The sequence below is a fragment of the Devosia sp. genome (assembly GCF_048261455.1).
Taxonomy (GTDB): domain Bacteria; phylum Pseudomonadota; class Alphaproteobacteria; order Rhizobiales; family Devosiaceae; genus Devosia_A.
Window position 1 is genome coordinate 325,331 of sequence record NZ_JBLXGA010000001.1, and the last position, 55,369, is coordinate 380,699.

The 55,369-nt window shown below is 64.6% G+C and carries 55 protein-coding genes (1 of these 55 only partly in view); 32 read left to right on the forward strand and 23 right to left on the reverse strand.

Annotated features, from left to right (window positions below):
- The 4 genes from ACN0TK_RS01645 to ACN0TK_RS01660 form a co-directional block, all read left to right on the forward strand.
- On the forward strand, positions 1-699 hold a 699-nt coding region (locus tag ACN0TK_RS01645; RefSeq protein ID WP_417307685.1), incomplete at its 5' end, for a DUF4386 domain-containing protein.
- Positions 700-788: 89 nt separating this feature from the next.
- On the forward strand, positions 789-1,286 hold the full coding sequence (locus ACN0TK_RS01650) for a DUF427 domain-containing protein (RefSeq protein ID WP_417307686.1): 498 nt from the start codon (positions 789-791) through the stop codon (positions 1,284-1,286).
- A 43-nt stretch (positions 1,287-1,329) separates the two neighbouring features.
- Positions 1,330-1,764, forward strand: coding sequence for a DUF3429 domain-containing protein (locus ACN0TK_RS01655; RefSeq protein ID WP_417307687.1), 435 nt, complete (start codon positions 1,330-1,332; stop codon positions 1,762-1,764).
- Positions 1,761-2,741, forward strand: a complete 981-nt coding sequence (locus ACN0TK_RS01660; RefSeq protein ID WP_417307688.1) for an NAD(P)/FAD-dependent oxidoreductase — start codon at positions 1,761-1,763, stop codon at positions 2,739-2,741. The genes ACN0TK_RS01655 and ACN0TK_RS01660 overlap by 4 nt, the downstream gene beginning before the upstream one ends.
- 24 nt (positions 2,742-2,765) lie before the next feature.
- On the opposite strand, the gene ACN0TK_RS01665 is transcribed toward ACN0TK_RS01660, so the two are convergent.
- The 7 genes from ACN0TK_RS01665 to ACN0TK_RS01695 form a co-directional block, all read right to left on the reverse strand.
- Complete coding sequence (locus ACN0TK_RS01665; protein WP_417307689.1) at positions 2,766-3,353, reverse strand: chloramphenicol phosphotransferase CPT family protein; 588 nt, start codon at positions 3,351-3,353, stop codon at positions 2,766-2,768.
- Between the two features lie 128 nt (positions 3,354-3,481).
- A complete protein-coding gene (locus ACN0TK_RS01670; protein ID WP_417307690.1) occupies positions 3,482-4,039 on the reverse strand; it encodes a CarD family transcriptional regulator in 558 nt (185 codons plus the stop codon).
- Between the two features lie 346 nt (positions 4,040-4,385).
- Entirely contained in the window at positions 4,386-4,724 is a 339-nt protein-coding gene (fdxA, locus tag ACN0TK_RS01675) for a ferredoxin FdxA (protein WP_417307691.1), read from the reverse strand.
- 270 nt (positions 4,725-4,994) lie between these two features.
- On the reverse strand, positions 4,995-5,387 hold the full coding sequence (locus ACN0TK_RS01680; RefSeq protein ID WP_417307692.1) for an RNA-binding S4 domain-containing protein: 393 nt from the start codon (positions 5,385-5,387) through the stop codon (positions 4,995-4,997).
- Positions 5,388-5,394: 7 nt separating this feature from the next.
- Complete coding sequence (locus ACN0TK_RS01685) at positions 5,395-8,481, reverse strand: helicase-related protein (RefSeq protein ID WP_417307693.1); 3,087 nt, start codon at positions 8,479-8,481, stop codon at positions 5,395-5,397.
- 579 nt (positions 8,482-9,060) lie between these two features.
- Positions 9,061-9,462: a hypothetical protein gene (locus ACN0TK_RS01690; protein ID WP_417307694.1), complete on the reverse strand. Its 402-nt coding sequence runs from the start codon at positions 9,460-9,462 to the stop codon at positions 9,061-9,063.
- A 131-nt stretch (positions 9,463-9,593) separates the two neighbouring features.
- Positions 9,594-10,385, reverse strand: a complete 792-nt coding sequence (locus ACN0TK_RS01695) for a DUF3108 domain-containing protein (protein ID WP_417307695.1) — start codon at positions 10,383-10,385, stop codon at positions 9,594-9,596.
- Positions 10,386-10,594: 209 nt separating this feature from the next.
- Between ACN0TK_RS01695 and rpmB the strand changes: the two genes are divergently transcribed.
- Entirely contained in the window at positions 10,595-10,879 is a 285-nt protein-coding gene (rpmB, locus tag ACN0TK_RS01700; protein ID WP_417307696.1) for a 50S ribosomal protein L28, read from the forward strand.
- A 110-nt stretch (positions 10,880-10,989) separates the two neighbouring features.
- Positions 10,990-11,622, forward strand: a complete 633-nt coding sequence (locus tag ACN0TK_RS01705; protein ID WP_417307697.1) for a queuosine precursor transporter — start codon at positions 10,990-10,992, stop codon at positions 11,620-11,622.
- Positions 11,623-11,647: 25 nt separating this feature from the next.
- On the opposite strand, the gene ACN0TK_RS01710 is transcribed toward ACN0TK_RS01705, so the two are convergent.
- The 6 genes from ACN0TK_RS01710 to ACN0TK_RS01735 form a co-directional block, all read right to left on the reverse strand.
- Positions 11,648-11,830 (reverse strand): hypothetical protein, encoded by a 183-nt coding sequence (locus ACN0TK_RS01710; protein WP_417307698.1) that lies wholly within the window; start codon positions 11,828-11,830, stop codon positions 11,648-11,650.
- A gap of 162 nt (positions 11,831-11,992) precedes the next feature.
- Entirely contained in the window at positions 11,993-13,048 is a 1,056-nt protein-coding gene (locus tag ACN0TK_RS01715) for a M42 family metallopeptidase (RefSeq protein ID WP_417307699.1), read from the reverse strand.
- A 42-nt stretch (positions 13,049-13,090) separates the two neighbouring features.
- Positions 13,091-14,110 (reverse strand): esterase-like activity of phytase family protein, encoded by a 1,020-nt coding sequence (locus tag ACN0TK_RS01720; protein WP_417307700.1) that lies wholly within the window; start codon positions 14,108-14,110, stop codon positions 13,091-13,093.
- Positions 14,107-15,996, reverse strand: a complete 1,890-nt coding sequence (gene cobT, locus ACN0TK_RS01725; protein ID WP_417307701.1) for a cobaltochelatase subunit CobT — start codon at positions 15,994-15,996, stop codon at positions 14,107-14,109. The genes ACN0TK_RS01720 and cobT overlap by 4 nt, the downstream gene beginning before the upstream one ends.
- A 125-nt stretch (positions 15,997-16,121) precedes the next feature.
- On the reverse strand, positions 16,122-17,099 hold the full coding sequence (cobS, locus tag ACN0TK_RS01730; RefSeq protein ID WP_417307702.1) for a cobaltochelatase subunit CobS: 978 nt from the start codon (positions 17,097-17,099) through the stop codon (positions 16,122-16,124).
- A gap of 100 nt (positions 17,100-17,199) precedes the next feature.
- On the reverse strand, positions 17,200-17,838 hold the full coding sequence (locus tag ACN0TK_RS01735; protein WP_417307703.1) for a J domain-containing protein: 639 nt from the start codon (positions 17,836-17,838) through the stop codon (positions 17,200-17,202).
- Between the two features lie 39 nt (positions 17,839-17,877).
- Between ACN0TK_RS01735 and ACN0TK_RS01740 the strand changes: the two genes are divergently transcribed.
- A complete protein-coding gene (locus tag ACN0TK_RS01740; protein WP_417307704.1) occupies positions 17,878-18,147 on the forward strand; it encodes a BolA family protein in 270 nt (89 codons plus the stop codon).
- A 271-nt stretch (positions 18,148-18,418) separates the two neighbouring features.
- On the forward strand, positions 18,419-19,456 hold the full coding sequence (locus tag ACN0TK_RS01745) for an OmpA family protein (RefSeq protein WP_417307705.1): 1,038 nt from the start codon (positions 18,419-18,421) through the stop codon (positions 19,454-19,456).
- Here ACN0TK_RS01745 and aroB read toward each other — a convergent pair.
- Both aroB and ACN0TK_RS01755 read right to left on the reverse strand, forming a co-directional pair.
- Positions 19,446-20,567 (reverse strand): 3-dehydroquinate synthase, encoded by a 1,122-nt coding sequence (gene aroB, locus ACN0TK_RS01750; RefSeq protein WP_417307706.1) that lies wholly within the window; start codon positions 20,565-20,567, stop codon positions 19,446-19,448. The genes ACN0TK_RS01745 and aroB overlap by 11 nt on opposite strands.
- Positions 20,557-21,150: a shikimate kinase gene (locus tag ACN0TK_RS01755; RefSeq protein ID WP_417307707.1), complete on the reverse strand. Its 594-nt coding sequence runs from the start codon at positions 21,148-21,150 to the stop codon at positions 20,557-20,559. Before ACN0TK_RS01755 ends, aroB begins: the two co-directional genes overlap by 11 nt.
- A 175-nt stretch (positions 21,151-21,325) precedes the next feature.
- Between ACN0TK_RS01755 and ACN0TK_RS01760 the strand changes: the two genes are divergently transcribed.
- Together ACN0TK_RS01760 and ACN0TK_RS01765 are read left to right on the forward strand one after the other, a co-directional pair.
- A complete protein-coding gene (locus tag ACN0TK_RS01760; protein ID WP_417307708.1) occupies positions 21,326-21,622 on the forward strand; it encodes a hypothetical protein in 297 nt (98 codons plus the stop codon).
- On the forward strand, positions 21,619-22,524 hold the full coding sequence (locus tag ACN0TK_RS01765) for a site-specific tyrosine recombinase XerD (protein WP_417307709.1): 906 nt from the start codon (positions 21,619-21,621) through the stop codon (positions 22,522-22,524). The genes ACN0TK_RS01760 and ACN0TK_RS01765 overlap by 4 nt, the downstream gene beginning before the upstream one ends.
- 97 nt (positions 22,525-22,621) lie before the next feature.
- Here ACN0TK_RS01765 and ACN0TK_RS01770 read toward each other — a convergent pair whose 3' ends face one another.
- Positions 22,622-22,960 carry a hypothetical protein gene (locus tag ACN0TK_RS01770; protein WP_417307710.1) on the reverse strand — a complete coding sequence of 113 codons (339 nt, stop codon included), beginning with the start codon at positions 22,958-22,960 and terminating at the stop codon, positions 22,622-22,624.
- A gap of 179 nt (positions 22,961-23,139) precedes the next feature.
- On the opposite strand from ACN0TK_RS01770, the gene ACN0TK_RS01775 reads away from it, so the two are divergent.
- From ACN0TK_RS01775 to ACN0TK_RS01790, 4 genes are all read left to right on the forward strand, one after another.
- Positions 23,140-24,099 carry an acetyl-CoA carboxylase carboxyltransferase subunit alpha gene (locus ACN0TK_RS01775; RefSeq protein ID WP_417307711.1) on the forward strand — a complete coding sequence of 320 codons (960 nt, stop codon included), beginning with the start codon at positions 23,140-23,142 and terminating at the stop codon, positions 24,097-24,099.
- 124 nt (positions 24,100-24,223) lie between these two features.
- Entirely contained in the window at positions 24,224-25,261 is a 1,038-nt protein-coding gene (locus tag ACN0TK_RS01780; RefSeq protein WP_417307712.1) for a L,D-transpeptidase family protein, read from the forward strand.
- Between the two features lie 3 nt (positions 25,262-25,264).
- On the forward strand, positions 25,265-26,038 hold the full coding sequence (locus ACN0TK_RS01785) for a 2-dehydro-3-deoxyphosphooctonate aldolase (protein WP_417307713.1): 774 nt from the start codon (positions 25,265-25,267) through the stop codon (positions 26,036-26,038).
- Positions 26,011-26,610 (forward strand): hypothetical protein, encoded by a 600-nt coding sequence (locus ACN0TK_RS01790; protein ID WP_417307714.1) that lies wholly within the window; start codon positions 26,011-26,013, stop codon positions 26,608-26,610. Before ACN0TK_RS01785 ends, ACN0TK_RS01790 begins: the two co-directional genes overlap by 28 nt.
- Before the next feature lie 99 nt (positions 26,611-26,709).
- Here ACN0TK_RS01790 and secA read toward each other — a convergent pair whose 3' ends face one another.
- A complete protein-coding gene (secA, locus tag ACN0TK_RS01795; RefSeq protein WP_417307715.1) occupies positions 26,710-29,478 on the reverse strand; it encodes a preprotein translocase subunit SecA in 2,769 nt (922 codons plus the stop codon).
- 207 nt (positions 29,479-29,685) lie between these two features.
- Here secA and ACN0TK_RS01800 point away from each other — a divergent pair, with 207 nt between their 5' ends.
- A complete protein-coding gene (locus ACN0TK_RS01800; RefSeq protein WP_417307716.1) occupies positions 29,686-30,705 on the forward strand; it encodes a peptidylprolyl isomerase in 1,020 nt (339 codons plus the stop codon).
- Positions 30,706-30,707: 2 nt separating this feature from the next.
- On the opposite strand, the gene ACN0TK_RS01805 is transcribed toward ACN0TK_RS01800, so the two are convergent.
- Complete coding sequence (locus ACN0TK_RS01805; protein WP_417307717.1) at positions 30,708-31,253, reverse strand: hypothetical protein; 546 nt, start codon at positions 31,251-31,253, stop codon at positions 30,708-30,710.
- Positions 31,254-31,358: 105 nt separating this feature from the next.
- Between ACN0TK_RS01805 and ppa the strand changes: the two genes are divergently transcribed.
- The gene (gene ppa / locus ACN0TK_RS01810) at positions 31,359-31,889 is read left to right on the forward strand and encodes an inorganic diphosphatase (protein WP_417307718.1); all 531 of its coding nucleotides are present in this window, start codon (positions 31,359-31,361) and stop codon (positions 31,887-31,889) included.
- Positions 31,890-31,895: 6 nt separating this feature from the next.
- Complete coding sequence (locus ACN0TK_RS01815) at positions 31,896-32,507, forward strand: chloramphenicol phosphotransferase CPT family protein (protein ID WP_417307719.1); 612 nt, start codon at positions 31,896-31,898, stop codon at positions 32,505-32,507.
- A gap of 181 nt (positions 32,508-32,688) precedes the next feature.
- Here ACN0TK_RS01815 and ACN0TK_RS01820 read toward each other — a convergent pair whose 3' ends face one another.
- Positions 32,689-34,167: an MDR family MFS transporter gene (locus tag ACN0TK_RS01820; protein WP_417307720.1), complete on the reverse strand. Its 1,479-nt coding sequence runs from the start codon at positions 34,165-34,167 to the stop codon at positions 32,689-32,691.
- A gap of 485 nt (positions 34,168-34,652) precedes the next feature.
- On the opposite strand from ACN0TK_RS01820, the gene ACN0TK_RS01825 reads away from it, so the two are divergent.
- The 5 genes from ACN0TK_RS01825 (at position 34,653) to ACN0TK_RS01845 (ending at position 40,428) form a co-directional block, all read left to right on the forward strand.
- Positions 34,653-35,396 (forward strand): TetR/AcrR family transcriptional regulator, encoded by a 744-nt coding sequence (locus ACN0TK_RS01825; RefSeq protein ID WP_417307721.1) that lies wholly within the window; start codon positions 34,653-34,655, stop codon positions 35,394-35,396.
- A 10-nt stretch (positions 35,397-35,406) separates the two neighbouring features.
- Complete coding sequence (locus tag ACN0TK_RS01830) at positions 35,407-36,357, forward strand: HlyD family secretion protein (RefSeq protein ID WP_417307722.1); 951 nt, start codon at positions 35,407-35,409, stop codon at positions 36,355-36,357.
- Complete coding sequence (locus tag ACN0TK_RS01835) at positions 36,354-37,322, forward strand: ABC transporter ATP-binding protein (RefSeq protein WP_417307723.1); 969 nt, start codon at positions 36,354-36,356, stop codon at positions 37,320-37,322. The genes ACN0TK_RS01830 and ACN0TK_RS01835 overlap by 4 nt, the downstream gene beginning before the upstream one ends.
- Positions 37,319-38,449, forward strand: coding sequence for an ABC transporter permease (locus ACN0TK_RS01840; RefSeq protein WP_417307724.1), 1,131 nt, complete (start codon positions 37,319-37,321; stop codon positions 38,447-38,449). The genes ACN0TK_RS01835 and ACN0TK_RS01840 overlap by 4 nt, the downstream gene beginning before the upstream one ends.
- Before the next feature lie 161 nt (positions 38,450-38,610).
- Entirely contained in the window at positions 38,611-40,428 is a 1,818-nt protein-coding gene (locus tag ACN0TK_RS01845) for a chloride channel protein (protein ID WP_417307725.1), read from the forward strand.
- Between the two features lie 46 nt (positions 40,429-40,474).
- Here the strand turns inward: ACN0TK_RS01845 and ACN0TK_RS01850 are convergent, their stop codons facing one another.
- A complete protein-coding gene (locus ACN0TK_RS01850; RefSeq protein WP_417307726.1) occupies positions 40,475-41,812 on the reverse strand; it encodes an NAD(P)H-dependent oxidoreductase in 1,338 nt (445 codons plus the stop codon).
- A 47-nt stretch (positions 41,813-41,859) separates the two neighbouring features.
- Between ACN0TK_RS01850 and ACN0TK_RS01855 the strand changes: the two genes are divergently transcribed.
- From ACN0TK_RS01855 to ACN0TK_RS01875, 5 genes are all read left to right on the forward strand, one after another.
- Positions 41,860-42,897: an enoyl-CoA hydratase/isomerase family protein gene (locus tag ACN0TK_RS01855; protein ID WP_417307727.1), complete on the forward strand. Its 1,038-nt coding sequence runs from the start codon at positions 41,860-41,862 to the stop codon at positions 42,895-42,897.
- Positions 42,898-42,976: 79 nt separating this feature from the next.
- Positions 42,977-43,270: an STAS domain-containing protein gene (locus tag ACN0TK_RS01860; protein ID WP_417307728.1), complete on the forward strand. Its 294-nt coding sequence runs from the start codon at positions 42,977-42,979 to the stop codon at positions 43,268-43,270.
- A 3-nt stretch (positions 43,271-43,273) separates the two neighbouring features.
- The gene (locus ACN0TK_RS01865) at positions 43,274-43,633 is read left to right on the forward strand and encodes a response regulator (RefSeq protein ID WP_417307729.1); all 360 of its coding nucleotides are present in this window, start codon (positions 43,274-43,276) and stop codon (positions 43,631-43,633) included.
- Between the two features lie 33 nt (positions 43,634-43,666).
- On the forward strand, positions 43,667-46,027 hold the full coding sequence (locus ACN0TK_RS01870; protein ID WP_417307730.1) for a chemotaxis protein CheW: 2,361 nt from the start codon (positions 43,667-43,669) through the stop codon (positions 46,025-46,027).
- A 45-nt stretch (positions 46,028-46,072) separates the two neighbouring features.
- The gene (locus ACN0TK_RS01875; RefSeq protein ID WP_417307731.1) at positions 46,073-46,555 is read left to right on the forward strand and encodes a chemotaxis protein CheW; all 483 of its coding nucleotides are present in this window, start codon (positions 46,073-46,075) and stop codon (positions 46,553-46,555) included.
- 43 nt (positions 46,556-46,598) lie between these two features.
- On the opposite strand, the gene ACN0TK_RS01880 is transcribed toward ACN0TK_RS01875, so the two are convergent.
- From ACN0TK_RS01880 to ACN0TK_RS01890, 3 genes are read right to left on the reverse strand one after another with little or no spacing between them, the layout of a single operon-like run.
- Positions 46,599-49,967: an error-prone DNA polymerase gene (locus tag ACN0TK_RS01880; RefSeq protein WP_417307732.1), complete on the reverse strand. Its 3,369-nt coding sequence runs from the start codon at positions 49,965-49,967 to the stop codon at positions 46,599-46,601.
- Entirely contained in the window at positions 49,964-51,628 is a 1,665-nt protein-coding gene (locus tag ACN0TK_RS01885) for a Y-family DNA polymerase (protein WP_417307733.1), read from the reverse strand. Before ACN0TK_RS01885 ends, ACN0TK_RS01880 begins: the two co-directional genes overlap by 4 nt.
- A complete protein-coding gene (locus ACN0TK_RS01890; protein WP_417307734.1) occupies positions 51,525-52,370 on the reverse strand; it encodes an ImuA family protein in 846 nt (281 codons plus the stop codon). The genes ACN0TK_RS01885 and ACN0TK_RS01890 overlap by 104 nt, the downstream gene beginning before the upstream one ends.
- An 81-nt stretch (positions 52,371-52,451) precedes the next feature.
- Here ACN0TK_RS01890 and ACN0TK_RS01895 point away from each other — a divergent pair, with 81 nt between their 5' ends.
- The 5 genes from ACN0TK_RS01895 to ACN0TK_RS01915 form a co-directional block, all read left to right on the forward strand.
- A complete protein-coding gene (locus ACN0TK_RS01895; RefSeq protein ID WP_417307735.1) occupies positions 52,452-52,679 on the forward strand; it encodes a hypothetical protein in 228 nt (75 codons plus the stop codon).
- A gap of 116 nt (positions 52,680-52,795) precedes the next feature.
- Positions 52,796-53,233 (forward strand): TerB family tellurite resistance protein, encoded by a 438-nt coding sequence (locus ACN0TK_RS01900; protein ID WP_417307736.1) that lies wholly within the window; start codon positions 52,796-52,798, stop codon positions 53,231-53,233.
- On the forward strand, positions 53,230-53,547 hold the full coding sequence (locus ACN0TK_RS01905; protein ID WP_417307737.1) for a heavy metal-binding domain-containing protein: 318 nt from the start codon (positions 53,230-53,232) through the stop codon (positions 53,545-53,547). Before ACN0TK_RS01900 ends, ACN0TK_RS01905 begins: the two co-directional genes overlap by 4 nt.
- A 107-nt stretch (positions 53,548-53,654) precedes the next feature.
- The gene (argJ, locus tag ACN0TK_RS01910; protein WP_417307738.1) at positions 53,655-54,887 is read left to right on the forward strand and encodes a bifunctional glutamate N-acetyltransferase/amino-acid acetyltransferase ArgJ; all 1,233 of its coding nucleotides are present in this window, start codon (positions 53,655-53,657) and stop codon (positions 54,885-54,887) included.
- A gap of 65 nt (positions 54,888-54,952) precedes the next feature.
- Positions 54,953-55,369 carry the 5' portion of a GNAT family N-acetyltransferase gene (locus ACN0TK_RS01915; RefSeq protein ID WP_417307769.1) on the forward strand. Its footprint extends 282 nt past the window's final position, so 417 of the gene's 699 nt are visible here — the first part of the coding sequence; the start codon lies at positions 54,953-54,955; its stop codon lies beyond the right edge, outside the window.

A 55,369-nucleotide genomic window follows, 5' to 3' on the forward strand; every position in this document is an offset into this window, starting at 1 on the left:
TCGTCACTCAAAACCACAGCCCGCCTGACGGGCCTGTTCTATCTCGGCCTCGCCATCACCGGCATGCTCGGCTTCATAATGATCCGGCCGGCACTCTACGATCCGGCCGATGCCGCGCAGACGGCCGCCAATCTGCTGGCGCAGCCCGGGCTGGCGCGTATCGGTATCGCGCTCGAACTGGGGATCGTCCTCACCCAGGCGCTCGCCGCAGTGTGGTTCTATCGGCTGTTCCGCGCCGTCGACAGTTTTGCGGCCGGCGCCATTGCGGCCTTCGGCATGGTCAATGCAGTGGCTATCCTGTTCAGCGCCGCAGCCCTCACCGTGGCGCTGCAGGTAGCGCTCGACCCGGCCCTCGCCCCGGGGGGCGACGCGGCAGCCACCGCGCAGCTGATGTATGCGCTGAGCTCCGGCGCATGGGGCGGCGGCGCGCTGTTCTTCGGTCTGTGGCTCATCCCGATGGGATACGCCGTTCTCGCCTCGGGCTGGATGCCGCGTCTTCTGGGGCAGATCCTCGTGGTCGGCGGTGTCGGCTACCTGCTCAGCGCCTTTGCCAAGGTGCTGCTGGTCGGCGCGCCGACATGGCTCGCCGCGGCCCTCACCGTGCCCGCCTCTGTCGGCGAATTCTGGATGGTCGGCTATCTGCTGTTCATGGGGGTGCGGGCCAGCGCGCGTGAAACTGCCGTGACCGCCGCCACGTAACTTTCATATGGGGCAAAGCCCTTCACTTAACCGCAGCGCGGCGCGCCCCCCGGCGGCCGCGCTGCCTCTTGCTTTTTGGAGGTCCTGCCGTGAACCGTCCCACCCCGATACCGCCCGGGCCCGGCGAAGAAAGCGTCTGGGACTATCCACGCCCGCCGCGTCTCGAAGCTGTCGCCAAGCCGATCCAGATCACCTTCGCGGGCAAGCTGATTGTCGATGCGCCCGATGGTTTCCGGGTGCTCGAAACCAGCCATCCGCCGGTCTATTACGTCTCGCCCGAACATATCGCAGAGGGCGTGCTGCGGCCGGTGCAGGGCAGCAGCATGTGCGAGTGGAAGGGGCGCGCGCGCTATTTCGATGTCGTTGCCAATGGCCAGACGGCGCCCCGCGTTGCCTGGGCCTATCCAGCGCCCACTGACGCCTTCGCGCCGATCCGCGATTTCGTTGCCTTTTACGCCGGGCCGATGGACCGCTGTACGGTCGGCGGCGACGTGGTCACGCCGCAACCCGGCGGCTTTTACGGCGGTTGGGTCACCCCCGGCATCGTCGGGCCGTTCAAGGGCGAGCCTGGCACGATGGGCTGGTAGCGTTGCGAACTGTCGAACTCGATGAACGGACAGAGCCGAGCGAATGACTGAAAGCCAGACCCGCGTCGCGCTTGCGTTCACCTATGCCGGCATCCTGCCGCCGTGGCTGGCGCTCGCGCTGCATCTGACGCTTCAGTTGCCGTTGGCAGCGCTTGCGGCACTGCTCTATGGCGCCATCATCGCCAGTTTCGTTTGCGGCATGCACTGGGGTTTGTTCATGCAGGCGCGTCAGCCCGTGCCGATCAACCTGCTGATTACCAGCAATGTCGGGGCGCTCGCGGCCTGGGTCATGGCGCTCGTCTCGATATGGTCGTTGCCGCTGGCGTTCATCGGGCTGGCGGTCCTGCTCGGTGCGCTGCTGGCTATCGATCGCCGGCTGCTCTCCGCCAAACTCATTGACCCCTGGTTCTGGGCCCTGCGGCGCAATGCCAGCCTCGGTCTGGGCGGCGGGCTGGCCCTATGGAGCCTGTGTTCATGACACGAATTGCCATCATCGGTGCCGGCATCGGCGGGATCAGCCTCGCCCACCAACTGGCCCGCAGCCACGAGGTCGTGGTGTTCGAGAAGGGCCGCGGTGTCGGCGGGCGCATGGCGACGCGTTATGCTCCCCCGTTCAGTTTCGATCATGGAGCGCAGTATTTTACGCTGCGCGACCCCCGGTTTGCCCACCTTCTCGAGCCCTTGCTCGCCACTGGTGCCGTTGCCCCCTGGGCGGGGCCGATCGCCCGGATCGAGGATGGCGCGGTGACGCGCCTGGCCCAGCCGCGCGACCTGCACCATGTCGGTGTCCCCAACATGAACAGCATGGCCAAGGCGCTGGCCGACGGGCTCGACCTGCGCACCGGGGTCGATATTGCGCCGCTCGGTGCGCGCATGCCCGAGGGCTGGGTGCTCACCGATACATCCGGTGCCGATCAGGGACGTTTCGACTGGGTGGTGTCGACGACCACCGCGCACCAGACCATGGCGCTGTTCGCCGACAATGGGCCCGCCGACGGCCCGTTGACGACAGCGAAGATGGCGCCCTGCTATGCGCTTATGCTCGGTTTCACCACGCCGCTAGATCTGCCCTGGGTGGCCGCGCGGGTGTCCGCATCGCCCATCGAGTGGATCGGGGTCAATTCAAGCAAGCCGGGCCGGGATGTGGCGGGCACGACAATTGTCGTTCATTCCACCAGCGACTGGGCAGCAGCGCATCTTGGCGAGGATCTGGGCGAACTCGGTCACCAGCTCGGCGCGGCACTACATGCCGCAACAGGCATCGACCCGGATCTTGCGGCGCACAGGGCGACGCATCGCTGGGCCTCGGCCCGGCGCCTGCCGCAGGACGACAGCCAGCCCTATGTCGACACCGGGCGCCAACTCGCCGCGACCGGTGACTGGACCACCGGCAGTCGTATCGAGGACACTGTGCTGAGCGCTCTGGACCTCGCCAAGATCATCGACGCGGCCTGATGCTCTCGGCGATTGCCACGCACGTCAAAGTCCGAAGTTCGTGATGATTTCACCCGCGATTTCTGCGGGTGTCCGACTATCGCTGTGGACGACGAGGTCATAGTCCATCCCGGCATGCACCCGGTCGTACTGCCAGCGGGCGAGGCCGATCATTCGGTCGCCGCGGGCTTTCTCGCGTTGTTCCAGCGTTTCGAGATGCGCGAAAACGCCCACCGTGTGCAGGTCAAACCCGGCCAGCAGGCGGCGATACTCGGCCATGCCCGGATCGGCGCTGCCCATCAGCACATCATCGACGATGAGGTTCAGTCCCTCTGACGCCAGCGCCTGAACCGCGGCGCGCATGCCGCGCATCAGCTGCGTGCCCAACGTCCCGCCGGAAATCGCTACCTCGGGCGGGCCATCGGTTGCGACCGGGGTGAAGCTGAAGGTTTCGGGATGGTTGGCAAAGCGGGCGGGCAGCATTTCGAGAAAGCTGTCCATCTGCACATGCAGGAGCGGTGTTGCCACGGCGTCCTGCAGCGCCCTGGCAATGGAGGACTTTCCTGCACTCCCCACGCCGTTGAGCAGCACGATCTGCGCCCGCTGTCCTGCCTCACCGGCCTTGCCGCTCATCGGTCCTGTCCTCGCCCTCTCATGCTCCGGCGCTCCCGTACATGCTGGGCCATCTCTTCGACACCAGACAAAAAAGCCGGCCCCCGCAGGGACCGGCCTTAACGTACTCAGGAAATCCTGTCCGCTGCTTACGCGGCGGCTTCTTCCGAAGCCTCATCGGGCTTGGCGTTGCGGCGCGGGGATTTCTGCAGGTTCTTTTCGATCAGCTGGATCGCCTCGGTCAGCGTCAGCTTGTTCACAGCGGACACTTCGCGGCTCATGCGGTCCATGGCCTGCTCGAACAGCTGGCGCTCCGAATAGCTCTGCTCCGGCTGGTCGTCGGAGCGATACAGATCGCGCACGACTTCCGAAATGGCATTCAGGTCGCCCGAGTTGATCTTGGCTTCGTATTCCTGGGCGCGACGGCTCCACATGGTGCGCTTGACGCGGGCGCGACCGGTGACGGTTTCAAGCGCCTTGGTGATCTCGTCTTCTTCGGCCAGCTTGCGCATGCCGACGGATTTGACCTTGGCGACGGGAACACGGAGCGTCAGCTTGTCCTGCTCAAACGAAATGACGAACAGCTCCAGCGTCAGGCCAGCAACTTCCTGCTCTTCGATCGAGGTGATCATGCCGACGCCGTGGGCCGGGTAGACAACGCTTTCGCCCGTCTTGAACCCCATCCGCTGTGCAGATTTCTTGTTCATGAAATACTCCTGTTTAACGCCGCCGACGGACGGTATTCGCGCGCGACCGTCCTTGTTGTTACCTTGATGCCCAGGTGGAGGGGCAGAAGGGCTTGCGTCCCAGTCGGTCGCCTGCGCGACAGGGCCGACTGTGGTCCCCAGATCAATTGTTTCCTGTCAAAAAAAAGGGTGCCTCTCGGCACTCTGGGTGGACGATGGGCACAAGCTCCATTCATTTGCGGAGCATAGCACAAAAAATCAGCAAAATCAAAAGGAACGAATCAACTGCCGCGGACCCTGCCGGAGCCGCGTCAGCAAGCATTCATCAGTGTGGCGATGCCGCGGCGAGCCCGCGGCAGTTCTATGTTCAGTCGCCTTCGCCGGGGGCTTCCGAGAAGAACTTCTCGAACTTGCCTTCGACGCCGTCCATGGCGTCGGCATCGGCTGGCGCATCGCGCTTTTCGGTGATGTTGGGCCAGGTCGCCGCATATTTGGCGTTCACTTCCAGCCACTTGTCGAGACCACTCTCGGTGTCGGGCTTGATCGCCTCGGCGGGGCACTCGGGCTCGCACACGCCACAGTCGATGCACTCGTCGGGATGGATGACGAGCATGTTCTCCCCTTCATAGAAGCAGTCCACCGGACACACTTCCACGCAATCCATGTATTTGCACCTGATGCAATTGTCGGTGACGATATAGGTCATCTGCGAGCGATCCTGCTCAGTTGTCGGCGCTGGGTCTTTTCAGGCTCCACCCGGCTGGGGAGGTGGACGGAACCGCTCGGTTGCTAGCGGTTTTCGCGGCGCCCTGCAAGCCTTGGGCCGGGAACGGAATTGCCGGATCGGCCCGATCCGCGCCAACTTGTCCCCATCGTGCGCCACCCGCCTATCCTGCCGCGCAACAAACAGCGGCGGGGGGACGCACAGAGACAGAAAAACCACGATTACAAATTGAACGAACGGCGTTCAAACCGTTCAATCAAGCGCCGGGCCGTCATCCTCGAGGCTGCGCAGCCGGTCGATATTGCGGCGGTCGCGCTTGGTGGGGCGACCGGCGCCGGGTTCGCGCTGCGCCACAGCAGGCGGCTGGGTCTTGCGCGGCACCGGGGGCGGGCTCAGGTCTTCATAAAGGCCTGCTGCCTCGCTGGCGGGACCGCGGCGCGTGCCCGGGTCGAGAATGCGCCAGACCAGGAGGCGCGTGTGCACCGTCATGGTCAGCACGTCGCCGGGGCCGACGCGATGGTCGGTCCGCTGGGTGCGCTCCGAATTGACGCGCACAACACCGGTCTCGATCAGCTTTTGCGCCAGAGAGCGCGATTTGACCGCCCGGGCGAAGAACAGCCACTTGTCGAGCCGCTGGCGCTCCAAGCGGGGATCAGTCCTTCTTCTCGCGCAATGCGGCCAGGGCCGCGAAGGGCGAGTTGGGATCGAACTGCGGCTTGCGGTCCTCACGCGGCCGGTTCTGCTTCCAGTCGTCGCGGCGCTTGTCGCCACCCGGCTTGCCCTTGCCCTGGTAGGACTTGCCACCACCATTGTCCTGGTGCGGGCGCGGCTTGCGCGGCGGCTTGTTCTCGCCGTCGTTGCGGCGGAACTTGCGCTGCGGTGCTTCGCCTTCGGCGCCGTCGCGCCGCGGTCCACGACCGCGGTTGCGGGCATTGTCCTGGCGGCGCCCGGCGGGGAACCAGATCTCGTCGAACTCGGGTTCGGCGGGCGCTGTTGGGTCGGCAGCTGCTTCGGCGGGAGCGGCCTCGGCTGCCGGTGCCGTCTCGGCGGGGGCAGCTTCAGGTGCGGGTTCGGCCTCAGGTGCGGGTGCGGCTTCGGGCGTCGCCGCTTCGGCCGAAGTCGCCTCAGCTTCCGCGGCGGGAGCTGCTTCCGTGCTCTCCGGCGTGCTGGCGGCGGCGGGTTCGGCTGCCGGCGCGTCCGCAGCAGGCACTTCGGCCTCCGCAGTCAGTGCCTCGGTGGCAGCTGCTTCGGGTGCGGCTTCGGCCTCAGGTGCCTTGGCGTCCTCGGTCGCGGCGGGTGCCGCCACCTTGGGGGTGCGCTGCACGCGGTAGCCCAGCGAGGTCAGGATCGAAGCGAAGTCTTCGCCGGCGGTGCCGAGCAGCGAGGTCATCTCCACCGTGACGCGGAAGCCATTGGCATCGGCGGCACCGGCGGGCAGCTCCCCCTGGTGGTTGCGGGCATCGAGCGAGATCAGCGGACGGATGATGTCGGCCAGCCGCTCGAGGATGTCGACGCGCACGGCACGGCGGCCGGCGACCTTGAAGCCGGCAACCTCATAGAGCCGCGGATTGACCTCGGGGTCGATAAGGAACGACGTCCGGCCGGACAAGACGATCTGCGGCAGGTCCGAGACGCCCGGCTGGCGCACGCCGCCATTCTTCAGCGCGAACAGGATCAGCGCCAGCTCGCGCGGGGCGGGCTTCAGGCTTTGCGGCACATAGATGTGGTAGGCGCCGAACTTGACGCCGAGCTTGCGCATCTTGCCGCGCACGTCCTGGTCGAGGCTCTTCACGTCGTCGGCGACGGGGCCGCGCGGCATGACACCGAGATGCTCGAACAGCTGATAGGCGACGCCGCGGGCGGTACCCTCGAGGTCGTTGGGCGATTCCAGCGCCAGCACGCTTTCGAGCTGGGTGTTCACCAGATGGCGCAGCCACAGGTTCAGCCGGTCCTGCACACGCTCGAGGTCCGAGCCGGTCAGGCTCTCGTCGGCCAGCAGGATCAGCCGTGGCGCCAGCAGCGTGTCGCCTTCGGCCAGATTGGCGACCACCTGGCCGCGCCAGCGGACATAGCCGTCGGTGGACAGCACGAATTCTTCATTGGGGGCACCGGCGACGCGCTCGGCGCGGCGGGCGATTTCGGGCGCCACCACTTCACGCGCGGCAGCGGCCGTGCCCTTGGCGTCACCGCCTTCGGACCGGGCCAAAGTGAAACGGAAGCCCTCGATAGAACCTATCAGGTGGCCTTCCAGGCTGACCTCGCCATGGTCGTTGATTTCGGGCGATACCATATGCTTGTCTCTCAGATGGCGCATGAGCACCGAAGTGCGACGGTCCACGAAACGCTGTGTCAGCCGTTCGTGCAGAGCATCGCTCAGTCGGTCCTCGATTTCACGGGTCTTTTCGCGCCAATGGGTTGGGTCTGCAAGCCAGTCGTTACGGTTGGCGACGAATGTCCAGGTGCGGATCTGTCGGATCCGGTTGCTCAAGGTGTCTATATCACCAGAGCTATTGTCGCAGAACCTCACCTGCTCGGCAATCCAGTCCGCGTTTACGCGTCCTGTGTGCATCAGGTCGAGGTAGATGCGGGTGACGATCTCGCCATGCTGGGCCGGCGAAATGTCGCGATAGTCGGGGATCGAACAGCAGTCCCACAGCAGTTTGACAGCCGCTTCCGAGGTCGCAGCGGCGCCGGCCTCGTTGCGGGCCAGAAACTCCAGCGCCTGCTGGTCGGTGGCAATCGGCGCGCGCGTCAGGGTCTTGATCGACGGGGGCCGGTCGAGGCTGTCGCGCAGCGTCGTTAGCGAACGGAAATCCAGCGTGTGGTTGCGCCACTGGATGACGCGGATCGGCGCGAAATCATGGGTTTCGAGCTGCACCACCAGATCTTCGTCGAATTCGGAGGCGCGGCCGGTGACGCCGAAGGTGCCGTTGTTCATGTGCCGGCCGGCGCGTCCAGCGATCTGGCCGAACTCCGCCGGGGTCAGCGGGCGGGTCTGGCGACCGTCGAACTTGGTGTCATCGGCAAAGGCGACGTGCTGCACGTCGAGATTGAGCCCCATGCCGATGGCGTCGGTGGCGACGAGAAAATCGACATCGCCGTTCTGGTAGAGCTCGACCTGGGCATTGCGGGTGCGGGGCGACAGGGCGCCCATCACCACGGCGGCACCGCCGCGTTCGCGCCGCACCAGTTCGGCGATCGCGTACACCTCGCGGGCCGAGAAGGCGACGATGGCCGAGCGCTTGGGCTGGCGCGAAATCTTCTTGGAGCCCGCATAGGTCAGTTCGGAAAAGCGCGGCCGGTGAATGATCTCGACACCGGGCAACAGGGCGCGCAGCAGCGGCGCCATGGTGGCGGCGCCCAGCAGCAGCGTCTCGCTGATGCCGCGCGCATGGAGCAGGCGCTGGGTGAAGACGTGGCCGCGGTCGAAATCTGTTGCCACCTGAATCTCGTCGATCGCGAGGCATTCGACTGCGATGTCGAGCGGCATGGCCTCGACGGTGCACACCCAGAACCGGGCCTTGGGCGGCACGATCCGCTCTTCCCCAGTGACCAGCGCCACCTGGCCCACGCCGACCCGGTCGACGACCTTTTGATAGACCTCGCGCGCCAGGAGGCGCAGCGGCAGGCCGATCATCCCCGAGCGATGCGCCAGCATCCGCTCGATGGCGAAATAGGTCTTGCCGGTGTTGGTGGGCCCAAGAATCGCCTTGAGCGAGGAGGTGGGTGAGACGGTCATCACTGCATATCTAGGTGAAAGGCCGGGCAGTTGCGAGTGTATCAGGCTGGAACAATGTTCAGCCTGTTCTCGGGCCTCACCTTAACACTGTGCACGAAGCGCGAACAAAGCAGAGCCGAATCGCCGCCGAATCGCAAATCCGGGTTTGTTCTCCACAGCATGTGGTGGCTTGGTCGCGCAGGGCGCACTAAAGCGCAACAGCGGTGCAATTTTATCCCCACTCGCCGTTCAGACTGGTTTCCAGACGGTTAATTTCGCCCAGAATCAGCGGCTTGCACGGCGAGTGTCACCGGTGCGTAAAATCTGGCACGCCAAAGTTTTTTTGCCGATTTACCTTGGCAGCCCATGCCGCGTGGGGCCGGGGCGCGAAAATTTACGAAAAACCGCGTTGACCGTCCCGGTTCGGCACAGGGATTTCGTTAAGCCTTGGGTAACCATAAATTTCGGGGGTCTCGCTGCCGACACCCGCCGTCCGGGCCGGATGGTCCCCAGTGGAGGCCATCGGCGCTGGGGGCTGCAGGTCTGTTGCCATGCAGCCGGGGACGGCGTCGGGTCGGCAGTTGTCGCGGGCACGCGCCTTCAGCAATCGACGTTCAGTGGCACCCAGTTGCTCGCAACATTGGTGCCGGGGACTACAACGCGGTACTGCGCGTTGATATCCGTCGAGATGGCGATATTTTTCGTCATCGTCGCCAGATAGACGCCGCCCGAGCCCTGCACCGCCTGAGCGGTATACGGGCCGTAGACGCTCCCCTGCTTGCGCACGAGGAAGAAATTCACCTTGCCTGTGGTGTTGGTGTGCACCCAGGCGGTCATCTTGGCACTGCCGGGGCAGCTGTTCGGCGCGATGATGCCGAGCTGGGCCTGCGTCGGCACCAGCTTCTTGCCGGTGCCCACTTTGAGGTCGAGGGCCTGGGCGGCACCGCCCATGGCGGTCAGCGCGACCACGGCGGCCATGGCGGTCTTGGTGAGGGTGTTCATGTCGTGTCCTTCGCATCGGTGTTCGATTTGTTGCGAAGGTTTTGCCGCATGCGGCTTGAACGCCGTCTGAGGCGCAAGTTTAGCTCACGTTCATGTGAGGCGAGCGCTCGCTCGGGTGGAGTGCCAGCCGGCTACTGGTCGAGATCGGTCAGCACCATCGACAGGTCACCCTCGGCCGTCGTCACCAGTGCCCGATAGGGAATGTACCAGCCTTCGGCCTCCAGCGGCGCATACCAGATCAGTATGCGGTCATTGTTGGCCAGGTAGTTGGTGATCTCGGACGTCGTGTAGTGACCCGATACCGGCGTGTAGCGCATGGCGCAGACGATCACCGGCCCTTGATACCCCGTGCGTTTCGAGGTTGCCGTGTCGCCGCGCGCATAACGCATGGTCAGGTCGAAGCGCTCGGTGCCGGTGAAGATCGGCATTTTGCGTTCGCACAGTTTTGCATTCAGCCCATCCCCGCGCAGCACGAAGGGGGCCAACATGTCGTTGCTGGCGGTCAGGTGCTTCCGCTCGATAGCGACGCGGTCGATATTGTTGATGATCGGCGGGGTGATGACGAAACTTTCAACGCCATTGCCGGAAAAGCTGATGTCGGAGGCATATTGGCCGCCGCCGGCCCGGGTCACCATATTGAAGATCGCAGAGCGCAGGCCCGAGTTTTGCACCGCGCCGCGCGAGGTGGCGCGCGCCGTGCCGGTCGCCACCAGCGTCGCCAGACCGGAGACGCGGGCGTCGAGGATCATCGAATATTTGTCGCCCTGGGTTTCCAGCTTGACGGTCGCCAGCGCAATCTGGGTGCCGCCCAGCGTCACCGAATAGCGAGCAGTTACCTGCACTTCGGCGGCGCTCGTCGCACTTGCGAGGCCGAGCAGCAGAGGCATCGTCAAAGCGACGCGGCGGAACAGGGCACTCAACACGACGGTACGCACCTCGGCTTGGGCGGTCGGAAACGAATCGGCATAAGGGTCAAACTGCCCGTCGCGGGCGGGGCTGGCAAGCGCTGCAATCGCGGCAAAGCTTGACCTTGCGGCCCGTTTGCCCTAGGGGATGCGCCGCAATCAAGAACAGACTCCAGCCCGTTGCCCGGGATCATCCCGCGCCGAGGGCCTTTTTGACAGGACACAACATGGCTCGCCGCTGCGAACTCACCGGTAAGGGCGTCATGACGGGTAACACGGTGAGCCACGCGCTCAACCGGACACGTCGTCGCTTTCTTCCCAACCTCCTCAATGTCTCGCTGCTTTCCGATGCGCTGGGTCGCACCGTCAAGCTGCGCATCTGCGCCAACGCGCTGCGCACGGTCGAGCATCGTGGTGGTCTCGACGAATTCCTGATGAAGTCCAAGGATGCCGAGCTCAGCGTTCGCGCCAAGGCCCTCAAGCAGGAAGTGAAAGCTGCCATCGCGCAGTAAGCCGTTTTCGGCTAGAGCCTAGGGCCGCGCGCTCCCAACCGGGACCGCGCGGTTGTTTTTTATACCGCCCCGGTCTGTTGCCGGTTCGCGGGTTTCAGGGGTGCAGGATCATGCTCGCTCGTTTTGTCGCGGCCGTCGCCGCGATGGTGGCCGTTGTCGCCGCTTCCAACTTTCTCGTCCAGTTTCCGGTTCAGGCCACCTTCGGCGGTATCAACCTCGGCGATCTGCTGACCTGGGGTGCGTTCACCTATCCGGTGGCCTTTCTGGTCAATGACCTGACCAACCGCACGCTCGGCCCGCAGCGAGCCCGCATGGTGGTGCTGTCCGGCTTCGTCGTCGCCGTGGTCATTTCGATCTTTCTCGCCACGCCGCGGATCGCCATCGCCTCGGGCACGGCCTTCCTGATGGCGCAACTGCTTGACGTTTCCATCTTCGACCGGCTGCGGCGCGGGGCCTGGTGGCAGGCACCGCTGGTCTCCACCTTCCTCGGCTCGGTGCTCGATACGGTGGTGTTCTTCGGCATTTCGTTCGCGCCGAGCTTTGCCGGCATCGATGCGATGTTCGGCATGGAAGACGGTTCGCTGGGCTTTCCGGCGCCCTTCCTCGGCATCGGGCCCGAGGTGCCGCTGTGGATGTCGCTCGCCGTCGGCGATTTCATCGTCAAGCTGCTGGTCGCGGCCCTGCTGCTCGCACCCTACAAGGTGCTGCGCGGCATGATGTCGGACCGCTACGTCGCGGCCTGAGCCACTGCCTGGCGGAGCGCTCCGGTCAGGAGGGCTTCGCCGTGCTGCGCAGATAGGCCTCGATGCGCGACGTGCCGATTTCGTCAAGCAGGTGACGCACCGGGGTCCAGATCTGCCAGATCGGGTCGACGGCCCGCACGCTCAACTTGTCCCGTGTCAGGTCGAAATAGACATGGGCCGAGCGCGCCATATCCAGAAACTCAGCCACACCAATATCCGAAACGCTATCTGTCGTTGTCGTGTCAGCCATTTGCTTGCCTCGTATTTGAACTAAATACGAAATAAGCGGCGCGCGGTTTGGCTGCCCGCCGTCTGCCGGCATGGTTAGCGCGCGGTTAACGGCGGTTGGGGGCACCCGACGCCCTCGCAATCACTCGGCGAGCAAAGGTGTTGCCAGCGCGACGGCGAGGATGTCGCGTGCGGCCGCGAGATCGGTGCGGTCGATGGTTTCGGTGACCGTGTGGATATAGCGGGTGCCGACCACGATGCCCACGGCGCGCGCGCCGGCCGCGGCCTGCTGGGCAGCCGCGCCATCCTGCCCGCCCCGGGCGAGAATGGTCCGTTGGCAGGGGATGCCGTTCGCCTTGGCGAGCTGCTCGATTTCGGTCACCAGATCGACATCGGCGATGAAGGACGAGTCCTTGATATGCAGGCCAAAGCCCTTGCCCTGGATTGTGACGGCTTCATGGGCCGGCACGCCGGGCGTGTCGCAGGCGAGCGTGGTGTCGATGCCGAAGCCGATATCGGGCTGCACGGCAAAGGCTGCGGTACGGGCGCCGCGCAGGCCGACCTCTTCCTGGGTCGTGAAGACGACATGGATCTCGTAGGGATTTTTGGCGCCGGTGCGATCGAGCTGACGGATCGCCTCGATACCGAGCCAGCAGGCAACGCGGTTGTCGAGCGCCTTGGAGACCAGCTTGTCGCCCATTTCGATGAAGGGCTCGTCCATCACGACGTAGTCGCCGATCTTGACGTGTTCATGGGTCTTTTCGCCCAGGCCGATGTCGATGCAGAAATCGGCGATTTCGGGGATCTTCTTGGCGTCCTCGGGCGGCAGGATATGGATCGGCTTGCCGCCGGGGTTCATGATGCCCTTCATGTCGCCGCCGTCCGTGCACACCAGCACGCGGCGCGAGAACAGGTTCCGCCGGTCGAAGCCGCCGACCGGGTCGACGTGGATGAAGCCGTCCTTGGTGATATGGGTGACGAGAAAGCCGATCTCATCCATATGGCAGAGCAGCAGGACCTTCTTGGGGTTCTTGGCGCTGCCGCGGGCCTTGCGCACGCAATGCAGTGACCCCATCGCGTCGACCCGCACCTCGTCGAAGAGCCCGTCGACCTCGGCTGAAATCAGTTTGCGTACCCGGTGCTCGCGACCCGGCACGCCCGGCATTTCGCAAAGTTGTTTCAGCAGATCGATGTTCATGGCTCGCTCGTTCGTCAGGTGCGTGGGGCGGGTGCTCGAGGCTCACTCCGGCAGGGAGAATTCCAGCAGCAGGTTACGCTCCCAATCGTTGAAGTTGTTGTCGGAAATGATGGTGATGCGTTGCGTGCCATCGGGTGCCTCATGCACCGCGACGCCCTCCATATTGTCGATGTCACCGCCCGTCGCATAGAGCAATTCTTCGCCCTCCATGCGCGCCCCGGGCTGCACGTCGGCAGCCGGGATACGTTTCAGGCGCATGGTGAAAACGATCAGCGAGATGCCGCGCTCGAGCACCAGCAGGTCGCCATTGGGCAAAAAGGCGCAATCGGTGGGGTTGGTGCCATTGCCCGACACATAGCTCAGCGGACCCTTGTCGGCGCGTCCCAGCAGATAGGCCGAATGGGCGCCGGTATCGTCGGTGATGCCCTCGGGCAGCAGCAGGGTCGAGCCGGCGATGGGTGAGGCGGCGGGCGCAACGCAGACGGCTTCCAGGGTTTCATTGGTGCGGGCGCGGCTGAGCCAATCGGGAATGTTGATTTCGCGCGCGGGACCGTCGGGAATCGCGTCGACCAGCTCGAAGTCCGCGACGCGGGTCAGATTCTCGAAGCCGACGCGCACCGCGGCCGGAACGCCGTCGCGTTCGATCACCGTCAGCGATTCCGCGTCGCGGGCAAAGGCGCGGGGCAGGGCGGCGCCTTTTGAATTGAGGATGGGGTCGGAGCGGACGCCGACGAGGCTCAGCGGCCGCATCTGCTCGTCATAGATCAGCTGGCCTGAAATGAAATTGCCCTGGTCCGATACCATAACCAGCCGGTTGTCCGGGCCGGTGAAGCCGATGCCGGAGAGGCCGCCAAAGGTATCGACCGGGCTTTGCAGCTCGAGGCCGCCGCGCCAGATCAGCCCCTGGACGCGCTGGCCGACGTCGGCCGACATGAATTTGGTGATCGGCAGGGCGGTGACGGTCTCGTCCTGGGCCAGCGCCACCACGGGCGCGGCCAGCGCCGCTGCCGCGAGCAGTGCGGCGGCGCCACTCAGCCGGGCGAGACGCCGTAGCCGGGTCATCCCCGCCCGCGCCGTGCTGGCTTGCCGGGCAGTTCTTCGTCGAACAGCGCCGCAAGTTCGTCGGTCAGTGCGCCGGCCAGTTCCTCGGCGTCGAGCAGCGTCACGGCCCGCCGATAGTAGCGGGTCACGTCATGGCCGATACCGACCGCCACCAGCTGCACGCTGGAACGGGTCTCGATCTCTTCGATCACCTGGCGCAGATGGGCCTCCAGATAGTTTCCGGCATTGACCGACTGGGTCGAGTCGTCCACCGGGGCACCATCGGAAATCACCATCAGGATGCGGCGGTTTTCGGGCCGGCCGAGCAGGCGCTTGTGCGCCCATTGCAGGGCCTCGCCGTCGATGTTTTCCTTCAGCAGGCCCTCGCGCATCATCAGCCCGAGGTTGCGGCGTGCATGGCGCCACGGCTCGTCTGCGGCCTTGTAGATGATGTGGCGGATGTCGTTGACGCGCCCCGGATTGGCCGGACGTCCGGCTTCGAGCCAGGCCTCGCGCGACTTGCCGCCCTTCCAGGCACGGGTGGTGAAGCCGAGAATTTCCACCTTCACGCCGCAGCGCTCCAGCGTGCGGGCGAGGATATCGCCGCAGATCGCCGCGATGGTAATCGGACGGCCGCGCATCGAGCCGGAATTGTCGAGCAGCAGCGTCACCACGGTGTCGCGGAAGTCGGTGTCGCGCTCGACCTTGAAGCTCAACGCCTGCAGCGGATCGGTCACGACGCGGGTCAGCCGCGCGGTGTCGAGCAGGCCTTCTTCGAGATCGAATTCCCAGCTGCGGTTCTGCTGCGCCATGAGGCGCCGCTGCAGCTTGTTGGCCAGCCGCGCCACGGCGCCGGCCAGGTTCTCGAGCTGCTTGTCGAGCAGGCTGCGCAGCTGCTCGAGCTCATCCGGCGGACAGAGGTCCTGCGCGCGGATGGTCTCGTCGAACTTCTGGGTGAAGATCTTGTAGGCGAATGCGTTGCCGGGTTCGTTGGTCAGCTCGCCTGGCGGTGGCGGGTTCGGCATGTCCTCGCCCGACTCGGAGCTGTCGTCTTCGTCGGATTCGGAGAAATCCATCTCGGCGCCGTCGACGTCGCCCTCTTCGTCGGACTGACCGGGGGTCTGGTCCTCGTCGGCCTGGGCGTCTTCGCTCTCGCCTTCGCCCTGCTCGGGGTTCTTGTCGTCGTCCTGGCCGCGCTCGGGCTCCTGGTCGTCACCCTCCTCGGTGTCATCGCCATCGGCGTCGTCGAGATCGCCGTCGGGCACGAGGTTGAGGTCGCGCAGCACTTGCCGCATGGCGCGGCTGAACAGTTCCTGATCTTCGAAACGGCCGGTCAGCGTGGTCAGCGAATTGCCGGCGCGCTGCTCGATCTCGGTCTTCCACAGGTCGACGAGGGCGCGGCCCGAGGGCGGGATTTCCATCCCGGCGACACGCTCGCGCAGGATCAGGCCCAGCGCCTCGGCCAGCGGGGCATCGTCCTTGTCCTTGACCTCGCTGAAATTGCCGCGAAACAGGCGGTCTTCCAGCATTTCATGGATATTGGCGGTCATGCCGGGCATACGCTTGCAGCCCAGCGCCTCGACGCGGGCCTGCTCCAGCGCGTCATAGGCGGCGCGGGCTTCGGGCTCGGCGGGCGCGCGCTTGCGATGGGTGGCCGGGTCGTGGCTGGCGAGCCGCATCGACATGGCATCGCCCTGGCCGCGGGCGATGGCGATATCGCGGGTCGTCGGCAGGCGCGGCAGGTTGGCGAGCCGCGCCTTGTCCGAGGTCAGCAGCGGGCGGTCGGCCGAAAAACTGACTTCCAGGTCGCGCTGTCCACCAATGGCGCGCACGGCCGCACCCATCGCCGCCTTGAACGGGGCGGTCTGGTCGGGCTTGTTCGATTTGCTGCGCGGCGGCTGGGCCATGGGCGTTAGTCTCAGAACGGTGCCACGCCCTCTTGGGTCCGGGAGCTCACCATGAGGGCTGAGGAGAGCTCAGTGGTGCGGCGGACCTCGTCCTCAGCTTGAAAGGGAACGAGGTCCGGAAACCACTAGGCGGAGACCGCCATGTTTGCTGCCGATTCCGGCAGATCCACACCAAACACGCGCTGATAGAACTCCGCCACCACGGGGCGTTCGAGTTCGTCGCATTTGTTGAGGAAGGTCAGGCGGAAGGCAAAGCCGAGGTCGCCGAAAATCTCGGCATTCTCGGCCCAGGTGATCACCGTACGCGGGCTCATCACGGTCGACAGGTCGCCGTTGATGAAGGCCTGGCGGGTCAGGTCGGCCATGCGCACCATGTTGGAGACGATCTGCTTGCCCTGCTCGCCGGTATAGGACTTGGCCTTGGCCAGAACGATCCCGACTTCCTTGTCGTGCGGCAGATAGTTCAGCGTGGTGACGATCGACCAGCGGTCCATCTGACCCTGATTGATCTGCTGGGTGCCGTGATAAAGGCCCGAGGTGTCGCCCAGACCGATCGTGTTGGTCGTCGCGAACAGCCGGAAGGCCGGGTGCGGGGTGATGACGCGGTTCTGGTCGAGCAGCGTCAGGCGGCCCGCAACCTCGAGCACGCGCTGGATCACGAACATCACGTCCGGGCGGCCGGCGTCATATTCGTCGAAGACGATGGCGATATTGTTCTGCACGGCCCAGGGCAGGATGCCGTCACGGAATTCGGTGACCTGCTTGCCGTCCTTGAGCACGATCGCGTCCTTGCCGACGAGATCGATACGGCTGACGTGGCTGTCGAGGTTGACGCGGACCAGCGGCCAGTTCAGCCGCGCCGCAACCTGCTCGATATGGGTCGATTTGCCGGTGCCGTGATAGCCCTGCACCATGACACGCCGGTTGAAGGCGAAGCCGGCGAGAATGGCCAGCGTGGTGTTGTGATCGAACAGATAGTCCGGATCGGCGGCGGGCACATGCGGATCGGACTCGGCATAGCCCATGACCTTCATGTCGCTATCGATGCCGAAGGTCTCGCGGACCGAAAATTCCTTGTTCGGCAAGTTCTTGAATTCAGCCATTGGAAAAGCTCGCAGAGATAGTCAAGACAGCTGTCTTGGGGGATTGGCGGCTCTATAGCAGTATCGGGCGGCGCGGGGTAGACCCGCCGGCAGCGGCAGTTTAGCGGCCGGTGAAGCCCTTCTGCTTGAGATGGGTGTAGGCGGTAATGATGGCGCGCAGCCGGTCTTCGGAACTGCGGTCGCCGCCATTGGCATCCGGGTGGTGGATCTTCACCAGGGCCTTGTAAGCCGATTTGATCTCTTCAGCCTTGGCGTAGGCCGAAAAACCCAGAATTTCCAGCGCCCGACGGTCCTGCTCGTGCAGCGGTTTGACGCGCTCGGCTTCCGGCACCTTGGACTGGTGACGGGCATAGCGGGCGAACACGCCGAACGGATCGGCATTGCGCTTGCCGTTGGAATTGCGGCGCATGTGCTGCGGCATTTCCTGGCCGGCATCGGCGCCGGGCTTGCTGCCCGTGCCCCAGCTGGGGCGGCCGGGGGTGTCGGCGGCGCGCTTGATATGGTTGTCCATTTCCTCGGGCTTCATGCCGTCGAAGAAGTTGAACACCTGATTGTAGTGGCGCACGTGCTTGAGGCAGAAGTCGTGATACTGCCCCGGCGACCCTGGACCCTTGGGGGCCTTGTAGGCGCCTGGCTCGTCACAGCCTTCCCACTCACACATCTTCACGTCCGCGGCCGGCTTGTCGCCCCGTCGCTTGCTGATCCGGATGCTGTCGAAGTACTTGGAATCCAGTTTCATCAATCCTAGGTAGGGTTCCGCAACAAGGGCTGAACCAGCATGCATACAACTGTTCGTGACGCGATCGTTGAAAAACTATCGGTCAATTTCGCGCCGAGCCACCTCGAGGTGATCGACGAAAGTGCAAAGCACCAGGGTCACGCCGGGTTCCGGCCTGGCGGCGAAACACATTTCCGCGTCCGCATTGCAGCGCCTGCCCTTGATGGCATGAACCGTGTCGCGCAACACCGCGCAATCATGGCTCCACTCAGCACCGAGCTGGCCGAGGGCGTCCACGCTCTGGCAATCGAAGTCCTGCCAAACGCATAAGGCGCCATAAGGGCAGCGCCCTCATTAGCACCTGAACGCCAGCCCCGCCATGCCCTTGGCCCGTTTGCGGGCCGTGGGGCAGGCTCGAGCCGATCGGCTCGGCGCCAGCGCCGCAACATAAGCAATTCGGGCGGCGGTTTCCACCGCCTTGATGGCACAAATATGCCGTGCCGCATTGCTGCCCGATGCTGGGCCGCGGTGCCCCAATATTTGCTCAATTTCGTCCCTCCCGTCGGGCAGCCTTCCGCGCGCAGACAATCAGGAGGGCGACATGATTCATCGCATTCATATGGCCGCGCTGGCCATTTTCAGTGTCGGCAGCATGGCCGGCGGGGCGCTGGCCGAAGACAGTCAGTTGCAGATCGTCATCGGCGGCGAAGCCTATGACGGGGCGCCGCGCTACGCCGTCAGCTTCGACGGCACGATCCTGGGCGAGGCCGAAGTGCGCGCGGCGATCGACACGGTGGCCGACGGCACGTTTGCCGACGCAGCCGACAAGGGCGCCCATGTGCAAAGCTTCGATTTTGCCATTCCCGAGGATGTCTTCACCCCGGGCGGCGAGGTGCGGGTGCGGCTGTTGAACGAGGCCTGGGGGGGCGAAGGCTCGACGCATGACCGCAATCTCTATCTCGCGTCCGTCGCGGTGAACGGGCAGGCGGTAACGGTCTCCGGGCTCGAAACGCGCGGCACCAGGGACGATGTGGCGAACGAGGTGCTGGGAGAATTCCTCGTTCTGCGTGATGGCAATGTCGAAGGCGTCTCGCGGCCGCCGGAGACCGGATGGCCGTTGCCGGGTGCCGTCACCACGGTTGCGGCGGTGGACGATGCCGAAGCTTTGCAGCAGCCGGCCAAAACTGATGCGCTGCCACGCGACACGCTCGCTGCTGCCGCGCCGGCGGAGCCCGAAGCCGCCGCCGAGATGGTCGTCGAAACAGCACGTGTCGAGGCGCCGGCCGCCCCGGCAGATCGCGCCGCCACCGCCTGCACGCGGGACGAGATCTACAATGTCGTCGGCTTCAACGAGAACTCCAATGATCTCACGCCCAAGCTCACGGCGCGGCTCGACCAGATCGTCGCCGATATAGGCAATGAGAGCTGCCGTCTTCTCGTCACCGGATATTCCAGCCGGCAGGGCGATCACGCCACCAATGCGCTGTTTGCCATCGAGCGCGCGCAGAATGTGCTGGGCTATCTCAGGGAAAAGGGCGTGCCGTTCGAACGAGCGACGGCGACCGGCGGCGGGGCAACCGAAGAGTTCGGCGAAAGCTATGCGGCCAACCGCCGGGTGGTGATCGCGGTCACGCCGTAGCGCGCATCTCGTCGAGGAAGGCGCGGACGGCGGCCGGGTCGACATTGCGCTCGATGAAGGCCTTGCCGATGCCGCGGGTCAGGATGAAGGTCAGCGCGCCGCGCACGACCTTCTTGTCCTGGCCGATGGCATTCATCAGGTAATCGGTGTCCGGCAGGTCACCCGGAATATCGCTGATCCGCGTCGGCAGCCCGGCGGCATCGAGGTGCCGGGCGATGCGCACGGCATCCTGGCCCGGCGCGAGGCCGAGCCGGTTGGAAAACTCATGCGCCAGCACCATGCCGATGGCGACGCCTTCGCCATGCAGCAGCCGGTCGGAATAGCCGGTCGCCTTTTCCAGCGCATGGCCGAAGGTGTGGCCGAGGTTGAGCAGGGCGCGGACGCCGGTTTCGCGCTCGTCCTCGAGCACGAAGCGGGTCTTGGCGGCGCAGCAGCGCGCCACCATTTCGGCCCGCAGCGCCCGGTCGCCGTCGAAGATCGCTGCGCGGTTCTCCTCCAGCCAGAAATAGAAGGGCTCGTCGTCGATCAGCCCGTATTTCACCACTTCGGCATAGCCGGCAGCGAATTGGCGCTGTGGCAGGGTGTCGAGCGCATCGAGATCGGCCAGCACCAGGCGCGGCTGGTGAAAGGCGCCGATGAGGTTCTTGCCATGCGGTGAATTGATGCCGGTCTTGCCACCCACCGAGGAATCCACCTGGGCCAGCAGGCTGGTGGGGATCTGGATAAAATCCATGCCGCGCCGGGTGATCGATGCGGCGAAGCCGGCGAGATCGCCGATCACGCCACCGCCGAGCGCAATGACCAGATCGCCGCGTTCGAGGCGCGCGGCCAGCAGGCCGTCGACGGCTTCGCCGAGATGGTCGAGCGATTTCGTCGATTCGCCGTTGGGCAGGACGACGGTCGCATAGCCGATCCCGGCGGCGTCGAGGGCGCCGGTCAGCCGGCCAAGCTGCGCCTTGGCCACTTCGGTGTCAGTGATGATGCCATAGCGGCGGCCGGGGAAACGTTCAGCGAGGCGGGTGCCGGCGCTTTCCATAAGCTCGCTGCCGATCATGATGTCATAGGCGCGGCCGGGCAGGGGCACGTGCACGCAGGCGGGCTCAGAGCTCATTGGTGAGGCTTTCGGTGGCGATCTGCGGCAGGTGGGCCAGAAGCGCATTGATCACGTCGGTCGCCACCTGTTCCTGCGGCACATCGCGCGAGACGACGGTGACATCGGCCTCGGCATAGGTCGGGTAGCGCGCGTCGATCAGCGTCTTCAGCGTTTCGCGCGGGTTGGCGGTCTTGAGCAGCGGGCGATTTGAGCGGCGGGAGACGCGGGCGAACAGCAGCTCGAAATCGGCCTTGATCCACACCGAGACGGCGGCCTCTTTTACCAAGGCACGGGTTTCCGGGTTCATGAAGGCGCCGCCACCGGTGCCCAGCACTACAGCGTCCTCGCGCAGCAGCCGGGCGATGACCTTGGCCTCGCCGGCGCGGAAATCGGCCTCGCCATGCGCCTTGAAGATGTCCTCGATGGACATGCCAGCGGCCTTTTCCACCTCTTCATCGCTGTCGATGAAGCGGCGGCCGAGGCGGTTGGCGAGGCGGCGGCCGACCGTGGTCTTGCCGGCGCCCATCATGCCGACGAGCACGATCGACCGGCCAGCCAGCCGGCGCAGCAACTCGTCCCGAACGGTCTCGCGTGTGCTCACCTGGCCCTTCATCGGCTACCCCCACGCAGGCCATCAACCGTCAGGCGGCGCGCTTGTCAATGCTGCTGCGTTGCACCCGCCAGGGCACTCTGACAGATTATCAACCATTCGCGCATAGGTTGAACCCGCTCACGAAACGGGGGACACTGTCTCCGCGTGACAAAACCGGATTGCCATGCCGACCCTCATTCGACTCTTCATTGTTCTGCTGGTTCTTGCTGGTCTCGCCTACGGGGCCATGGTTGCGCTCGTCGCGACAGTAGAGCCGCGCGAAAAGCTGGAAACGATTCGCATCCCAACGCGCGAACTGGTGCCACAGCCCAGTCGCGATCCGCTGGTCCGCCGCGAGATCGACACGAGCCGCACGGCACCGGAACCAACGCCGGCGCCCGCGGCCCAGCCGATCCCGCCGGCCGACACGAGCGCCGCGGATGAAGAAGGCGTGGTGACACTGCAGCCCGGCATAGAATGAGCGAGCGGCATCTGATCGAGTCCTTTCTCGAGATGATGAGTGCCGAGCGCGGCGCAGCCAGGAACACCATCGCTGCCTACCGCCGGGATCTCGAGGACTATCTCGGCTATCTCGCAGGCCAGCAGCTCAGCGCGCTCAAGGCCGGCAAGGACGCGGTCAGCGGTTATCTCGAAACGCTCGCGGCGCAGGGGCTCGCGGCCTCGAGCAGCGCGCGGCGTCTCTCCGCCATCCGGCAGTTTCATCAGTTTCTCGCCGCCGATGCGGTGCGCGCCGACGATCCCACCCGAATCATCGCCTCGCCACGCGCCAGGCGGGGCCTCCCCAAGGTGCTGTCGGTGGGCGAAGTCGACCGGCTGCTGACGCTGGCGGAGACCGAAGCGGTCGAGGCCGGTACGGCCAGGCCATTTGCGGCGCGGCTGCATATCCTGCTCGAACTGCTCTATGCGACCGGCATGCGCGTTTCCGAACTGGTGGAGCTCAAGCGCAGCGCGGTGCTGCGCGAAGCCGCCTTCCTCACGATCATCGGCAAGGGTGGCAAGGAGCGAATCGTGCCGCTTACCGATCGGGCTCGCGATGCGGTGCGGACCTATGTCGCGACATTGCCGCCCGGCGTCTGGCTGTTTCCGGCCGGCGGCGAGAGCGGGCATCTGACGCGGCAGGTGTTTGCGCGCGAGCTCAAGGGCCTTGCAACGCGCGCCGGGTTGTCGGCGAGCCGGGTGTCACCGCATGTGCTGCGACACGCCTTCGCCAGCCACCTGCTGCAGGGTGGGGCGGATCTGCGGGTCGTCCAGACGCTTTTGGGTCACGCTGATATCTCGACGACACAGATCTACACCCATGTGCTCGACGAACGGCTGCGCAGCCTCGTCGAGGGGCATCACCCGCTGGCGGATATCGATTAGAGAGCTTCCGAAGAACGGCAACGGTTTTCCGGTTCGGAAACGCGACCAAACAAGGACGCATGATCATTTCACCGTTTCAAACAAACGGTGAAATGATCTAGGTCGGTCGGCTGCGCAGGCTTTCCATCTGCGCGAGCAGATCATCCAGCCGCTGCAGCACATCGCCCATGACCATGGGCTTTTTCGCTTCAACCGGGCGCGACGCGCTGCGCGGTGCCGGGGCACGCAGATAGGTCATCAGGTCGTCGCGGCGCTGGCGCCGCTGACGGCGCAGCAGACGGGCACGCTCCAGCGCGGCATGATCGTCGGCGAGGGCAAAGCGTTGCCCGCAGCCGGGGCAGCAGCTCTCGCCGCCCGGACGCACCAGGCGGGCACTTTCGGAAAAGCTCTCGTTACAATGGGGGCAGACAAGGGCGACCGGCGCATGAATGCTCATCGCGGATCCGTCGGTGACAGATAACTCAACATGCCCCCAAGCTGACAGCAAAGCCTCGCGCAAATCTTAACGTTTGGGCGCTTGTTGCGCATCGCTTGACTCAAGGCGCCCCCATCGCCACTTTCCGGCCACTTTGACGCGTGACCTGAGCACGCGAAACCAATGGATACAGAGGCCGGATGCAATCCTATCTCGATTTCGAAAAGCCGGTGGCCGATCTCGAAAGCAAGATCGCCGAACTGAAATCGCTCGCGACCGGTGATCAGGCCGTGTCGATCGACGAAGAGGTTGGCCGGCTCTCGGCGCGTGCCGACGAGGCGCTGGTCGACATCTATCGCCGGCTCACACCGTGGCAGCGCATGCAGGTCGCCCGCCATCCGCTGCGGCCGCATTTTTCCGATTATGTCGGGGCGCTAATCACCGAGTGGACGCCGCTGGCCGGCGACCGAAAATTCGGCGAGGACGCTGCGCTGCAGGCCGGCTTCGGCCGCTTCCGCGGGCAGGCCGTTGCCATTTTGGGACAGGAGAAGGGCTCGGACACCGAGACCCGGCTCAAGCATAATTTCGGCATGTCGCGGCCCGAAGGTTATCGCAAGGCCGTGCGCATCATGGAAATGGCCGACCGGTTCGACATTCCGGTGATTTCGTTCGTCGATACAGCCGGGGCGTTCCCAGGCATCGACGCCGAAGAGCGCGGCCAGGCCGAGGCGATTGCCCGGTCGACCGAGAAGTCGCTGGAGCTCGGCGTGCCGAATCTGTCGATCATCATCGGCGAGGGCGGCTCCGGTGGCGCCATCGCCATTGCAGTGGCCAATCGCGTCCTGATGCTGGAAAACTCAATCTACGCAGTGATTTCGCCGGAAGGCGCCGCCTCGATCCTGTGGCGCGATCCGGCCAAGGCGCAGGATGCTGCCAACAACATGAAGATCACCGCGCAGGATCTGATGAGCCTCGGCGTGATCGACGGCATCATCGGGGAGCCAGCAGGTGGTGCGCATCGTCATCACGCAGAGGTGATGGAAAAGACGGGCAAGGCGATTGCCGATTTTATGACCGATTTCCCGGGTACCAAGGGGCGGTTGGAGATTCGAGAACACAGGCGGGACAAATACATCGCCATTGGTTCGAAATTGAATTGATCTGCCCCGAGCCGGTGCGCCATAGCGGATGGGTAAGGTTCGATTAACCATCTGCGCTAAGCGGGCCGTAACCGTGTGACGCGTAACCGGTGAGGCGGGAGTGCCGTGTTTCAGGTGTCGGGTCGTGAACAGAATTTTGCTTAAGGCAATCGGGGCCCTCGCGGTCCTCGGACTTGCGGCGTTGCTCGCCGGTTGCAACGGGCTGACGTCCGGCAACGCGCGCTCGACTCAACCGCTCAAGTCGGCGACGGTCAGCAAGCTCAGCGCCATGGGCTCGTCGCCCGGCGCGGCGATGATGATCCGCATCTACAAGGAAAGCTCCGAACTCGAGGTCTGGAAGCAGGTCGGCAACGGCAGCTTCAAGCTGTTCAAGAGCTATGAGATCTGCGCCTGGTCCGGCGCACTGGGCCCCAAGATCAAGGAAGGCGACCGCCAGTCGCCCGAGGGCTTCTACACCATCACGCCCGGCCTGATGAATCCGAACTCGAACTACTATCTGGCGTTCAATACCGGCTTTCCCAACAAGTTCGACCGGGCGCATGGCCGTACCGGCAGCGACCTGATGGTGCATGGCGATTGCTCGTCACGCGGTTGCTACTCGATGACCGACGAGTCGATCGCCGAGATCTATGCGCTGGCCCGCGAGACGTTCAAGGGCGGCAACAACTCCTTCCAGCTGCAGATCTTTCCCTTCCGCATGACGGCGAAGAACTTCGCGCGCCATGCCGACAGCCCGCATATGAGCTTCTGGCGCGACATCAAGGAAGGCTACGACCGGTTCGAGGTCGCCAGACGGCCCCCGACCTGGGATGTGTGCGAAAAGCAGTATGTCTTCGGCGTTTCGGGCGGCGGTCTCGACGCCGCGGCGTCCTGCCCATCCGGTGCCAAGGTGCTGCCGGCCAGCGTCGCGGCGCGCCAGCAGGCCGACGATGCGGCGTTCAAGACCGAGCTCGCGGCGATCAACGACCGGGCGGCAAAGCAGGCGGCCGAGGAGCAGGCGGCGGCCGATGCCAAGGAATCTGCGAAGGCGCGCGGCGAGGCCATTGGCTCCTTCTTCGGCGGTCTCTTCGGTGGCGAGAACAGCGCCGAGGCCGATCAGCAGCCCCAGACGACAGCGCCCCAGTCCGCGCCCGTGCCGCAGCCGCGCCTCGATCGCGTCTAGGCGATGCGCGGCCCAGCGACAGGTCTGGCGCTCGCCATTGTTGTCGTCACCGCAGCGGTGGTGCTGGTCCTCGGGGTGCGCCATATGTCCCGCATGACACCAACGGATGATACGCCCCAGGTCTATGATCGCAGCGCGCTGGTCGCCTCGCTCAGTGCAGCGGGGCACCAGATGGGCGATCCGGCGCATGTGCGCATCTTCAAGCGCGAGAACCGGCTGGAGCTGTGGCTTGCCGGCGATGACGGTCGCTATTCGAAGTTTCGCGATTATGAGATCTGCCGCTATTCGGGCGAGCTCGGGCCCAAGCTGGCCGAAGGCGACCGCCAGGCGCCGGAGGGGTTCTACCGGGTCGGACTGGCCCAGCTGAACCCCAACTCGCGGCATCATCTGAGCTTCAATCTCGGCTTTCCCAATGCCTATGACCGACAGCACGATCGCACCGGCTCGGCACTCATGGTGCATGGCGGCTGCTCCTCGATCGGCTGCTATGCCATCACCGACGCGCATGTCGACGAGGTCTATGCCGTGGTCGAAGCGGCGCTGAAAGCCGGGCAGGACGCGGTCGACGTGCATGTGTTCCCGTTCCGCCTGAGCAGCGAAGCGCTGAGCGCCGCGGCCGATGCGCCATGGCTTGGGTTCTGGCGCAATCTCAAGCAGGGCTACGACCTTTTCGAAGCGCAGCGGCAGCCCCCGAAAGTCGCGGCCTGCGCGGGCAGGTATGTTTTTGGCACTGAAGCGGAGGGGTCGGAATGCGCCGCAATCGTCGCCTGGTCCTGATCGACCGCATCATCCCCTTCTTGGCGGCTTTCGTCGGCCTGATCGCCCTAGCGGGTGCGATCATCGTGCAGATGAATGCCGATGCCGGGCGTCAGGCGGTCATGGTCGAGCTGGGCCGGGTGCAGGCGGAGCTCGACACCGTTGCCGAGCAGCTTGAGAGCCTTTCCATCCCGGCTGAGGATGACGGCACAGCCGAGGCGCTGCTGGCGTTGCAGACCCGTATCAACGCCCTGGAGAGTGCTCAGGCGACCGCCGAGGCAGATGCCGCGGCCGCAGAGACTCAGGCGGTCGAGACGGCCGACGTCGGGCAGCAAGGCGATGCAGACGGGCCGACGACCGATTGCATTCCGCTCGGCACACGGTTCATGGCAATCCCCAACGAAACCTATCCGCTATGCCGGATGACGACGGCGCTGCGAGTCGGCGCGATCACCGGCGATACGGTGGATGTTGGTGGCTCGGGCACGATCGTCGAGAACAGCTTCGGCACGCTGGCCGGCACCAAATGCACCATCATGGTGTTCTCGGCCGACGCTGAGGGCTTTGCCGAACTGCGGGTCACCTGCACCTGAGGGGCGCGGTCTCCAGGCACGGACCAGCGTAAAAATCAGCCCCGCGTCTCGTTGTGAGGCGCGGGGCTGCTGCGTTTCAGTGTCTGGGGTCTGCTGGCGTCAGAGCGCGCCGTGGCAGTGCTTGAACTTCTTGCCCGAGCCGCAGGGGCAGGGCGCGTTGCGGGACACGCCAACCAGCAGCTTGGGATCGATCGGTGCGAGGCTCGGGTCGGCCGCCTCGGCAACGCCGGCGCCCGATGCCGAGGCGCCGCCCATGGCAGCGAGCATCGGACCAGCCGAACGTGCCCGGCGGGGGGCATCATCGCCGAGCGCATCGTTTTCGCCGGTCAGCGGGTCCATGTGCACTTCGTTGAAGTCCGACATGTCGGGTTCATCGAGTTCCGGTGCCTGGCGCTGCAGTTCGACATGGCTGAGCTGGGTCGTGACCAGTTCGCGCAGTGTCGACAGCAGGCCCTGGAACAGCTCATAGGCTTCCTGCTTGTATTCGTTCAGCGGATCGCGCTGGGCGAGGCCGCGCCAGCCGATCACCTTGCTGAGCTGGTCGAGGGTCACGAGGTGCTCGCGCCACAAGCCGTCGATCGATTGCAGCAGAATCTGCTTTTCGACCTGACGGAAAAGATCCGGCGAGTATTTCGCGACCTTTGCAGCCGCTGCCTCATCGGCGAGCTTGACCATGCGCTCGCGCACCACCTCGGCGTCGATGCCCTCTTCCTCCGCCCATTCCTTGGCCGGAATTTCGAGGTTGAGATAGGTCTTGGCCGACGAGCCAAGCAGTTCGGTGTTCCACTGCTCGGGATAGGAGCGCTCGGGGATCGCGCGGGAGATGATGTCGTCGACGACCTGGTGGCGCATCTCGGCCACGGTCTCGTTGACGTCTTCGCTATCCATCAGTTCGAGACGTTCCGAGAAGATCGCCTTGCGCTGATCATTCATCACGTCGTCGTATTTCAGGATGTTCTTGCGGATGTCGAAGTTGCGCGCCTCGACGCGGCCCTGGGCGCGCTCGATGGCCTTGGTCACCCACGGATGGGTGATCGACTCGCCCTCTTCGAGCCCCAGCTTCGCGAGCATGGAATCCATGCTGTCGACCGGGAAGATGCGCATCAGGTCGTCCTGCAGCGACAGGTAGAACTTGGAATGTCCGGGGTCGCCCTGACGACCGGCACGGCCACGCAGCTGGTTGTCGATACGGCGGCTTTCGTGGCGCTCGGTGCCGACGATGTAGAGGCCGCCGGACGCCAGCGCATCACGCTTGTCTTTCTCGATCTGTTCCTTGATGCGGGCAATCTTGGTGTCGCGCTCGACGCCTTCGAGACCAGCGGTTTCCTTCTCGATGCGCATCTCCAGATTGCCGCCGAGCTGAATGTCGGTACCGCGACCAGCCATGTTGGTCGCAATGGTCACGGCGCCGGGCACACCAGCATCGGCGATAATCTGGGCTTCCTGCTCGTGGTGACGGGCGTTCAGCACGGCGATGTTCTCGACGCCCTTCTGCTTCAGCAGTTCGGCCAGCATCTCGGATTTTTCAATCGAGGTGGTGCCGACGAGAATCGGCTGGCCGCGGCCGCGCGCCTCGGCGATCAGATCGGCGATGGCGTTGAACTTTTCGGCTGCGGTGCGGAAGATCGCATCGTCTTCGTCGACACGCTGCACATCGACATTGGTCGGGATGGTGACGACGTTGAGACCGTAGATGTCGGCGAATTCCTCGGCCTCGGTGGCGGCCGTGCCGGTCATGCCGGCCAGCTTGTCGTAGAGGCGGAAATAGTTCTGGAAGGTGATCGAGGCCAGCGTCTGGTTCTCTGGCTGGATGGTCACGTGTTCCTTGGCCTCCAGCGCCTGATGCAGGCCCTCGGAATAGCGCCGGCCCGGCATCATGCGGCCGGTGAACTCGTCGATGATCACCACTTCGTCGTTGCGGACAATGTAGTCCTTGTCGCGCTGGAACATCTTGTGGGCGCGCAGCGCCGAATTCAGATGATGGACGAAGGCAACATTCTCGATGTCATAGAGCGACTCACTCTTCAGATGTCCATCCGCCGTCAGCTTGGCTTCGAGCTTTTCGATGCCGGCATCGGTGAAGGTGGCGGAGCGCTGCTTCTCGTCGATCTCGAAATCATCGTCGTCGAGCAGCGGGATCAGGCCGTCGACCAGCTCGTAGAGCGCCGAGCGGTCGGACGAGGGGCCGGAAATGATCAGCGGCGTCCGGGCCTCGTCGACCAGGATCGAGTCCACCTCGTCGACGATCGCGTAGCCATGACCGCGCTGCACCATCTGGGCGCGCGAGTATTTCATGTTGTCGCGAAGGTAGTCGAAGCCGAATTCGTTGTTCGTGCCATAGGTCACGTCGGCGGCATAGGCAGCCTTGCGCTCTTCGTCGTTGAGCCCATGCACGATGATGCCGGTCGTCAGACCGAGGAAGTTATAGACCTGGCCCATCCAGCCGGCGTCGCGGCGGGCGAGGTAGTCGTTGACGGTGACGACGTGCACGCCCTTGCCGGCGATGGCGTTGAGATAGACCGGCAGGGTGGCGACCAGGGTCTTGCCCTCACCGGTGCGCATTTCCGCGATCGAGCGGTTGTTGAGCACCATGCCACCGATCAGCTGCACGTCGAAGTGCCGCATGCCGAGCACACGCTTTGCAGCCTCGCGCACGGTGGCGAAGGCGGGGACCATCAGATCATCAAGGGTCTTGCCGGCGGCGAAGTCGGCCTTGAACTGTTCGGTGCGGGCGCGCAGCTCGTCGTCGCTGAGCTTTGCCAGCTCAGGCTCGAGCGCGTTGATGGCCTCCACGCGCGGCAGATACTTCTTGACCTGCCGATCGTTGGCAGAACCGAAGATCGCCTTTGCGAGCTTAGCGAATACCATAGGGCTATGTCCTCTGAATTTTCGCCCGACGGGCGTATTGCCGACGTAATGGCCAGCAAAAGTGGCGGGATTCCTGCCCGTCAACACTCTTTGAAGTGGCGAGACATGTAAGAGCGGGGGGTTGCCTTGTCAACGGAGCGGAAATGGGCCAAACCTGCCCGCCGCCGAGGGCCGGGGGCTCCGCGATAGCCGAGGAGAACTTCCAAAATGATGAATATTACACGCATGGGCCAAGGCCCTGTCTTTGCCCGTGCCGCCGCAGCGCTGCTGCTGGGCACCGCGCTGTCCGTGCTGCCGCTGGCGGCACAGGCCCAGGACAGCACTGAAACGCCCGCCGCCACCGAGGCTCCGGCCGAAGCGCCGGCGGATGCTCCCGCTGCCGAGGCTCCTGCTGCCGAGGCCCCTGCGGCCGATGCACCGGCCGCAGGCACCGAAGTCAGCCCGATGGACGTCGTCGCGACAGTTGGCGACGAAACCATCACCGAAGCGGATCTCGCCTTTGCGGCGGAAGACCTGCAGGACAATCTGGCACAGGTGCCGCCGCAGGAGCGCCGTGCCTTTCTGGTCAGCGTGCTCGTCGACATGAAGATCATGGCCAAAGCCGCGCGCGATGCCGGCATGGACCAGACCGAGCTGTTCAAGCGCCGTGTGCAGTACATGGAAGACAGCGCTCTGCGCCGCTCTTTCTTTGCCGAAAAGATCGCCGACGGCATCAACGAGGCGACGCTGCAGGCCGCCTATGACAAGTTCGTCGCCGACTTCGAGCCGGTCGAGGAGGTGCATGCGCGCCACATTCTCGTCGAGACCGAGGAAGAGGCCAAGCAGGTCGAAGCCGATCTCGAGAGCGGCAAGCCCTTTGAGATGGTGGCGATGGAAAAGACCATCGATCCGAGCGGCAAGCAGACCGGCGGCGACCTGGGCTTTTTCTCCAAGGGCATGATGGTGCCGGCCTTCGAAGAGGTCGCCTTCACGCTCGAGCCGGGTGAAGTCAGTGCGCCGGTCGAGAGCCAGTTCGGCTGGCACATCATCAAGCTCGAAGAAAAGCGGATGACTACGCCGCCGCCGATCGAACAACTGGCGCCGCAGCTTGGCCAGCAGGCCATGTATGACGCATATGACGCGACGATTACCGGCCTGCGCGACAGCACCGAGATCTCGATTCCGGATGCCGAGCTGGCGGCCGGGGTCAAGCGGCAGACTGAAGGCGAGGCGGCTCCGGCCAACTAGTTTCAGAACGCACTGAATGTGCCGACGGGCTTCGGCTCGTCGGCACAATCGAAGTCCCTGGCGGTTTCGTCAGCAGTCTTTCGGGCGAGGTCCGCCGCTTGGGGCTCGGCTTCCATGTCTATAAAGGCCACCTGGCATGTGGCGCCCGGCGCGATCTTGATGACCGTCAGCACCTGACCCGGCTCATCTTCACCCTCACGTTCGAAACTGTAGCCGACAATGGCAGCGAAGGGCTTGAAATAGCCTTCGTCGTTCGAGACGCGCCATTCGATTGCCGGTGCGAGTTCGTTGCGTGGCGGAATTGTCTGTTTGGCGGCCTTCTCGGTGGTCGAGGTGAGCCCGAACGAGACATGCATGCGCAGTTCGGACTGGCGCACCATGACCGGCATGCCCTTGAGGCCGGAGCAGGCCCAGACGCTGTTGAAGTCATCGGATTCAATGACGGTGCACTGGGTGAGATCGAGATCGGTATAGCTCGACAGCGGCTCCTGGCCGAAGGCCGGGGCGTTGGCGAGACCGAGCATCAGGGCCAGAACAGATATTTTCACGGATACGATCCTTCGGCGCATGGCGGCTGAGCGCAGGTGTGCCTTGCAATCATGTCCCGCGATGGGCAACAAGACGGCACTCGCTCAGCCCATACAGGGATACTCATGAATATCGACGCCATCGCCATCGGAAAGAACCCTCCGGACGACCTCAATGTGATCATCGAGGTGCCGCTCGGGGGCGAGCCGATCAAATACGAAATCGACAAGGAATCCGGCGCCCTGTTCGTCGACCGGTTCCTTTACACGCCCATGCGCTACCCGGGCAATTACGGCTTCGTGCCGCATACGCTGTGCGGTGATGGCGATCCGCTGGATGTCATCGTTCTGAACTCCCGGCCGCTGGTGCCCGGTGCTGTCGTGCGCTCGCGCCCGTTCGGTGTGCTGTTCATGGAAGATGATGGTGGCGTCGACGAAAAAATCCTCGCCGTGCCCAACAGCAAGCTCACTCGGATGTACGACAATATCCACGATGTGGGCGACATGCAGGAAATCCAGCTTGAGCGGGTGAAGCACTTCTTCACGCACTACAAGGATCTGGAGCCCGGCAAGTGGGCCAAGATCGAGCGGATCGGTGGCGTCGACGACGCGCGCAAGGTGATCCTCGAGTCGATCGAACGGGCCAAGAACGCCTGATCGCGCGTGCAGCCGGGGCGCATTGTCGTGCTGAACGGGGTGCCGCGATCGGGCAAAAGTTCGATCGTGGCCGCCCTGCAGGCGCGTGAGCCCGGGCGGTGGATCAATCTGGGCGTCGATCACATGCGCCGTGCGACGCCCGCCGCGTTGCAGCCGGGAATAGGCTTGCGTCCGGGCGGTGAGCGGCCCGAGCTCGAGGCACACCTGCCTATTCTGTTTGCGGCGCTCTACGAGTCCATCGCGGCACACAGCCGCCTCGGGCTCGACGTGGTTGCCGATCTCGGTCACCACGACGGCTATTCCCGTCCCCTCTACATGCTTGAAGACTCTGCGCGCCGGCTCAACGCGCTACCCGCCTGGCTGATCGGTGTCTTCTGTCCGATCGAGGTGATCATGGAGCGGCGGCGCGCCGATCCTGCAGGCTACGAGGCCGGTCCGGGCATTCCGCCGCCGGTGCAGCGCTGGCAGGACGCCGTGCATCAGCCTGGCATATACGACCTGACGGTGGACACCTCACGCAGCAGTGCGGACGAGGCGGCGTCGCAGATTCTGCGCCGGATCCAGCAGGCCCCAACTGCCTTTACGACACTGGCGGCAGGCGGAAATCCGGCGGGGTGACAAGCTGACGCAGCTAAATCGCTAAAGCGCTCTTGAAAGACGACCAGCTGAATCGTATATCCGCCCTCAGCGGTTGGACGACGGGGCGCTGTTTCCCTCCCGGCAGCCTGTCCCGACCGAAAGAAAGGCGCTCCCCGCAAGGGTTGAGCGCCTTTCGTCTTTTCAGGGCTTTGGTGTAGCCTCAGTGGCCGGCATGCGGCGGGGCATCGGCGTCGTCGGGCTTGCGCACGAAGAACGCCCCCGCCACCGCCAGCAGCGAGATGATGGCGCCGCACAGGAACCCCATGCGAATGCCACCGGAGAGCGCGTCGATCGGCGCTGCGCCCTCGGCGGACAGGCTCGCAGTACGGATGGTCATCATGGCGATGAACAGGGCCACGCCCGCCGCACCCGCCACCTGCTGGATCGATCCGAGAATCGCCGAACCATGCGAATAGAGCTTTGACGGCACCGAGCTCAGCGAAGCCGTGAACAGCGGCGTGAAAACCAGAGCCAGACCCAGCGAAATGGTGATGTGGCCGACTACGACCGCCCAGACCGGCGTGTTCTGATCGACGAGGGTCAGCATCCACAAAACGGCCGAAACGATGATCGTGCCGGGCACCAGCAGCTTGGTGGCGCCGATCTTGTCATAGAGCCGTCCGACCGTCGGGGCGAGCAGCCCCATCAGCAAGCCGCCCGGCAGCAGGATCAGCCCGGTGTTCAGCGTGCTCAGCCCGAGCACGTTCTGGGTGTAGATCGGCAGCAGGATGACGGTGCCGAACAGCGCCATCATGGCGACCGCCATGGTCATCACCGCAAAGGCATAGTTCTTCGACGCAAAGGTGCGGAAATCGAGCAGCGCCTTGTCATCCTTTTGCAGGTTCAGCTGGCGCCAGATGAAGATGCCCATGGAGACGAGGCCAATAGCCAGGGGGATCCAGGCCGGCACCAGAACCATCTCGGGGTGCGCGACGCCTTCACCGATGCTGGACAGGCCATAGACGATGCCGCCGAAGGCGAAGGCCGACAGAATGACCGAGATGATGTCGAGCGGCGCATAGCGCGGGGTCGAGACGTTCTTGATCTTGACGATACCCAGAACTAGCGCGCCGAGGGCGATCGGCAGCACGAGGATGTAGATCCAGCGCCAGTCGAGGAAATCGAGAATGAAGCCGCCGATGGTCGGACCAAGGGCGGGCGCGACGGAGATGACGATCGAGATATTGCCCATGGTCTTGCCGCGCGAGGCCGGCGGCACGAGCGTCATCACGGTGGTCATCAGCAGCGGCATCATGATCGCCGTGCCGGTCGCCTGAATCACGCGGCCGAAAACCAGCAGTTCGAGACCCGGCGACACGGCGCAGATCAGCGTGCCGACCGAAAAGATCGACATGGCGAGCATGAAGATCGGCCGGGTGTTGAGGCGCTGCAGCAGAAAGCCGGTGATCGGAATGACCACGGCCATGGTCAGCAGGAAGGCAGTGGTGAGCCACTGGGCCGCACTGGCGGTGACGTTCAGGTCGGTCATGAGGTGCGGGATCGCGACGCTCATGATCGTTTCGTTCAAAAACACCACGAAGGTCGAGACCAGCAACAGTGCAATCACCAGCCTGTTGCGGGCGGTGTTGTCGGCGGGCGCAGCAGCCGGTTGGGCGCCCAGCATCGTTTCGGCACTCATGGAGGACCTTCCTTCGTAGAGAATCTTGGAGATTTGGGCGCATTGTGTCGCACACTGCGTTCCAGACTGCCAGCCAGTCATATGCATAGGCGCTGTGCGGCAGGCCGTTCGCTCGTGCGGTTCGACCCTGCAGGCTGGCCGTGTCAGCGATATCTGCGGCGCCAGTCTGAGCGCAGAGGGCGTTTGGAGGGGACAGCTGACCCACGGCTGAGGGGGCGGCTGTCTGTCGTCCAATGCGACCGCGGCCCACCTTGCGGACGGGTGGGAAGGCCAATGTTTACGCCGCACACATAGTGCGATTTGCGCGACCTTCAGATGCCGAAACGCCGCCGAGGCCGACCCGATCCTGCTTTCTTCCACCGACCATCGCTGCCGAATTTAGACCGCCGATAGAAAAGTCATTCTGCATCAGCGCGTTGCGCAATTTGCAACTGACTGACCGGTCAGTTATATAATAAGTGACTAGCTGGTCAGGAGTGAGTTCTTTGGCAGACGACACCCATCCGAAGACGCCGTTGAGTGCAGCCGGCAGCGCGCTTTCGGGGACTGACCGCGCGGGAACGGACGAGGCAGCACCCGTACAACGCGGTCCGAAATTCCGCCGGCGGGCAGAGGCGCGGCCGGACGAAGTGCTGGATGCGGCGCTGGCGCTGTTCATCGAAAATGGCTTCGCCGCGACGCGGGTCGACGAGATCGCCAGGCGCGCCGGGGTCAGCAAGGGGACGCTCTACATCTACTTCCCCTCGAAGGATGCGGTGCTCGAGGGGCTGGTGAAGCGGGCGCTGACGCCGCTCGCCGATACGGCCTTTTCCAGCCTCGCCAGCTTCGAAGGTGATCCCCGCGTGGTGATCAGCACGGTGCTGAAGATGCTGGCCGGACGGCTGAGTGACCCCACGATGCTGGCGATCCCCAAGGTGATCCTGCGCGAAGTCGCGCAATTTCCGCACCTCGCGCAGATGTATCGCCGTGAAGTGCTGGACCGGGTGCTGCCCACCCTCGAGCGGATCATCGCCCGGGGGGTGGACCAGGGCTATCTGCGTCCCGTCGACCCGTCGCTCACCATTCGATCGATCGTTGGGCCGATCATGGCCCATGTGCTGCTCGCCGAGGTGTTCGGCATCGTGCCGTCCGACGGCATCGCAATGAGCAGGTTGATCGACAATCACCTGACCATCCTGTTCGACGGGCTCAGCGCACCCCCGGACGCCAGGCAGTGGCCGAGCAGTTGAGGGCCGGACGATGGATGCAGTCATTTCCTTTTTCGTGTCGCTTGTCGCGCTGGTGGTGCCGGGTTTCGGCGGCACCGCGCCACCACAGTACAGCGGCTATGTCGAAGCCGATTATCTTTATGTCGCGTCCGCCAGCGGCGGCGTGATCGACGCGATTGCCGTGACCGACGGCGACGTGGTGGCGGAAGGGGCGCTGCTGTTTTCGCTCAGGTACACCCAGCAGCTCGCCGTACTCCGCGGCGCGGAAGCCCGGGTGATTGCGGCGGAAGCCAGCCTCGAGAACCTCGCGACGGGCGAACGCGAGGACGAACTGGCCGTGGTGCGCGCCTCGCTGGCCCGGGCCGAGGCCGAGCAGACGCTGGCGCGTGAAACGGCGACCCGCACGGCAAAGCTGTTCGACGAGGGCCTCGTGCCCCAGGCCAAGCTCGATCAGGCCCGCGCGACGCTGGCCAGCGCCGATGCCCAGGTGCGCCAACTCGCGGCGCAGTTGAAGGTTTCTGAACTACCGGCGCGCGCTGCGCAGCGTGCCCAGGCCGAAGCCAATCTGGTGGCCGCCCGGGCCGATGCCGACAAGGCCCGCTCCGATCTGGACGAGCGCACGGTGCTGGCGCCGCAGGCGGGACGCGTCGAGCAGGTGTTCTTCGATGCCGGAGAGGTCGGTGCGGCCGGAGCGCCGGTGGTGGCGCTGCTGCCCGTGCATGCCCTCAAGGTCAAGTTTTACATGCCTGAGGCCGACCGGCCTTCATTCGCGCTCGGGGACCGGGTGGATGTGCGTTGCGACGGCTGTGCCGAAGGTATCGCCGCCACCGTGACCCGATTCGCGTCCGAGCCGCAGTTCACGCCGCCGGTGATCTATTCGCGCAGCGAGCGGCAGCGGCTGAGCTTTCTGGTCGAGGCGGTGCTGGACGGCGAGGCGGCCTTGCCTCCGGGCCAGCCGGTGACCATCGAGACGCCCGAATGAGCGCGGCCGATCAACCGCCTGCCGATGCCGCGGTGATCGACGTCACTGGGCTCACCAAGCGGTTCGGCGACAAGCTGGTGGTCGATGACTTCGATATCCGGGTGCCGAAGGGCGCGATCTACGGTTTTCTCGGCCCCAACGGGTCGGGCAAGACGACGACGATCCGCATGCTGTGCGGCCTGCTGACGGCGGATGCGGGGCAGGGCACCTGCCTCGGTTTCGACGTGCGCAACGAGCCCGAGCAGATCAAGCAGGAAGTCGGCTACATGACGCAGAAGTTCTCGCTCTACGAGGACCTGTCGATCCGCGAGAACCTCGATTTCGTGGCGCGCATGTATCGGCTCGACAACCGCCGCGCGCGTGTGGATACCGCCCTTGAAGATCTTGGCCTGGCGGATCGCGCGAAACAGCTGGCCGGCACACTGTCGGGCGGCTGGAAGCAGCGGCTGGCGCTCGCCGCCTGCCTGCTGCATTCGCCCAGCCTGCTGCTCCTCGACGAGCCGACGGCGGGCGTCGACCCCAAGGCCCGGCGCGACTTCTGGGACGAGATCCGGCGGCTCTCCGCCGAGGGCGTCACCGTGCTGGTCTCGACGCACTATATGGACGAGGCCGTACAGTGCGATTTCATCACCTATATCGCTTATGGCAAGAAGCTGATCGACGGGCCGTCCGCCGAGATTCCGAAGATGGTCGGTCTCGAAACCTGGCGGGTCGACGGGCCCGATCTTGCAGCGCTCGAAACGCGGTTGAAGCAGGAGCCGGCGGCGGCGCAGGTGGCGCGGTTCGGCACCGTGCTACATGTCTCAGGCACCGACAAGCCGGCGCTCGATGCGCTCGCCGAGCGGTTGAATGCGGCCGGGCCGCAGCGCTGGCGGCGCGAGGAGGCCGGGCTCGAAGAGGCCTTCATCTATCTGATGGCCGGGTCGCGCGACAATTTCTCCCGAGATGGCGAGGCGGCGGCATGAGTGCGCTGTCCCTGCGCCGCTTCGGCGCCGTGCTGACCAAGGAGTTCATCCAGATGCGGCGCGACCGCATCACCTTTGCAATGATGATCGCCCTGCCGATCGTGCAACTGATGCTGTTCGGCTTCGCCATCAATTCCGACCCGCGGCATCTGCCGACCCTGGTGGAGGTAGGCGACAATGGACCCGTGACCCGCGCCGTGATCGCGGCCATGCAGAACTCGAGCTATTTCGATTTTCGCGGCGCGGTCGACAATGGGGCTGCGGGCGAAGAGGCGCTGCGGCAGGGCGCGGCCAATTTCGTCGTGGTCTTCCCACCCGATTTCGAGCGCGACGTGGTCCGCGGCCGGGCCCCGGAGATTCTGGTCGCTGCGGACGCGTCCGACCCCTCGGCGACCGGCGGTGCCGTGGGTGCATTGAACGGCATCATCGCGGTCGCTATCCGCGAAGCGCTGAGTGGTGCGCTGGCCGTCAGCGCCAAGCCCCCGCCTTTTTCGGTTGTCGTTCACCGCGCCTACAACCCGGAAGGCAAAACCTCGGTTAATATCGTGCCGGGCCTGCTGGGCATCATCCTGTCGATGACCATGGTGATGATCACCGCGGTCGCCATCGTCAAGGAGACCGAGCGCGGCACGATGGAAATGCTCATCGCCACGCCGGTCAAACCGCTCGAGGTGATGGCCGGCAAGATCCTGCCCTATGTGGTGGTCGGCTATGTGCAGACCATCGTCTTTCTGGTTGCGGCGCGGCTGGTCTTTGGCGTGCCGTTCGACGGCAGCCCCCTTGCCTTCTTCGTCGGCTTCAACCTTTTCATCGTCGTCAATCTGGCACTGGGCTTTCTCATCTCGACGGCGGCGCACAACCAGATGCAGGCGATGCAGCTGAGTTTTTTCACCATCCTGCCGTCCATTCTGCTGTCGGGCTTCATGTTCCCCTTCGCCGGCATGCCGGGTTGGGCCCAGTTGCTGGGGACAGCGGTGCCGTCGACGCATTTCCTGCGGATCGTACGCAAGGTCATGCTGAAGGGCGGTGGTCTTGGTGACGTGACCGGAGAGCTCGGCGCCCTCGTCGTGACACTGGTGATCATCGCCGCCATCGCGGTGCTGCGCTATCGACAGACACTCGACTGATGCGCAGCCACCGGGGTGGACACGGCGGGCCTTGAGGCGCAAAGAGGCGCCCGGGCCACCTGTCCGATCGGGCAGGTCGCGCTCTCACCAGCCAGATTTGTGCGAAAGGAATGTCACGTGACCAGTTCGATCGTCAGCCGCTCGAATGTGGAGCTCAGGCCATGACGCAGCGAACGGCACAGCCGCAGACCGTCGCCGAAGAGGCTGGGGATACACCGGAAAAGGGCCTGAGCCTGTTGACGCTCAGTCTGCTGGCGCTGGGCCTCGGCATTTTTACCGGCTTCGGGGCGCTGATCTTCCGGCTGCTGATCAACTTCGTCCACAATGTCTTCTTCAACGGCAGCTTCAATCTCGAATACGACGCCGACAGCTTCACCGACCCCAGCCGCTGGGGCTGGCTGATCATCTTCGCGCCGGTGATCGGTGGGCTGGTGGTCACCTGGCTGGTGAGCAATTTCGCGCCCGAGGCGAAGGGCCACGGCGTGCCGGAGGTGATGGACGCGATCTACTACAAGGAAGGCAAGATCCGCCCGGTCGTGGCTCTGGTCAAATCGGTGGCATCGGCTTTCGCAATTGGCTCGGGATCCTCGGTGGGCCGCGAGGGGCCGATCATCCAGATCGGCTCGGCTCTGGGGTCGACGCTGGGGCAGATCGTCAAGATGCCGGTGGGGCAGCGGATCGCCCTGGTCGCGGCCGGTGCCGGGGCGGGCATCGCCTCGACCTTCAACACCCCGATCGGCGGGGTGATGTTCGCGATCGAACTGATGCTGCCCGAAGTCAGCGTCGTCACCTTCCTGCCGGTCGCGATCTCAACTGGCGCGGCGACCTTTGTCGGCCACTGGTTCTTCGGCGATGCGCCGGCGTTTTCGGTGCCACCGATCGAGGCGATCAATTCGGAGCCGAGCGCCATCGTGCTGCTGGTGCTCTACGCGCTGATGGGCGGTGTGGTGGGCGCCGCAGCGGCCGGTTTCATCCGGCTATTGCATTTCGCCGAGGACAATTTCGACCGTATCGGCAATCGCTATCTGCGCCATTCCATCGGGATGCTGATGGTCGGCATCATGATGTATGTGCTGATGGTGTCGTTCGGCCAATACTATGTTGACGGCGTCGGCTACGGCACGATCGGCTCGGTGCTGAACGACGAGACCAATATGGTCTGGCTGTTGCTGTTGCTGTTCGCCTGCAAGGCGGTGGCGACCTCGCTGAGCCTGGGGTCGGGCTCGTCGGGCGGCATCTTCTCGCCGTCGCTGTTCATGGGCGCGACACTGGGCGGCGGGTTCGCCGCGGCGCTGAACGCCGTCGGGTTCCCGATCGAACTCAGCGTGCCGGCTTTTGCGATGATCGGCATGGGCGCAATGGTCGGCGGTGGCACTGGCGCGGTGATGACTGCGGTCGCCATGACGTTCGAGATGACGCGCGACTACAATATCGTCATGCCGATGATCCTGGCGGTGGCGACGAGTGTCGGCGTGCGGCGGCTGTTGCTGTTCGAGAACATCTACACCATCAAGCTGGTGCGGCGCGGGCGCTCGATCCCCAAGGCGCTGCATTCCAACATGTTCCTCGTCAAGCATGCCCGCGAGGTGATGGACAAGGACGTGCTGGTGCTGCCGGCCGAGTCCAGCTTCGACGCCTTCCTGCGTGAACATGAGGCCGAAGGCCGGTTGCGCTATGTCGTGGTGGTGAAGGGCGACCAGCTGTTCGGTGTCATCCGGGTCAATACCGGGCTGCGGCGCGGGCTGGAGAGCACCGAGACCGGCGTCACCCTGGGCGATGTCGCGAGCCGCGATTTCACCATCGTTGGCGAAGAGTTCGTGGCGTCTGACATCATCGAGCGCATGTGGCGCAAGAACGCCATCATGGCGGTGGTGGTCAGCGGCCATGGCGTGCCGCGCGCCGCTGATGTCGCCGGTGTCATCACGCGCGAACATGTGGCGAATTCGGTGGCCGAAGGGCTGAAGATCTACCCGCGCTGAATGACGCAAACCCGGGCGCCAGCGGCGTCCGGGCCTCCATAACCCGTCAGACGCCCAGCATCTTGTCCTGCAGCTGGCGCAGAGCAAACAGCCGCGTCGTCGCATCAGGTGCCGCATTGGCACGGGTCAGCAGGTCGCCCTTTTTCACCGGAGCCGTCACCTTGCCGCCCTCGAGCAGGCCGACCGGCACCGCGCCCTTGGCGCGGGCATCGCCGACCGTGAGAATGAAGCTGCGGTAGCAGGTCTCCCCGATCGCATCGAAAGTCTCGCCGACGGCGAGATCGCGCTTGGCGACGGCGCAGACTTCGGCGACGGGCTCGGGCAGCGGCACCATGTCGGGCTTGCCGTAGAGCATGATCCGCGCCGCGGTCAGCGGCACTTCCAGCGAAGTCAGGTGATAGGGGCGGAAGAAGGAGTAGTAGGGCCCAACCCCGACATGCAGGTCATCCATACGCTCGATGATGCGCGGGTGCTCGGCCTCGACGATGACGAAGACGCCCGGGGCGACGCCCTTACCCACCGTGAAGTCGACGACGCCTTTCTTGGTGAGGATCCCGCCATCTTCCTCGGGGATCAGCACCTTCACCATGTCGTCGCGATCGGCCTTGGGGCCATGCATGCCCGGCACGTCCGGCACCAGGCCGGTGGCATTGGCGATACACGCCATCTCCACCATGGTCTTCGAGCCATCGACAAACTCGACCAGCATGCGCGGGTTCATGTTCCGGCGCTCGGCTTCCTCGCGATAATCGTCGGGGACGGCATCGTGGTTCAGCGGGTTGTTCTTGCCCTTGCCGGCGGCAACGACGCGGTAGCCCAACGCCGCCGAGAACTCGATCAGTTCCATGCAGCTCGACGGTTCGTCGCCGGCGCCGACGGAATAGATCACGCCAAGCCGGTCGGCTTGCTGCTTGAGATAGGGGCCGATGGTGACGTCGGCCTCGACGTTCATCATCACGAGGTGCTTGCCGTGCTCCATGGCCATCAGGTCATAGTCGGCCGCGACCCCGGGCTTGCCGGTCGCGTCGATCACCACGTCGATCAGCGGGTTGGTGACCAGCCGCTCGACCGAGGTGACGGCGAGCTTACCCGTTTCGATGGCGCTGGTGACCTGGCTTTCGGTCTCGGATTCTGCCACCCGTTCCTCATCGCCCCAGGCGATGCGCGCGGCGGCCCGGGCGGTGTGCGGGCGGCGCGTGGCGATGGCGGAAATCTCGAGCCCGGGCATCAGGGCGCCCTGGGTGACGAGATCGGTGCCCATTTCGCCGGAGCCGATGACGCCGATGCGGATCGGCTTGCCCGACTCCTGGCGTGCCATCAGATCACGGGCGATGCCGGTGCGATGAACGTTGACGAGCGGGGTGGCTGGAATGTTTTCCTTCATGGCACAGTGATTTATCACCGGCTCATGGGGATGGGAACTCAATAGACGTGACAGATCTTGTCGAAATCACCCGCGCGGGGCGAATGGGGGTGATCACCCTCAATCGTCCCGGTGCCATCAATGCCCTCAATCGCGAGATGGTCGACGCGATCTCGGCGACACTCACCGCGTGGCAGGCGGACGATGGTGTCGCGCTGGTGTTGTTCACGGGGCGGGGCCCGAAGGGCTTTTGCGCCGGCGGCGATGTGCGCGCGGTGCGACAGGCCATCATCGACGGGCGGGTCGAGGACGCCCATGCCTATTTCTCCGCCGAGTATGCGATGAACGGGCTGATCGCCACCTATCCCAAGCCGATCGTGGTCTTGGCGGCTGGCATTGTCATGGGAGGCGGTATCGGCATAGCCGGTCACTGCCGCTATCGGGTGACGACGCCCGAGGCGCGCTTTGCCATGCCGGAAGCGGCCATCGGATTTTTCTCCGATGTCGGGGTGAATGCGATCGTGCGGTCGGCACCCCAGCAGCATGCACTGCCTTGGTTGATGGCAGGCCTGCCAGTGGGTGCCGGTGATGCAGTGGCGCTCGGCCTTACAGACTGGGTGGTACCGCTCGAGACTCTTCAAGGATTGGAAGCCGAGCTTGGTGCGGCGGCATCGGGTGCAGATGTTGAAGCTGGCGTCAGAGCTGCCATTGCTGCGGTCGCGATCGCGCCAGGCGCTGCGGACTATTGCGCCGCGGCGGACCAACTCCCTCGGTCCGTCGACTGGCATGACCCTGCGGCCATCATGGCGGCCATCGCGGACGAGCCTGCCCTATCGAAGCTCGCCGCGGCGCTCCCGGTGCGGTCGCCCACGGCGCTGGCCGCGATCGTCGTCGCACATCAGGCGGCCCGCCAACTCGACACTGTTCAGGATATTTTGGCGTTCGATCTACGCATGGCGCAGTATCTGTCGCGCTTACCAGATTTTTCCGAAGGCGTCCGGGCAGTGCTGGTCGACAAGGATCAGACCCCGCGCTGGCGGCCTGACAGCCTCGCTGAGGTCGACCGTCAGGCCCTAGAAAACGTGTCCGCTTTTCCGCGCATCTAGGGGCCTCCCCTAAGACATGTTTAGCGATTCCTAAACAGTTGTGGTGCGAATTTGCCCGAGGAAAATTCCGGGGCCAAGAATGGCGAAGTCAACCAAGACACTTTCACTGCCGTCGATCGTCGATCTCGACGCGCTCGACACCATCCGCGACCAGTTGCTTGAGGCACTCGAGAGCGGTGGTGGGGTGACGGTGAACGGCTCAGACGTGGAACGGGTATCAACAAATGCCCTTTTCATGCTGCTGAGTGCTGCCGAAACGGCCCGTCACAATGAAAACCCCTTTGAAGTCAAGGCACCCAGCGAGTCGCTCGTGGCTGCCATCGATCGGCTGGGCCTCGCGGAGCCCTTTGCCGGTGTCATGGAAGGATACTGACGGATGCGCGTACTTACGGTCGACGATTCCCGCACCATTCTGGCAATGCTGCACCACACATTGTCCAACGCCGGATACGAGGTGCTGCAGGCTGAAGACGGTCAGCAGGGCCTCGAGGTTCTGAAATCGGAATCGGTTGATGTGGTGATCACCGATATCAACATGCCGGTGATGGATGGCATCGAGTTCATCAAGAATGTGCGCTCGACGGGCATGCACAATTCGCTGCCGATCCTGATCCTCACCACGGAAACCAGCCAGGACAAGCGCGATCAGGGTCGTGCCGCTGGCGGTACCGGCTGGATCGTCAAGCCGTTCGATCCGGACAAGCTGATCTCCGTCATTCAGCGCGTAGTGCACTGATCAGGGTGAAACGAAGGACGAAGCGTTTCGACCATGAGTGATCTAGACGATTTCAAAGCGACGTATTTCGACGAGTGTTCGGAGTTGCTGCTCGAGCTCGAGGAGCAATTTGCCGCGATCGAAAGCGGTGACCGTTCCAGCGACCGGATGAACGCCGTCTTTCGGGCGATCCACTCGATCAAGGGTGGCGGCGGCGCCTTCGGCTTTCAGGGGCTTGTCGGCTTTGCCCATGCGTATGAAACGCTGCTCGACCATGTGCGCGACGGCCGGGTCGAACTGACCGAGAGCGTCACGTCGCTGTGCATCAGAGCCAATGACATTGTTGCCGACTTCATCGGTGCAGCCAAGGACGATGTCGAACTGGCCTCGGACTACGGTGCGGAAGAGAAAGAACAGTTCGACGCCCTGACCGCTGGCAACGACGCCGATGGCAGCCCGATTGAAGAGTTCGACATCGAGTTCACCCCGGTGATGGTGAACCTGGGTGGCGATGACGAGGTCGCTGCGGATGAGGATGCGGGCGAGGTGCCCGCAGCTGACGGATCGGCAGACGAACCGACCGCCGACGCGGAAGCGTCTGCGGCGGAAGAAGACGATGCGTTTGAAGAGGCGCCGCTTGCCGAGACCGGAACCTATTGGGAAATCCGGTTCAAGCCGCATGGTGACCTGTATGCGCGGGCCAATGACCCGCTGCTGCTGTTCCGCGAACTGGCGACGCTTGGCGAAATCTCGGTGCGGGGCGTATTGCGCCAAGTGCCGCCGCTGGTCGATTTCGAGCCCTTTGGCGTCTACTGCGCCTGGGAAATCGCGCTGAATTCTGAGAAGGCCACGGAAACCGACATCTCAGAGGTGTTCGAGTTCGTCGAGGGCAATTGCGATCTGGAGATCAAGAAGGTTTCCGGCGTCATGCCCAAGGAGCAGGCCAAACCGGCGATAGCGGCTGTGGCCGAGGAAGCCGACGCGGCAGAAAATGAGTCAGAGGCGGTGAGTGCGATGCAAGCTGATGCCGAAGCTGATGGGGCAGCGGAAACCGACGAGACCGGAACCGAGAATGTGGATGACGGCGGCGCGCTGAGCTTTGCCGAACTCGCAGAAGCGATCCAGCCGGCGCGGCCCGCGACGCCTCCGCCCGCAGCAGCGCCTCCCGCTGCCGGTGACGGCGAGCGGCGTTCGCCCGACGATCGGCGCGCCGGAGACGACCGCCGCAACGGCGTGCAGTCGATCCGCGTCGATCTCGACAAGGTCGATCGCGTGGTGAACATGGTGGGTGAGCTGGTCATCACCCAGTCGATGCTCACCCAGCAGATGGATGAAACGCTCAGGGCGCGCTACCAGGAACTGGTGCGCGGGCTCGAAGTGCTGGCGCAGACGACGCGCGGGCTGCAGGATTCGGTGATGGCGATCCGCGCCCAGCCGGTGAAGACGGTGTTCAGCCGCATGCCGCGCCTGGTGCGCGAACTGAGCAGCAAGACCGACAAGAAGATCCGTCTCGAAACGATCGGTGAGAACACCGAGATCGACAAGACGATCATTGAGCAGCTCAGCGATCCGTTGACCCATATGATCCGCAATTCGGCCGACCACGGCATCGAGTCGGCGGAAAAACGCGCCGCAGCCGGCAAGCCCGAGGTCGGGGTGATCCGGCTGTCCGCTGAGCAGACAGGTGGCAATATCCAGATCGCCGTCGAGGATGACGGCGGCGGGATCAACCGCGAACGGGTGCTGCAGATTGCGCGCGAGCGCATGGTTGTGGGTCCCGACCAGCAGATGACTGACGAGCAGATCGACCAGTTGATCTTTGCGCCGGGCTTCTCGACGGCCACCGAGGTGTCGGATCTGTCCGGACGTGGCGTCGGCATGGACGTGGTGCTGTCGAATATCAAGAAGATCGGCGGCTCGGTGCATGTGAAGAGCTCGCCGGGCAAGGGGACGCGCATGATGCTGCGGCTGCCGCTGACGCTGGCGGTGCTCGACGTCATGCTGGTGAAGGTCGCGAATTCGCCCTACGTCATTCCGCTCAGCTCGATCGTCGAGACGATCCAGTGTGCCCGCAGCAATTTCAGCCGCATGCCGACCGGCGGCCAGGTGCTGCAGGTGCGCGACGAATATGTGCAGGTTGTCGATCTCGCCGGCCGTTTCGGCATGCCGACCGAGGCGGAGCAGTCCAGCCGGTTCGTGGTCCTGTGCGAGGCCGAGGGCGGTCTGAAGATGGCGCTGGTGGTCGACGAGATCATCGGGCAGCAGCAGGTCGTCATCAAATCGCTGGAGGAAAACTTCCAGTCGATCGATGGCATTGCGGGTGGAACGATCCTCGGCGACGGCAATGTCGCGCTGATCGTCGATGTTCAGGGTCTGCGGTCTTCCGCGGGCGCGAGTCACAAGAGCGCCGCCTAGGAGCGGGCGGTATAAACGCCAGTATGGCGAGGAAAGGCTGAGGGCATGGAAGCTTTGGCATTCAAGGAAGAGAGTGCGGCCAACGGGGCCGCGGTGAACAGCCTGCAGCTGATTGCCTTCTCGATCGGCGAGCAGACCTACGGTGTGGAAATCACCACGGTCCGCGAAATCCGGGCGTGGAACGGGGCGACCCCGCTGCCGAACACGCGTGAGTTCGTGCGCGGGGTGATCAACCTGCGCGGCACGATCGTGCCGATCTTCGATCTGAGGGCGCGGTTCGGCGACGGGCAGACCTCCCCGACCAAGAACCACGTCGTGGTGGTGATCAGCGTCGGCGACAAATGGGTCGGCATCCTGGTCGATGCGGTGAGCGACATTCTCACCGTCAGCAAGGACGACATTCACCCGGTGCCGGAAGGCAATTCGGTGGATACCGAGCTGCTGAACGGCATCGTGACCCACGAAAGCCGCATGGTCGGGCTAATCGATCTGCATGCCGTCGTGGCAGGCGCCCAGCACGGCGAATGACAGGCCGGACGGGATCGGCTGATCTCGTCCGCTCTTTTCAGGCTCAATGGAAATTGCGGCCCGATGGCAGCGCTGCCCGGGCCTGACGTTCCAGCATCTCGCGCCGGCGGCGTTCGCCTTCATCGCGGCCGGCGGGATGGCCGGTGCGCCCCTCATCGGCGCGGGCCAGCACGGCATCTCCGAAATCATGACCATGCGCCAGTTGCACCAGCTGCGGCGTGAAATCGACAAAGCTGCGGGCCACGACATGGGTCACCAGCCCTTCGCGCTGCAATTGCCCGCGCACGGCGATCAACCGGGCGCCGAGCACGACACGGCGGTTCTGCTCGAAAGTGCGCGACCAGATGATGATGTTGGCCGTGCCGGTTTCATCCTCGATGGTGGAAAAGATCACGCCGCTGGCGGTGCCCGGCTGCTGCCGCACCAGCACCAGACCCGCAACCTCGACGAGCTGGCCATTGCGCCGGTCGAGCAGATCGGCACAGCGCAGCGTGCCGCGGCGGTTCAGCGTGTCGCGCAGGAAGCCAACCGGGTGTCCCTTCAGCGATAGCGACAGGGTGCGATAGTCATGCACCACCGACTCGCCTTCGGGCATCAGCGGCAGCTGTTCGGCCGGGTCGTCGGGCTGGCTGGGGCGGCTGCCCACCGAGAACAGCGGCAGGCGTTCGGCACCGGCAGCCCCATTGAGGCCGCGCACCGTCCACAGCGCCTCGCGGCGGCTGAGGCCCATCGAGGCAAAGGCATCGGCATCGGCCAGTTTCTCCAGCGTCGGCAGGGGCAGGCCGGTGCGCAGCCACAGATCCCGGATCGAGGGATAGCCGGTACCGCGGCGCGCGGTGATCAGGTTGGCATGGGCTTCGCGCAGGCCGGTGATCTGTCTGAGTCCCAGCCGGATACCATTGGTCGAGTGGATGTCGTCCCGCATGTCGGCGTGGCGCCGGGTGAGCCGGTCGCGGGCCGGGGTGGCGGGTTCGAGCACATGCACCCAGTCTGACAGGTTGACGTCGGGGGCGTGGATTTCGACGCCATGCTCCATAGCATCGCGGATGATCTGCGAGGGGGCATAAAAGCCCATGGGCTGGCTGTTGAGCAGCGCACAGGCAAACACATCGGGATAGTGGCACTTGAACCAGCACGAGGCATAGACCAGCAGCGCGAAGGAGGCGGCGTGGCTTTCGGGAAAGCCATATTCGCCGAAGCCCTGGACCTGGGCGAAGCAGCGCTTGGCGAAATCCAGCGCATAGCCATTGTTGACCATGCCGGCGATGAACTCTTCGCCGAACTGGGCCAGCCGCCCGTTGCGCCGCCAGGCGGCCATGGCACGGCGCAGCTGGTCGGCCTTGCCGGGCGAAAAGCCGGCGCCGACCACGGCGATCTGCATGGCCTGTTCCTGAAACAGCGGAACGCCCTTGGTGCGGCCCAGCACCTCGTCGAGCTCGGGCGAGAGCCGCTCGACCGGTTCGAGCCCCTGGCGGCGCTTGAGATAGGGATGCACCATGCCGCCCTGGATCGGGCCTGGGCGGACGATCGCCACCTCGATCACCAGGTCATAGAACTCGGCCGGCTTGAGCCGGGGGAGCATCGACATCTGCGCGCGGCTCTCGATCTGGAAGACGCCCAGCGTGTCGGCCCGCTGGATCATCGCATAAACACGCGCCTTCTTGGTCTGGTCCGGATCGTCCTCCTCGGCCATCAGGTCGGCCAGGGTCAGCTCGCGGCCATAGTGCTGGCGCACGAGTTCGAACGAACGGCGCAGGCAGCTCAGCATGCCGAGCGCCAGGATATCGACCTTGAGGATACCCAGCGCGTCGATGTCGTCCTTGTCCCATTCGATGATGGTGCGGCTGTCCATCGCAGTTTTCGAGATCGGCACCAGGCTGCGCAGTGAATCGCGGGTGATGACGAAGCCGCCGACATGTTGGCTGAGATGGCGCGGGAAGGTCTTGAGCGCCGAGATGACGTCGAACATCTGGCGCAGCGTGGGGTCGGTCGGGTCGAGCCCGAGGGTGCGGATGCCTTCGAGATCGGCTGCGCTGCCCCAGCCCCAGTGCAACTGATTGATGGTGGCGACGGTGTCGTCGGAAATACCGAACACCTTGGCGGTTTCGCGCACGGCGCTTTTCGAACGGTAGGAGATCACCGTGGCGGTCAGCCCGGTGCGGGCGCCGCCATATTTGGCATAGATATATTGCATCACCTCCTCGCGCCGCTCGTGCTCGAAATCGACGTCGATATCGGGCGGCTCGTCGCGCTCGGTGGAAATGAAGCGGCCAAAGACCAGCTTGGCCTCGGCCGGGTTCACCTCGGTGACGCCGAGGCAGTAGCAGACAGCCGAATTGGCCGCCGAACCGCGACCCTGGCAGAGGATTTTCAGCTTGTGCCGGGCGTGGTGGACGATGTCCTGCACGGTGAGGAAATAGGAGGCGTAGTGCTTGTAGCCAATCAGGCAGAGTTCCTTCCAGATGCTGTGCTTGACTGCATCAGGAATACCTTGGGGGAAGCGGTGGTGCGCGCCTTCCCAGGTCAGGCGTTCCAGCGTTTCCTGCGCCGTCTCGCCATTGCCGATGGTTTCGGTGGGATAATTGTAGCGCAGCTGATCGAGCGAAAAGCTGATCCGTGACAGCAGAGCCTGGGTCTGGGCAATCGCCTCGGGGTGCTCGGCGAACAGCTGCACCATTTCGAGCGGCGGCTTGAGGTGGCGCTCTGCATTTTTGTCGAGCCGCCGCCCAGCGGTTTCCAGCGTCAGGTGCTGGCGGATGCAGGTGACGACGTCATGGACGATCTTGCGGCCCGGCTCGTGATAGGCGACGTCGTTGGTGGCGAGCAGCGGGATGCCGGCCGTCCTGGCGATATGGGCGCGGCGGGCGAGGCGGGCGCGGTCATCGCCAGCAAATCCGGCAGTGGCGGCCAGCCACAGATTGCCCGGCGTGCGGCGGCCGAGCCGGTCGAGCAGTTCCGGCAGGCTGTCGAGCTGGCGCTCGGTTGGGTGCAGCACCAGCAACTGGCCGGCGATAAAGTCTTCGAGATCGGCGAGGGTGATGCGGCAATCGCCCTTGTTGCTGTCCTTTTGCAGATTGCCGCGGCTCAGCAATTCGCACAGCCGCCCATAGGCCTCACGGTCCGAGGGATAGGCGAGAATGTCCGGCGTGCCGTCGGTGAAGCACAAGCGCACACCGACGACATAGCGAAAGCCCGGATGTTCCGCTTTCAGGTCGCGATGGGCGACATAGCCGCGCACGACACCGGCGAAGCTGTTGCGATCGGCAATGCCGATGCCGTTCAGTCCCAGCGCCATGGCCGCCGAAACCAGCTCCTCGGGGTGCGAGCCCGCGCGCAGGAAGGAGAAATTGGAGGTGACCATCAGCTCGGCATAGGCCGGAGCGGCGGTCCCCGGGCGGCTGCGCGCCGTCACGGGAACACTCCATGCAGATACCAGCGCGGCGCGGCGGAGGCGCCATACAGCCCGATGCGGAAGACCCAGAAGCGGCGCCCGGCCTCATCCTCGATGACGTAATAATCGCGCAGCGTCAGTTCGGAGCGAAACCCCGTCGCGGCAGCGGGCTGGCCATCGGGCATTTCATGGGTTTCGGCGACATAGCCGCGCGGGCCGAGGAAATCGAGATCCTGGCCGGAGCGCCACCATTCGGCTTCGATGCGTTCGGGGCCAGTGGCGCGGGCGACGCGATGGGCGATGCGGCGCCAGATCATGCGCATCGGCGGGCCATGCGGCACTTCGGCGATCACTTCGATCGGCTCGGGACGCGGCAGCAGACGCAACGGCCGCGGCAGGTCCGGATCGGGCCGGGCATGCGGATCATCCGCCGTACGGGCAATGACCGGTTCGAGCTTCGCTGCCTGCTCGGGGATATGGGTGTTGACGAATTTGGTGCGCACCACGGCGAGCGGGCCGAGCCGGCTGGTCATCCGGTCATAGAGCCGATCGAGATCCTCGGTGCCGTCGCGGGTTTCGAACACGCCGATCTGGGCACTCGACAGCGCGTCGACTGAACTGGCGCCGAGCCGGATCATGTCGATGCCGAAGCCGGCATCATACTCGCTGCCCAGCCGTTCGGAGCGATGCGCGAAGAGCCGGGCGATATGTTCGGGGTCGCGGGTGACACGGGCGGCATTGACCGACAGCGTCATCACCTTGTGGTCAACCCGGTAGAGCAGCAGGTGAAAGGTCTGGGCGCCGCATTCGGCGGCTTCGAGCTTCAGCGCGATCTGGATGGCGAGGTCGCGCGTCGTCATCAGCACGTCGTCCATATAGCCGATGGGTTCGGCAAAGCGCCGCTCGGCATAATATTCGGCCAGCGGCAGGCGCGGGGTAACGCGCTCTTCGATATGGCCGTGCGCCTGGTCGAGCCGGGTTAGCAACAGGGTGCCGAAGCGCGCCTGTAGCGCCTTGCGGTCGCGGCCATGCAGCTGGCTGATGCGCTTGAGTCCAAGCTGGTCGAGGCCGGCGAGCTGGCGCTGTTCGAGCCGCAGGGCCGAGACGGGCAGCGGCGCCAGCTGCTCCGCCAGCTGGTCGGGCGGAACGATGGCGCCGGGGGTGAAATGCGCGAAAGCCCAGGCCGCGCCGATGCTGCTGGCAATGGCGCCGCTGACGGTGAACCCCAGCCGGCTGAGCCGCCCGGTCAGCGTTTCCAGCATTTTCGCTTCGCCGCCGAACAGGTGATCGACGCCGGTAATGTCGAGCACCAGATCGCCATAGGGCGTCATCGCGTCATGGATCGCGACAATGGGGCTGGCATTGGAGTGCCAGTCGGCGAAATCCGAAAACACCTGGCCGATATAGTCATGGTCGGCCTCGCGCAGCTGCAGGTCCGGCACCAGTGCCCGGGCGTCCGACAGGTTCTGGCCGACGGCGAGCCCGCAGTGGCTGGCGTGATGATCCACCGCGACCAGGCGCATGGCGCCGCGCTGGCGCTCCCACAGCGCGAGCGGCTTGTCCGGCGCCAGTCCGGGATCAGCCCGTCTGAGACAGTCTGTCGCCCAGCGCGGCAGGTTGAGGACGAGGTGACGCCGCGGGCTGGTGAGGCCGAGCTGCGGGCTGGTCTGGGGTGACTGCAACGAAACCATCTGCTGTCCAGTCGAGTGTCAGGCGCTGGCCTTCGGCGCGTTTGCTGGCGCTGCCGAGGCGGTGTTTTTCGATTGAAACGGCAAAGCGGGGCGGGCCCGGCGCGGCGGCATCGAACCTTTGCCCCGCACTGGGGATCGGGGTCACCTGCCAGCGCAGGCGGGCTGCGCTGGCCTCGCGCGCCCGGCCGTAGCGGAGCAGGAAGGCCGAGGTTCCGGCGGCGGCGGTGCGCATGCCCAACCGGCGGGAGACGGTGAAGTCGAGCGCCTTGGGCTGGCCGGGGATATCGGCGATCACCGCGGCAACTGCGCGGCAGGCAATGGCCTCCTCCATGGCCCACAGACATTCGGGCAGGGTGTTGACCCGGCAGATCACCAGATGGTCCGGATCGAGCCCGAAAGTCGCGAGCCCCAGGCCATAGGGCATGCCGAATTCCTGGACATCCTCGGTCAGCTGCAGGTAGAGCAGGGCGCGTCGGCCACTTTCGAGCAGTGGCCGTGCCAGACCCAGCGCGAAACCCAGGCTGGCGCCGCTCGCGCGTGGTTCGTCAGCAAACACCTCATGCAGATGGCCGCCAGGCACGGAAAGGGCGGCAAGACGCGGATCGCCCTCGGGCTCCGACATCTTGGACTTTTGCGCAAGCATGGCGGCGCCGTCGGCCAGAAGCGGCCGGCGTTCGATCGCCGCGATCTGCTGGCGCAGCTGGTCGAGTTTTTGCGTATCGAGGCGCTGCATCGGTGCCTCCCGAAGGTTGCTCGTATGAGAACAAACAAAGAACACCTGACTCAGGTCGGGAGTCAAGCCGAAGGATGCCGAATGGCCAAGAAGCACAATCCGCGGGTCGAAATGCTGACCTATGACGTGATCTACGAAGACGGGAGCCAGCGCTCCAACCGGCGCGTGCCGGCGCAGTTCATGCAAGGGCTGGATGGCGGCGAGGATGCCGTGAAATCCGAACTGGCCCGGCAGGATCGCGAGATTTCCGAAAAGTCCGGCATGCCGCCGCTGGTCATCAAGTCGATCCGGCCAAGCGGCAAGAAATAGCCCTCAGCAACCGCGCCTGTCTTGCAGGTCACGACTATGCGACCCGCGCCGTGCAGCCTTTTCGCAACTGGCGCAATTTCCTATCTTGAAATGAACACGCATCACGAGGTCCCAGCATGTTCGAGACGCTGCGCTCCATCTTCGCCAAACCCGAGCCTACATTCGGTCGGCTCGACCCCAAGCTCGCTGTCGCAGCCCTTCTGGTGCATCTGGCGGCCATCGACGGTTCCGTTTCTGCTGGCGAGCGCCAGGCGATCGAAGCTGCGCTCAAGGACAATTATGCGCTCGAACCCGGTGAGGTGGAAAAGCTGATCGCCGAGGCGACGCAGCGGGACCAGGATTCAGTCGATTACTACCACTTCACCTCTGCACTCTCGGCGCTCGAAACCGAAGAGAAACTCGAAATCATCCGGATGATGTGGCAGGTTGTGTTTGCCGACGGCAAGAACCACGAACTCGAAGACAATATGGTGTGGCGAATCGCCGAACTGATCCATGTCTCGACGCGTGACCGGACGGTGCTGCGCAATGAGATGGCGAGGAGCCAGACGTGATCATCACCACCACGCCGACGCTCGAAGGCCGGCCGATCCGCGAATACTTGGGTATCGTCACCGGCGAGGTGATCATCGGGGCCAATATCTTCAAGGATCTGTTCGCGGGTATCCGCGACATCGTCGGCGGCCGCTCCGGTGCCTATGAAGGTGCCCTGCGCGACGCGCGCCGCGAGGCCTTCGAAGAGGTGCGCTATCAGGCCGAACGGCTTGGCGCCGACGCCGTGGTGGCTGTCGACCTCGACTACGAGGTCGTGGGACAAGGGGGCTCGATGCTGATGGTCTCGATCTCGGGCACAGCAGTCAAACTGTAGTCGAAGACAAAGACTACGCAGTTATCGCAAGGCCGTGATTGAGCCTTGCGTGTGAATGCTCCATGGGGCAAACCGTGGGCCCACAGACAGCCACCCTGGACGCAAACATGGCTCTTCCTGTTTCACCGCTCGCGCCCGCGAGCTACCCCGAACTCCCGGAAGTGCGGGGGGTCCGCTTCGCTACGGCAGAGGCGGGAATCAAATATCGCAACCGCACCGATGTGCTGCTCACCGCCATGGACGAGGGCACGACGGTCGCCGGTGTGCTGACCACCTCGAAATGTCCTTCGGCTGCCGTCGACTGGTGCCGCCAGCATCTGGCGGCAGGCACGGCGCGCGGACTGCTGGTCAATTCCGGCAATGCAAATGCCTTCACCGGCAGCAAGGGTGTCGCCTCGGTGGCGCTGTCGGCGCAGTTCGCCGCTGATGCGCTGGGCGTAAAGCCCGAGGAGATCCAGCTCGCCTCGACCGGCGTGATCGGCGAACCGCTCGATGCCAACAAGTTCGCCGAAGTGACGGGCGAGATGGCCGGACGGCTGGCGCCGGGTCCGTGGCTCGACGCCGCCAGGGCGATCATGACCACCGACACCTTCCCCAAGGTGGCGACGGCGACCGTGGCCTTCGACGGCGAAGACGTGGTGATTTCGGGCATTGCCAAGGGCTCGGGGATGATCGCGCCCGACATGGCGACCATGCTCAGCTTCGTTTTCACCGATGCGCCGATCGCCGCGCCGGTGCTGCAGGCGCTGCTGACACCGGCCATCGGCAAGAGCTTCAATGCGGTGACGGTCGACAGCGATACCTCGACCTCCGATACCTGTCTGGTGTTCGCCACCGGCAAGGCCAATGTCGCGCCGATCGAGAGCGTCGATGATCCGCGGGCGGCAACCTTTGCCGCGGCACTCGGCGACGTGCTGCATGAACTGGCGCTGCTGATCGTGCGTGACGGCGAAGGGGCGACCAAGCTGGTGACGGTCGAGGTCGAAGGGGCCGAAAGCGACCACAGCGCCTTCCGCATCGCCCAGTCGATCGCAAATTCGCCGCTGGTCAAGACCGCCATTGCGGGCGAGGACGCCAATTGGGGCCGGGTGGTCATGGCGGTGGGCAAGGCCGGCGAGCCGGCCGATCGCGACCGGCTGCGCATCAGCTTCGGCGACATTCAGGTGGCAACGGCGGGCGAGCGCGACCCAAGCTACGACGAACAGGCTGTCAGCAGCTACATGAAGAACGACGAGATCACGATCAGTGTCGGCATCGGACTCGGTAACGGGTCCGCCACCGTCTACACCTGCGATCTCACCCACGGTTACATCAGTATCAACGGCGACTATCGCTCCTGATGATTCCGCTGTCCGTCAACCAAATCGAAGGCGCCACTCTGACCGCGTGGCCGGCTTTGAGACTCGTGCATGACGGGTTGTGGCTGTGGCGCTATGGCAATGGGCTGACCAAGCGGGCGAACTCCATCCAGGTGCTCGACCCCAGTGACGGCAGCTATGCCGAACTGCGCCTGATGCGCCTTGTGGAACTCTCCAAGCATTTCGGCATCGCGCCGATGGTGCGGGTCACGCCGCTGACGCCGCCGGAACTGCTGGACGTGCTCGATGGCCTCATATGGGACGAGATCGGCGTCAGCGACGTCATGGCGATGGAAATGCCGGACGAGGATTTCCCGGTCGAGGTGCAGTCGCGCTATTTCGATCCCAATGATCCCGAATGGCTCAAGGCCATGGCGCATATGGCCGGCTATGATGCCGAGCAGATCGAGACGCAGCGACAGATCATGGAAATGATCAGCTGCCCGGCCCGCGGCGTGCTGGTC

Excerpts from the sequence above, each read along its gene's own strand:
- ACN0TK_RS01655 (WP_417307687.1), top strand. The coding sequence starts at position 1,330 with ATGACTGAAAGCCAGACCCGCGTCGCGCTTGCGTTCACCTATGCCGGC.
- ACN0TK_RS01660 (WP_417307688.1), top strand. The coding sequence starts at position 1,761 with ATGACACGAATTGCCATCATCGGTGCCGGCATCGGCGGGATCAGCCTC.
- ACN0TK_RS01665 (WP_417307689.1), bottom strand. The coding sequence starts at position 3,353 with ATGAGCGGCAAGGCCGGTGAGGCAGGACAGCGGGCGCAGATCGTGCTG.
- ACN0TK_RS01670 (WP_417307690.1), bottom strand. The coding sequence starts at position 4,039 with ATGAACAAGAAATCTGCACAGCGGATGGGGTTCAAGACGGGCGAAAGC.
- fdxA (WP_417307691.1), bottom strand. The coding sequence starts at position 4,724 with ATGACCTATATCGTCACCGACAATTGCATCAGGTGCAAATACATGGAT.
- ACN0TK_RS01685 (WP_417307693.1), bottom strand. The coding sequence starts at position 8,481 with ATGACCGTCTCACCCACCTCCTCGCTCAAGGCGATTCTTGGGCCCACC.
- ACN0TK_RS01690 (WP_417307694.1), bottom strand. The coding sequence starts at position 9,462 with ATGAACACCCTCACCAAGACCGCCATGGCCGCCGTGGTCGCGCTGACC.
- rpmB (WP_417307696.1), top strand. The coding sequence starts at position 10,595 with ATGGCTCGCCGCTGCGAACTCACCGGTAAGGGCGTCATGACGGGTAAC.
- ACN0TK_RS01705 (WP_417307697.1), top strand. The coding sequence starts at position 10,990 with ATGCTCGCTCGTTTTGTCGCGGCCGTCGCCGCGATGGTGGCCGTTGTC.
- ACN0TK_RS01715 (WP_417307699.1), bottom strand. The coding sequence starts at position 13,048 with ATGAACATCGATCTGCTGAAACAACTTTGCGAAATGCCGGGCGTGCCG.
- ACN0TK_RS01720 (WP_417307700.1), bottom strand. The coding sequence starts at position 14,110 with ATGACCCGGCTACGGCGTCTCGCCCGGCTGAGTGGCGCCGCCGCACTG.
- cobT (WP_417307701.1), bottom strand. The coding sequence starts at position 15,996 with ATGGCCCAGCCGCCGCGCAGCAAATCGAACAAGCCCGACCAGACCGCC.
- cobS (WP_417307702.1), bottom strand. The coding sequence starts at position 17,099 with ATGGCTGAATTCAAGAACTTGCCGAACAAGGAATTTTCGGTCCGCGAG.
- ACN0TK_RS01735 (WP_417307703.1), bottom strand. The coding sequence starts at position 17,838 with ATGAAACTGGATTCCAAGTACTTCGACAGCATCCGGATCAGCAAGCGA.
- ACN0TK_RS01740 (WP_417307704.1), top strand. The coding sequence starts at position 17,878 with ATGCATACAACTGTTCGTGACGCGATCGTTGAAAAACTATCGGTCAAT.
- ACN0TK_RS01745 (WP_417307705.1), top strand. The coding sequence starts at position 18,419 with ATGATTCATCGCATTCATATGGCCGCGCTGGCCATTTTCAGTGTCGGC.
- aroB (WP_417307706.1), bottom strand. The coding sequence starts at position 20,567 with ATGAGCTCTGAGCCCGCCTGCGTGCACGTGCCCCTGCCCGGCCGCGCC.
- ACN0TK_RS01760 (WP_417307708.1), top strand. The coding sequence starts at position 21,326 with ATGCCGACCCTCATTCGACTCTTCATTGTTCTGCTGGTTCTTGCTGGT.
- ACN0TK_RS01765 (WP_417307709.1), top strand. The coding sequence starts at position 21,619 with ATGAGCGAGCGGCATCTGATCGAGTCCTTTCTCGAGATGATGAGTGCC.
- ACN0TK_RS01770 (WP_417307710.1), bottom strand. The coding sequence starts at position 22,960 with ATGAGCATTCATGCGCCGGTCGCCCTTGTCTGCCCCCATTGTAACGAG.
- ACN0TK_RS01775 (WP_417307711.1), top strand. The coding sequence starts at position 23,140 with ATGCAATCCTATCTCGATTTCGAAAAGCCGGTGGCCGATCTCGAAAGC.
- ACN0TK_RS01785 (WP_417307713.1), top strand. The coding sequence starts at position 25,265 with ATGCGCGGCCCAGCGACAGGTCTGGCGCTCGCCATTGTTGTCGTCACC.
- ACN0TK_RS01790 (WP_417307714.1), top strand. The coding sequence starts at position 26,011 with ATGCGCCGCAATCGTCGCCTGGTCCTGATCGACCGCATCATCCCCTTC.
- secA (WP_417307715.1), bottom strand. The coding sequence starts at position 29,478 with ATGGTATTCGCTAAGCTCGCAAAGGCGATCTTCGGTTCTGCCAACGAT.
- ACN0TK_RS01800 (WP_417307716.1), top strand. The coding sequence starts at position 29,686 with ATGATGAATATTACACGCATGGGCCAAGGCCCTGTCTTTGCCCGTGCC.
- ppa (WP_417307718.1), top strand. The coding sequence starts at position 31,359 with ATGAATATCGACGCCATCGCCATCGGAAAGAACCCTCCGGACGACCTC.
- ACN0TK_RS01820 (WP_417307720.1), bottom strand. The coding sequence starts at position 34,167 with ATGAGTGCCGAAACGATGCTGGGCGCCCAACCGGCTGCTGCGCCCGCC.
- ACN0TK_RS01830 (WP_417307722.1), top strand. The coding sequence starts at position 35,407 with ATGGATGCAGTCATTTCCTTTTTCGTGTCGCTTGTCGCGCTGGTGGTG.
- ACN0TK_RS01835 (WP_417307723.1), top strand. The coding sequence starts at position 36,354 with ATGAGCGCGGCCGATCAACCGCCTGCCGATGCCGCGGTGATCGACGTC.
- ACN0TK_RS01840 (WP_417307724.1), top strand. The coding sequence starts at position 37,319 with ATGAGTGCGCTGTCCCTGCGCCGCTTCGGCGCCGTGCTGACCAAGGAG.
- ACN0TK_RS01845 (WP_417307725.1), top strand. The coding sequence starts at position 38,611 with ATGACGCAGCGAACGGCACAGCCGCAGACCGTCGCCGAAGAGGCTGGG.
- ACN0TK_RS01850 (WP_417307726.1), bottom strand. The coding sequence starts at position 41,812 with ATGAAGGAAAACATTCCAGCCACCCCGCTCGTCAACGTTCATCGCACC.
- ACN0TK_RS01860 (WP_417307728.1), top strand. The coding sequence starts at position 42,977 with ATGGCGAAGTCAACCAAGACACTTTCACTGCCGTCGATCGTCGATCTC.
- ACN0TK_RS01865 (WP_417307729.1), top strand. The coding sequence starts at position 43,274 with ATGCGCGTACTTACGGTCGACGATTCCCGCACCATTCTGGCAATGCTG.
- ACN0TK_RS01870 (WP_417307730.1), top strand. The coding sequence starts at position 43,667 with ATGAGTGATCTAGACGATTTCAAAGCGACGTATTTCGACGAGTGTTCG.
- ACN0TK_RS01875 (WP_417307731.1), top strand. The coding sequence starts at position 46,073 with ATGGAAGCTTTGGCATTCAAGGAAGAGAGTGCGGCCAACGGGGCCGCG.
- ACN0TK_RS01890 (WP_417307734.1), bottom strand. The coding sequence starts at position 52,370 with ATGCAGCGCCTCGATACGCAAAAACTCGACCAGCTGCGCCAGCAGATC.
- ACN0TK_RS01895 (WP_417307735.1), top strand. The coding sequence starts at position 52,452 with ATGGCCAAGAAGCACAATCCGCGGGTCGAAATGCTGACCTATGACGTG.
- ACN0TK_RS01900 (WP_417307736.1), top strand. The coding sequence starts at position 52,796 with ATGTTCGAGACGCTGCGCTCCATCTTCGCCAAACCCGAGCCTACATTC.
- argJ (WP_417307738.1), top strand. The coding sequence starts at position 53,655 with ATGGCTCTTCCTGTTTCACCGCTCGCGCCCGCGAGCTACCCCGAACTC.